Origin of the sequence: Marinobacter sp. DSM 26671, assembly GCF_900112835.1 — a bacterium.
Lineage (GTDB): Bacteria > Pseudomonadota > Gammaproteobacteria > Pseudomonadales > Oleiphilaceae > Marinobacter > Marinobacter flavimaris.
Genome location: NZ_FONF01000020.1, coordinates 1 through 56,913 on the forward strand (window position 1 = coordinate 1; position 56,913 = coordinate 56,913).

Annotated in this window: 52 protein-coding genes, 1 tRNA gene and 3 pseudogenes (1 of these 56 only partly in view); 42 read left to right on the plus strand and 14 right to left on the minus strand. The window is 57.3% G+C overall.

Going from position 1 to position 56,913, the window contains the following annotated elements; all coding sequences use genetic code 11:
• The 4 genes and pseudogenes from BM035_RS23005 to BM035_RS17730 all read left to right on the plus strand — a co-directional run.
• Positions 1-918 (plus strand): annotated as a pseudogene (locus BM035_RS23005) (hypothetical protein); the annotation flags it as partial.
• The gene (locus BM035_RS17720; RefSeq protein ID WP_254775533.1) at positions 911-1,321 is read left to right on the plus strand and encodes a porin; all 411 of its coding nucleotides are present in this window, start codon (positions 911-913) and stop codon (positions 1,319-1,321) included. The pseudogene BM035_RS23005 and the gene BM035_RS17720, both read left to right, overlap by 8 nt.
• A 12-nt stretch (positions 1,322-1,333) precedes the next feature.
• Positions 1,334-1,648 (plus strand): cytochrome c, class I, encoded by a 315-nt coding sequence (locus tag BM035_RS17725; RefSeq protein ID WP_092033450.1) that lies wholly within the window; start codon positions 1,334-1,336, stop codon positions 1,646-1,648.
• Positions 1,645-1,998 (plus strand): c-type cytochrome, encoded by a 354-nt coding sequence (locus tag BM035_RS17730; protein ID WP_092033452.1) that lies wholly within the window; start codon positions 1,645-1,647, stop codon positions 1,996-1,998. Before BM035_RS17725 ends, BM035_RS17730 begins: the two co-directional genes overlap by 4 nt.
• A 43-nt stretch (positions 1,999-2,041) precedes the next feature.
• On the opposite strand, the gene BM035_RS17735 is transcribed toward BM035_RS17730, so the two are convergent.
• Positions 2,042-2,347: an ArsR/SmtB family transcription factor gene (locus BM035_RS17735; RefSeq protein ID WP_008170014.1), complete on the minus strand. Its 306-nt coding sequence runs from the start codon at positions 2,345-2,347 to the stop codon at positions 2,042-2,044.
• Between the two features lie 224 nt (positions 2,348-2,571).
• Between BM035_RS17735 and BM035_RS17740 the strand changes: the two genes are divergently transcribed.
• From BM035_RS17740 to BM035_RS17760, 5 genes are all read left to right on the plus strand, one after another.
• Positions 2,572-2,775, plus strand: a complete 204-nt coding sequence (locus BM035_RS17740) for a YgaP family membrane protein (protein ID WP_008170013.1) — start codon at positions 2,572-2,574, stop codon at positions 2,773-2,775.
• 18 nt (positions 2,776-2,793) lie between these two features.
• The gene (locus BM035_RS17745) at positions 2,794-5,256 is read left to right on the plus strand and encodes an efflux RND transporter permease subunit (protein ID WP_092033455.1); all 2,463 of its coding nucleotides are present in this window, start codon (positions 2,794-2,796) and stop codon (positions 5,254-5,256) included.
• On the plus strand, positions 5,253-6,101 hold the full coding sequence (locus BM035_RS17750) for an outer membrane lipoprotein-sorting protein (protein WP_092033458.1): 849 nt from the start codon (positions 5,253-5,255) through the stop codon (positions 6,099-6,101). The genes BM035_RS17745 and BM035_RS17750 overlap by 4 nt, the downstream gene beginning before the upstream one ends.
• A gap of 31 nt (positions 6,102-6,132) precedes the next feature.
• Positions 6,133-7,542, plus strand: a complete 1,410-nt coding sequence (locus tag BM035_RS17755; RefSeq protein WP_092033460.1) for a hypothetical protein — start codon at positions 6,133-6,135, stop codon at positions 7,540-7,542.
• Positions 7,543-7,617: 75 nt separating this feature from the next.
• Positions 7,618-8,004 (plus strand): DUF302 domain-containing protein, encoded by a 387-nt coding sequence (locus BM035_RS17760; protein WP_092033463.1) that lies wholly within the window; start codon positions 7,618-7,620, stop codon positions 8,002-8,004.
• 111 nt (positions 8,005-8,115) lie between these two features.
• Here BM035_RS17760 and BM035_RS17765 read toward each other — a convergent pair whose 3' ends face one another.
• A complete protein-coding gene (locus BM035_RS17765) occupies positions 8,116-9,231 on the minus strand; it encodes a phospholipase D-like domain-containing protein (protein ID WP_092033466.1) in 1,116 nt (371 codons plus the stop codon).
• Positions 9,232-9,233: 2 nt separating this feature from the next.
• Positions 9,234-10,274, minus strand: a complete 1,041-nt coding sequence (locus BM035_RS17770) for a type II glyceraldehyde-3-phosphate dehydrogenase (protein ID WP_092033469.1) — start codon at positions 10,272-10,274, stop codon at positions 9,234-9,236.
• 374 nt (positions 10,275-10,648) lie between these two features.
• On the opposite strand from BM035_RS17770, the gene BM035_RS17775 reads away from it, so the two are divergent.
• The 4 genes and pseudogenes from BM035_RS17775 to dmeF form a co-directional block, all read left to right on the plus strand.
• Positions 10,649-12,949: a copper-transporting P-type ATPase gene (locus BM035_RS17775; RefSeq protein WP_302848266.1), complete on the plus strand. Its 2,301-nt coding sequence runs from the start codon at positions 10,649-10,651 to the stop codon at positions 12,947-12,949.
• Between the two features lie 99 nt (positions 12,950-13,048).
• Entirely contained in the window at positions 13,049-14,056 is a 1,008-nt protein-coding gene (locus BM035_RS17780; RefSeq protein ID WP_091854530.1) for a hydroxyacid dehydrogenase, read from the plus strand.
• 229 nt (positions 14,057-14,285) lie between these two features.
• The gene (locus tag BM035_RS17785; protein WP_008169995.1) at positions 14,286-15,869 is read left to right on the plus strand and encodes a BCCT family transporter; all 1,584 of its coding nucleotides are present in this window, start codon (positions 14,286-14,288) and stop codon (positions 15,867-15,869) included.
• A 215-nt stretch (positions 15,870-16,084) separates the two neighbouring features.
• Positions 16,085-16,873 (plus strand): annotated as a pseudogene (gene dmeF, locus BM035_RS17790) (CDF family Co(II)/Ni(II) efflux transporter DmeF); the annotation flags it as partial.
• Between the two features lie 18 nt (positions 16,874-16,891).
• Here the strand turns inward: dmeF and BM035_RS22440 are convergent.
• Positions 16,892-16,993 (minus strand): annotated as a pseudogene (locus tag BM035_RS22440) (metal-sensing transcriptional repressor); the annotation flags it as partial.
• An 80-nt stretch (positions 16,994-17,073) separates the two neighbouring features.
• Between BM035_RS22440 and BM035_RS17795 the strand changes: the two are divergent.
• The 3 genes from BM035_RS17795 to BM035_RS17805 are packed head-to-tail and all read left to right on the plus strand — an operon-like array spanning position 17,074 to position 18,951.
• Positions 17,074-17,457: a hypothetical protein gene (locus tag BM035_RS17795; protein ID WP_092033474.1), complete on the plus strand. Its 384-nt coding sequence runs from the start codon at positions 17,074-17,076 to the stop codon at positions 17,455-17,457.
• 48 nt (positions 17,458-17,505) lie between these two features.
• Complete coding sequence (locus tag BM035_RS17800) at positions 17,506-18,240, plus strand: HupE/UreJ family protein (RefSeq protein ID WP_175497415.1); 735 nt, start codon at positions 17,506-17,508, stop codon at positions 18,238-18,240.
• Between the two features lie 15 nt (positions 18,241-18,255).
• A complete protein-coding gene (locus BM035_RS17805; RefSeq protein ID WP_092033476.1) occupies positions 18,256-18,951 on the plus strand; it encodes a hypothetical protein in 696 nt (231 codons plus the stop codon).
• 156 nt (positions 18,952-19,107) lie between these two features.
• On the opposite strand, the gene BM035_RS17810 is transcribed toward BM035_RS17805, so the two are convergent.
• Entirely contained in the window at positions 19,108-20,400 is a 1,293-nt protein-coding gene (locus BM035_RS17810; protein ID WP_092033479.1) for a hypothetical protein, read from the minus strand.
• A 393-nt stretch (positions 20,401-20,793) separates the two neighbouring features.
• Between BM035_RS17810 and BM035_RS17820 the strand changes: the two genes are divergently transcribed.
• The 10 genes from BM035_RS17820 to BM035_RS17865 all read left to right on the plus strand — a co-directional run bounded on the left by BM035_RS17820 (position 20,794) and on the right by BM035_RS17865 (position 33,939).
• Positions 20,794-21,015 (plus strand): DUF2933 domain-containing protein, encoded by a 222-nt coding sequence (locus tag BM035_RS17820; protein ID WP_081467492.1) that lies wholly within the window; start codon positions 20,794-20,796, stop codon positions 21,013-21,015.
• Positions 21,008-21,658 (plus strand): isoprenylcysteine carboxylmethyltransferase family protein, encoded by a 651-nt coding sequence (locus tag BM035_RS17825; RefSeq protein WP_092033548.1) that lies wholly within the window; start codon positions 21,008-21,010, stop codon positions 21,656-21,658. The genes BM035_RS17820 and BM035_RS17825 overlap by 8 nt, the downstream gene beginning before the upstream one ends.
• A gap of 43 nt (positions 21,659-21,701) precedes the next feature.
• Positions 21,702-22,634 (plus strand): DMT family transporter, encoded by a 933-nt coding sequence (locus BM035_RS17830; RefSeq protein ID WP_092033484.1) that lies wholly within the window; start codon positions 21,702-21,704, stop codon positions 22,632-22,634.
• An 18-nt stretch (positions 22,635-22,652) separates the two neighbouring features.
• The gene (locus BM035_RS17835) at positions 22,653-23,399 is read left to right on the plus strand and encodes an outer membrane lipoprotein-sorting protein (protein WP_092033487.1); all 747 of its coding nucleotides are present in this window, start codon (positions 22,653-22,655) and stop codon (positions 23,397-23,399) included.
• 9 nt (positions 23,400-23,408) lie between these two features.
• Complete coding sequence (locus tag BM035_RS17840; RefSeq protein ID WP_092033491.1) at positions 23,409-24,095, plus strand: ABC transporter ATP-binding protein; 687 nt, start codon at positions 23,409-23,411, stop codon at positions 24,093-24,095.
• Positions 24,095-26,605, plus strand: coding sequence for an ABC transporter permease (locus BM035_RS17845; protein ID WP_092033493.1), 2,511 nt, complete (start codon positions 24,095-24,097; stop codon positions 26,603-26,605). The genes BM035_RS17840 and BM035_RS17845 overlap by 1 nt, the downstream gene beginning before the upstream one ends.
• Positions 26,598-27,731 carry a hypothetical protein gene (locus BM035_RS17850; RefSeq protein ID WP_139216064.1) on the plus strand — a complete coding sequence of 378 codons (1,134 nt, stop codon included), beginning with the start codon at positions 26,598-26,600 and terminating at the stop codon, positions 27,729-27,731. Before BM035_RS17845 ends, BM035_RS17850 begins: the two co-directional genes overlap by 8 nt.
• 456 nt (positions 27,732-28,187) lie before the next feature.
• Complete coding sequence (locus BM035_RS17855; protein ID WP_241956278.1) at positions 28,188-29,465, plus strand: TolC family protein; 1,278 nt, start codon at positions 28,188-28,190, stop codon at positions 29,463-29,465.
• 5 nt (positions 29,466-29,470) lie between these two features.
• Positions 29,471-30,817 carry an efflux RND transporter periplasmic adaptor subunit gene (locus tag BM035_RS17860; protein WP_092033502.1) on the plus strand — a complete coding sequence of 449 codons (1,347 nt, stop codon included), beginning with the start codon at positions 29,471-29,473 and terminating at the stop codon, positions 30,815-30,817.
• The gene (locus BM035_RS17865; protein WP_092033505.1) at positions 30,814-33,939 is read left to right on the plus strand and encodes an efflux RND transporter permease subunit; all 3,126 of its coding nucleotides are present in this window, start codon (positions 30,814-30,816) and stop codon (positions 33,937-33,939) included. Before BM035_RS17860 ends, BM035_RS17865 begins: the two co-directional genes overlap by 4 nt.
• A 429-nt stretch (positions 33,940-34,368) precedes the next feature.
• Here BM035_RS17865 and BM035_RS23010 read toward each other — a convergent pair whose 3' ends face one another.
• The 4 genes from BM035_RS23010 to BM035_RS17880 form a co-directional block, all read right to left on the minus strand.
• A complete protein-coding gene (locus BM035_RS23010; RefSeq protein ID WP_241956279.1) occupies positions 34,369-34,620 on the minus strand; it encodes a hypothetical protein in 252 nt (83 codons plus the stop codon).
• A 293-nt stretch (positions 34,621-34,913) separates the two neighbouring features.
• On the minus strand, positions 34,914-34,973 hold the full coding sequence (locus BM035_RS23015) for a hypothetical protein (protein ID WP_248185651.1): 60 nt from the start codon (positions 34,971-34,973) through the stop codon (positions 34,914-34,916).
• 443 nt (positions 34,974-35,416) lie between these two features.
• Positions 35,417-35,493: transfer RNA gene (locus tag BM035_RS17875), tRNA-Arg, on the minus strand.
• 90 nt (positions 35,494-35,583) lie between these two features.
• Positions 35,584-36,129 carry a YaeQ family protein gene (locus BM035_RS17880; protein WP_008169944.1) on the minus strand — a complete coding sequence of 182 codons (546 nt, stop codon included), beginning with the start codon at positions 36,127-36,129 and terminating at the stop codon, positions 35,584-35,586.
• Positions 36,130-36,204: 75 nt separating this feature from the next.
• Here BM035_RS17880 and BM035_RS17885 point away from each other — a divergent pair, with 75 nt between their 5' ends.
• The 13 genes from BM035_RS17885 to BM035_RS17940 all read left to right on the plus strand — a co-directional run bounded on the left by BM035_RS17885 (position 36,205) and on the right by BM035_RS17940 (position 47,578).
• Entirely contained in the window at positions 36,205-36,564 is a 360-nt protein-coding gene (locus BM035_RS17885) for a CidA/LrgA family protein (protein WP_008169943.1), read from the plus strand.
• Positions 36,554-37,276: an LrgB family protein gene (locus tag BM035_RS17890; RefSeq protein ID WP_092033508.1), complete on the plus strand. Its 723-nt coding sequence runs from the start codon at positions 36,554-36,556 to the stop codon at positions 37,274-37,276. The genes BM035_RS17885 and BM035_RS17890 overlap by 11 nt, the downstream gene beginning before the upstream one ends.
• 156 nt (positions 37,277-37,432) lie before the next feature.
• On the plus strand, positions 37,433-37,708 hold the full coding sequence (locus BM035_RS23220) for a hypothetical protein (RefSeq protein WP_227507707.1): 276 nt from the start codon (positions 37,433-37,435) through the stop codon (positions 37,706-37,708).
• Between the two features lie 3 nt (positions 37,709-37,711).
• Positions 37,712-38,995 (plus strand): ABC transporter substrate-binding protein, encoded by a 1,284-nt coding sequence (locus BM035_RS17895; RefSeq protein WP_368073282.1) that lies wholly within the window; start codon positions 37,712-37,714, stop codon positions 38,993-38,995.
• 77 nt (positions 38,996-39,072) lie between these two features.
• Positions 39,073-40,122, plus strand: a complete 1,050-nt coding sequence (locus BM035_RS17900; protein WP_053114107.1) for an ABC transporter permease — start codon at positions 39,073-39,075, stop codon at positions 40,120-40,122.
• Positions 40,119-41,051 carry an ABC transporter permease gene (locus BM035_RS17905; RefSeq protein WP_053114109.1) on the plus strand — a complete coding sequence of 311 codons (933 nt, stop codon included), beginning with the start codon at positions 40,119-40,121 and terminating at the stop codon, positions 41,049-41,051. Before BM035_RS17900 ends, BM035_RS17905 begins: the two co-directional genes overlap by 4 nt.
• A gap of 4 nt (positions 41,052-41,055) precedes the next feature.
• A complete protein-coding gene (locus BM035_RS17910) occupies positions 41,056-42,054 on the plus strand; it encodes an ABC transporter ATP-binding protein (protein ID WP_092033510.1) in 999 nt (332 codons plus the stop codon).
• A complete protein-coding gene (locus BM035_RS17915; protein ID WP_092033513.1) occupies positions 42,051-43,061 on the plus strand; it encodes an ABC transporter ATP-binding protein in 1,011 nt (336 codons plus the stop codon). The genes BM035_RS17910 and BM035_RS17915 overlap by 4 nt, the downstream gene beginning before the upstream one ends.
• A gap of 75 nt (positions 43,062-43,136) precedes the next feature.
• Complete coding sequence (locus tag BM035_RS17920; protein ID WP_092033515.1) at positions 43,137-44,051, plus strand: LysR family transcriptional regulator; 915 nt, start codon at positions 43,137-43,139, stop codon at positions 44,049-44,051.
• Positions 44,044-45,330, plus strand: a complete 1,287-nt coding sequence (pepQ, locus tag BM035_RS17925; RefSeq protein WP_092033550.1) for a Xaa-Pro dipeptidase — start codon at positions 44,044-44,046, stop codon at positions 45,328-45,330. Before BM035_RS17920 ends, pepQ begins: the two co-directional genes overlap by 8 nt.
• 107 nt (positions 45,331-45,437) lie before the next feature.
• Complete coding sequence (locus tag BM035_RS17930; RefSeq protein ID WP_012139146.1) at positions 45,438-45,644, plus strand: bacterioferritin-associated ferredoxin; 207 nt, start codon at positions 45,438-45,440, stop codon at positions 45,642-45,644.
• 89 nt (positions 45,645-45,733) lie between these two features.
• Positions 45,734-46,210 carry a bacterioferritin gene (bfr, locus tag BM035_RS17935; RefSeq protein ID WP_014575823.1) on the plus strand — a complete coding sequence of 159 codons (477 nt, stop codon included), beginning with the start codon at positions 45,734-45,736 and terminating at the stop codon, positions 46,208-46,210.
• Between the two features lie 9 nt (positions 46,211-46,219).
• Entirely contained in the window at positions 46,220-47,578 is a 1,359-nt protein-coding gene (locus BM035_RS17940; protein ID WP_092033518.1) for a phosphomannomutase, read from the plus strand.
• Positions 47,579-47,721: 143 nt separating this feature from the next.
• Here BM035_RS17940 and BM035_RS17945 read toward each other — a convergent pair whose 3' ends face one another.
• Positions 47,722-48,849 carry a phospholipase A gene (locus BM035_RS17945; protein WP_062782915.1) on the minus strand — a complete coding sequence of 376 codons (1,128 nt, stop codon included), beginning with the start codon at positions 48,847-48,849 and terminating at the stop codon, positions 47,722-47,724.
• A gap of 11 nt (positions 48,850-48,860) precedes the next feature.
• Positions 48,861-49,199: a hypothetical protein gene (locus tag BM035_RS17950; RefSeq protein WP_014575826.1), complete on the minus strand. Its 339-nt coding sequence runs from the start codon at positions 49,197-49,199 to the stop codon at positions 48,861-48,863.
• A gap of 202 nt (positions 49,200-49,401) precedes the next feature.
• On the opposite strand from BM035_RS17950, the gene BM035_RS17955 reads away from it, so the two are divergent.
• Positions 49,402-49,815 (plus strand): c-type cytochrome, encoded by a 414-nt coding sequence (locus BM035_RS17955; protein WP_092033520.1) that lies wholly within the window; start codon positions 49,402-49,404, stop codon positions 49,813-49,815.
• A gap of 78 nt (positions 49,816-49,893) precedes the next feature.
• On the opposite strand, the gene BM035_RS17960 is transcribed toward BM035_RS17955, so the two are convergent.
• The 3 genes from BM035_RS17960 to rep all read right to left on the minus strand — a co-directional run bounded on the left by BM035_RS17960 (position 49,894) and on the right by rep (position 54,835).
• Entirely contained in the window at positions 49,894-50,439 is a 546-nt protein-coding gene (locus BM035_RS17960) for a hypothetical protein (RefSeq protein ID WP_092033523.1), read from the minus strand.
• Positions 50,440-50,459: 20 nt separating this feature from the next.
• Positions 50,460-52,712: a galactose oxidase-like domain-containing protein gene (locus tag BM035_RS17965; RefSeq protein WP_092033525.1), complete on the minus strand. Its 2,253-nt coding sequence runs from the start codon at positions 52,710-52,712 to the stop codon at positions 50,460-50,462.
• Between the two features lie 104 nt (positions 52,713-52,816).
• Positions 52,817-54,835, minus strand: a complete 2,019-nt coding sequence (rep, locus tag BM035_RS17970) for a DNA helicase Rep (protein WP_014575829.1) — start codon at positions 54,833-54,835, stop codon at positions 52,817-52,819.
• Between the two features lie 143 nt (positions 54,836-54,978).
• Between rep and BM035_RS17975 the strand changes: the two genes are divergently transcribed.
• Positions 54,979-56,715: a putative bifunctional diguanylate cyclase/phosphodiesterase gene (locus BM035_RS17975; protein WP_092033526.1), complete on the plus strand. Its 1,737-nt coding sequence runs from the start codon at positions 54,979-54,981 to the stop codon at positions 56,713-56,715.
• 49 nt (positions 56,716-56,764) lie between these two features.
• A protein-coding gene (locus BM035_RS17980; protein ID WP_053114130.1) for a Tex family protein crosses the window boundary here: on the plus strand, positions 56,765-56,913 show its start. 2,191 nt of this gene lie beyond the right edge of the window; the window shows 149 of its 2,340 coding nt (coding positions 1-149); the start codon lies at positions 56,765-56,767; its stop codon lies beyond the right edge, outside the window.

Sequence of the window (56,913 nt, forward strand, 5' to 3'; positions counted from 1 at the left end):
ATGCCGCTGCCGGGGGAGCGTCTGGTCGCGTTTCTCAGTGATGGGGCATTTGAGGAGCAGCGGGGCAGCGACTGGGCAAGCCGCTGGTGGCGAGCCGAGGACTGTGGCCTGGTGACCCCGGTGATGATTGCTAACGGGCGCCGCATTGATCAACGGTCAACCATCTTTCTGCAAGGAGGCACGGACTGGTTCCGGCAGCACCTGGAGCTCAATGGTTTTTACCCCATACTCATTGATGGCCGCGATCCTGCGGCCTTTATCTGGGGCATCTTCGAGGCCGAATCGAGGCTTCAGGCGTGCAGCGAACAGGTCAGCGCCGGCCACATGAGGTACCCTGTAAAGCTCCCCTATCTGATTGCCGAGACGGTCAAAGGCTATGGTTTCTATGGTGCTGGCTCAAACGCGGCGCATGGTACCCCGCTTCCGGCAATACCGAGATTTGATGAGGTCTCGCGCAGGCACTTTAACGAATCCATTGCCCGTTTGTTTGTGCCCGAGATCGAGATTCACGGCGCCCGCGACGTGCTGGCAACTCACCGGGCAGACGATCGGCCTGCGGAAAAGGATCATCCGCTGAGCTGTCGTGACGTCAAGCTGCAAACTGTGCCCGAACCGGTCTGGTTGCAAACGGCGGTATCAGAGTCGCCCATGGTTGCGATTGATCGGCAGTTTGTTGCCCTTGTAAAGGCCAACCCGGCGCTTCGTATTCGCCTGGGGAACCCGGATGAATTGCGTAGTAATCAGATGAACCAGTCGCTTGACCTTCTGAAGCATCGCACCCTGACGCCCGAGCTCGAATGCCGATGGCAATTTTGTCTACGGTGGCCGCATAGGCTTCCTGCCAGTGCCCGCCCTGGAGCTGGGCCTGTCCGGCGCCCTGGGCAAGGTCGGCGTGGCCGAGGGGCACGCAGTGTCTGAGCTGGCGGCGGGAGAGCCGGACCGTGACTACACCGTTCTGGGTGCGGACGCCGTTTACAACCTTGACACCCTGCAGCTGCGCGGTGAATTCATCCAGCAGACCGTGGGAAGCGAAGCCGGCAGCACAATTGCTGATGGTGAGGTGACCGGGGAACTTGACTTTACAGCCTGGTATGCGCAGGCGGCCTACCGGCTGCCGGATACCAAGTGGGAAGGTGTTGCCCGCATAGGTGACCTGGACACCCCGAATGCCGATGGAAACCGCTCCCAGTGGTCCGTTGGGGTGAATTACCTGTTCGCAAACAACGTTATCATCAAGGCGGCCTACACCGTGGACGATTACGACGACAACGCTATCGACGATGACGAGCGCTTCAACATTCAGTTGGCTTACGGCTTTTAAGAGGGTATTAACATGAAACTAATGAACCGCAACCTCATCAGTAACGCTGCACTAATGGCCGCGCTTTTCATCGGTGGCGCAGGTTCAGCCGCTGCCCAGGACGCCGACGACCCCATGGCGTTCGTCCGGGGCGCCCAGTCATGGGCTGACAACTGCGCACGGTGCCATAACATGCGCGACCCGGCCGAGTTCCGTGACGACGTCTGGGAGCCAACCGTGCTTCACATGCGAATCCGAGCGGGCTTAACCGGGCAGGAAACAAGGGATATCCTGACCTTCCTCCAGAAAGCCAATGATCCGGCAGATAATAAGGGGGAGAATAAATGAAACGATCATCTTTTCTGATCGCCAGCCTGGTCGCCGGGAGCTTTGCCTACTCAGGCGGAGCCGCGGCTCAGGCGGACAGCGTGGAAGCCGGCGAAAAGCTCTATAACTCCACCTGCGTTGCCTGCCATGGCGCAGACGGAAAGGGCAAGCTGCCCGGCGTTCCTGACTTCACAAAGAGCGATGGCCGGCTGACCAAGAGTGACGATGTATTGGTTACCAATATCATGGAGGGCTTCAAGAGCCCCGGCTCATCCATGGCGATGCCCGCCAAGGGTGGCATCAGCTCATTGACCAAGGAGCAGGCGGGAGCCATCGTTCAATACATGCGCCAGGCCTTTGCCAGCAATTAGTAGTTGAAGTAGGGCAACTCGAAACTCCTTGTTGCCCTACTTCTTAGCATGCGTCGTTATCGCAGAACAGCTCATACAGAACTTCTATGATCCGGCGCGCCTCCTCTCCCGCCAGGGAGTAGTGTATGGTCCGCGCTTCGCGGCGCGCAGATACCAGGCCGTCCTTGCGCAGCAGGGCGAGTTGCTGGGAGACGGCCGCCTGGCGCATCTCCAGTGCATCCGCAAGTTCGCTCACCGCCTGCTCGCCGTCGACCAGTTGGCAGAGGATCATCAGCCGGCTCCGCCCGGAGAGGGCCTTTAGCAGATTGGTGGCCTGATCCGCCGCTTCCGACATCTGATTTTTATTCATACATTCATAGCTCTGCAATCGTGAACATGTTAGGCTTGGTTCAGATGATCGGCTGCTCTTGGCCAGGTAGTCAAGTGTTGCCCGTCGTCGTCTGGCAGGCCCCGGCTCTCCATGGTCCGGCACGTGGCCATGCCAGGTATTGTGTACGGGTGCTTTCAGTGCAGCCAGCGCAGTGCGCAATCTGCTGAAAGTGCCGGAACGCGCTACTATAACAGGAGGGGCATATGTCTATCGACCGCCTTGTACTCGCCTTCGCAGGATCTTTCATTCTTGTAAGTCTGGCTCTCTCCCAGCTCCACTCGCCTCACTGGCTGTGGTTCACCGCGTTTGTGGGCGCCAACATGCTGCAGGCTGCCTTCAGCGGATTCTGCCCTCTGGCGAAGATCCTCAAGGCCCTGGGCAAGAAGCCCGGCGCCGCCTTCGATTGACGCACGGAGGCACTGTAAATGTCTGAAAACACCGAGAGTTCGTGGCTACAGTTCGCCACTGACCGTCCTCGACTGACCGTTTGGGCCATGGTGGTTGCCACGCTGGCGCTGGTGGCGCTGGCGGCGCTGCCAAGCGTCTGGCCCGAGCGGTTCGGTCTGCTTAATCCGCTGACCATCGATACCGACCCCGAGAACATGCTCTCTTCCGACGAACCCGTGCGCGTTTTCCACGACGACATGAAGGAGCAATTCTCGCTTTATGACATGGTCGTGGTGGGTGTGGTCAACGAAAGCAACCCTGACGGGGTATTCAATGTCGGTTCGCTGCGGCGCATCTATGAGCTGACGGAGTATGCCAGTACGCTCAGGTGGCCCGATCCGGACAACCCGGGCCGGCAGGAGGGCGTGGTCGAGGAGGATATGCTCGCGCTCTCGCGGGTCGACAACATTGAGCAAGAGGGGGTCGGCTCGGTTCGTTTCAGCTGGCTCATGCCAGAGCCGCCGGATACCCGCAACCAGGCGCTCGCTATTCTTGAGCGGGCGCAACGCATTCCGCTGTTCGACAATACCCTGGTCAGCGCCGATGGTAAGGCAGTCGCCCTTTACCTGCCGCTGACCAGCAAGGACATGAGTTACCGGGTCCGCGAAGCCCTGCTTGACAAAGTCGCTGGCTGGAAGGATACCGGCGATCAGGTCTACATCACCGGGCTGCCCGTGGCGGAGGACACGTTCGGTGTGCAGATGTTCTATCAGATGGCGATCTCGGCGCCACTGGCAATGCTGGTCATCTTCCTGGTGATGTGGTGGTTCTTCCGCCACGTCCGGCTCATTACCTCGGCGATGATCGTGGCCATGGTGGCGGCCGCGAGCACCATGGCGCTGCTGGTGATCAGCGGCAGCACCGTCCACATCATGAGCTCGATGATCCCCGTATTCATCATGCCCATTGCGGTGCTGGACGCGGTGCATATCCTCTCGGAATTCTTCGACCGCTATCCCCTGCATCGTGACCGCCACCGGGCCATCCGGGAGGTTATGGGGATACTGTTCAAACCGATGCTGTTCACCACCCTGACGACGATGGCCGGGTTTGCGTCACTGGCACTCACCCCGATCCCGCCCGTTCAGGTGTTCGGCATCTTTATCGCGATTGGTGTGTTCCTGGCCTGGTTGTGCACGGTGACCTTCATTCCTGCTTACATCATGCTGATGCCGGAGCGGCGGCTCACCGGCTTCGGGCACGCCGCCGGGGACCCGGACCAGGATACGGTCATGGGGCGCTGGCTGCGTCGCCTCGGCGAGGGCGTGGTCAGCCACGCCAGGGCGGTGCTGGTGGTTACCATGGTCGTGGTGGTGGCCGCCGGTTATGGCATCAGCCTGATCCGCATCAACGATAACCCGGTCAAGTGGTTCGAGCCCGAGCACCCCATCCGGGTGGCAGACCGGGTGCTCAACGAACATTTCGGCGGCACCTACATGGCCTATCTGGCGCTGGTTCCGGAGGGGGATAACGCGGCCCAGGACAACCAGATCTTCAAACGCCCCGAAGTCCTGCGCTACATCGCCAGGTTGCAGCAGCGGCTGGGCGAGACCGGCGTGGTCGGCAAGTCCAACTCCGTCGCCGATCTGGTCAAAACCGTCCACCGCGAACTGCTGGGCGGCGATGACGGAGCCTTTCGCATTCCGGACAGTCCGGCGGCGGTTGCACAGACCCTGCTCACCTACCAGAGTGGCCACCGCCCCCAGGATCTCTGGCATTTCGTCACACCCGACTACCGCCGTGCCAGCATCTGGGTTCAGCTTACCAGTGGCGACAACCGGGATATGAGCCGGGTGGTTCAGGCGCTCGACGACTTCATCGCGGCCAACCCTCCGCCTGCGTCGATCCAGGCACGCTGGTTTGGTCTTAACTACATCAATGTGGTCTGGCAGGAAAAAATGGTCAGCGGCATGGCCATGGCCCTGTTCGGCAGTTTCGTGGTCGTGCTCCTGCTGATGGCCTTATTGTTCCGCTCGCTGCTCTGGGGACTGCTGTGCATGATTCCCCTGACCGTGACCATCGGGGCCATCTATGGTCTGATCGGTATCATCGGCAAGAACTACGATATGCCGGTCGCCGTGCTGAGCGCCCTGAGTCTGGGACTCGCCGTGGACTACGCCATCCACTTCCTGGCCCGCGCCCGCGCCACCCAGGCTGAGACAGGCTCCTGGCGTCGCTCGGTGGCGCCGATGTTCGGCGAGCCGGCACGGGCGATAACCCGCAACGCCATCGTGCTTGGCGTTGGTTTCCTGCCGCTGCTGGCCGCACCGCTCGTGCCCTACCAGACGGTGGGGGTATTTATCGCGGCCATTCTGTTGACCGCCGGCCTGAGCACACTGCTGATCCTGCCGGCACTGGTAACCCTGCTGCAACGATGGCTGTTTCCCGGTGCCCGCAGGGCCGTCCCGAATCCGCAAAATCAAGAGGAAGGCGTGCAATGAGTAGATACTGGCCTGTTACCCTGTTCCAAAAGCTGACCCTGGTGGTGATCGCGCTGGGCATCACGCCCATTGCCCTGGCCCAGGATGCCGGCGCTGCGCCCTCGGTGGAGCGTATTGTCAACCGTGCCAATATGGTCTCCTACTTTCAGGGGCGTGATGGCCGCGCCAGGGTCGCTATGACCATCACGGATAGCCAGGGGCGTACCCGCAGTCGCGAACTTACCATTTTGCGGAGAGACGGTCCGGAGACAGATGCCGTTGAGGGGGGCGCCTACCTCGGCGAGCAGAAGTACTATGTCTATTTCCGACGACCGGCGGATGTGAGCCAGATGACGCTGCTGGTGTGGAAACACCAGGACCGGGACGACGACCGTTGGCTGTACCTGCCGGCGCTGGATTTGGTTAAGCGAATTGCCGCTTCCGACAAACGCACCAGCTTCGTCGGCTCGGATTTCTTTTACGAGGATATCTCCGGGCGCAGTATTGATGCCGACAGCCATGAGCTGATTGAAACCACGGATAACTACTACGTAGTGCGCAACAAACCCAAGAGGCCCGGGGAGGTTGAGTTCGCCTACTACGATATCTATATCCACAAGCAGTCGTTCCTACCGGTTCGCACCGAGTATGTCGACGACAGTGGCAACCTCTACCGGCGTTACACCGCGCTGGCGGTGGAGAAGGTGCAGGGTTACCCCACGGTCGTCAAGGCGAGGATGGAGAACCTGCGCAGCGGCGGCACCACGGAGCTGACCTACACTGGCATTGACTATGACCTGGGCCTGCCGGAAGACGTCTTCTCGGAGCGCTACCTGCGCCGGGCGCCAAAGGAGTACTTGCAGTGACCACCGGTGCACTGAGGGCAGGAGGGCGTGGATGAACACCAGAAGCCTGCTCTGGGGCATGTTGCTGGCGGGTATCGGTCTCGGTGTGGCGCCCGGGGCGCTATGGGCGGCCGCGCCCGAGCTGCCGGAGGGGCTGGGCGCGCCAGCCAGTGATACCGCAGAACCGGCCCTGCCGGCAGGCCTCGGGGGTGAGGCCGGGGCAGAACAGACCACCGACCGACCGGCTGCGGCGGCGCTGCCATTTCGTCTGCGCGGCTTCTGGGAGGCCCGCGGCGGAACCCGGCTGGGCGATGATCCCCGCCAGCGCGATCTCTCCATCGCCGAAACCCGGTTGCAGCTCGAGGCGGAGAAGTATTTCCGGGGAGCAACGTTGCGCCTTACCGGCGATTTTCTCTATGACGACCTGGACGATGATCGGTCGGTGGACCTGGAATCGGGTGAGGGCGCGTTCGACCTGCGCGAGGCCAGCCTGGTGTTTTCGCCGAGCGCGGACACCGATGTCAAGCTGGGGCGCCAGATACTAACCTGGGGAACCGGCGACCTGGTGTTCATCAACGATCTGTTTCCCAAGGACTGGGTCTCGTTTTTTATCGGCCGCGATGTGGAGTACCTCAAGGCGCCCTCGGACGCGCTGAAGGTCTCGGCTTTTTCCAGCTGGGCCAATCTTGACCTTGTCTACACCCCCCGGTTTGACGCTGATCGCTTCATCGACGGCCGCCGTCTCTCTTTCTTCAACACAGGGCAAGGGCGGCTGACCGGGCGCAATGCGGTTGTACTGGCGGACCGCCCGGCGGACGCGTTCGAAGACGACGAGTGGGCCGCCCGGCTGTACCGTAACCTTGGCGCCTACGAGGTCGCGCTCTACGGCTACGACGGCTTCTGGAAGAGCCCGGCCGGGGCTGATCCGGCCAGCGGTCGGGCCAGGTTTCCTCCGCTGTCGGTGCTCGGCGCCAGCCTGCGCGGGCCGTTGGGGGCCGGCATCGGCAACGTCGAGCTGGGCTATTACGATTCCCGCGCCGACCGCGATGGCGACGATCCCACGGTGCGCAACAGCGAGCTGCGCCTGCTGCTCGGCTATGAGCAGGAAATTGCCCGTAACCTGACCCTGGGCCTGCAATACTACCTTGAGCGCATGGGCGAGTTTGAGGCCTACCGGCGGGCCTTGCCCCCTGGTGCCCCGGTGCGGGACGAGAATCGCCACGTCCTCACCCAGCGGCTGACATGGCTGACACACAGCCAGAATCTGGAGTGGTCGTTGTTCCTGTTCTACTCGCCCTCGGACCGGGACGCGTACCTGCGCCCCCGGGTGGGCTATCAGGTTGATGATCATCTCTCTGTTGAAGCCGGCGGGAACCTGTTTTTCGGCGCCCGGGAGGAAACCTTCTTCGGTCAGTTTCAGGACAACAATAACCTGTATCTGGGGGTGCGCTATGGGTTCTGAAAAGGTTAGGTGTTGATATTGAAGGGCTGGCTACTGTAGGCCTTACTCGGTTTACCCAAAGAAAAGGAGATGTATATGTCTTACACAATGAATCGCGTAATTCAGAATGTGGATTTCGAGACCGTGGATGAGCGAACCCGTAAGGCCCTGGCCGATCAGGGATTCGGGGTTTTGACGGAGATAGACGTCAAGGCCACCATGAAAAAGAAACTGGACAAGGACATGCCCGCCTACCGAATTCTCGGTGCCTGCAATCCGGCCATGGCCTGGGAAGCGATTGGCGTGGAACCCCGGGTAGGCGCTATGTTGCCGTGCAATGTCATCCTGCGCGAGACCCCGGAGGGCGTTGAAGTCAGTGCGGTTGATCCCGTGTTATCCATGACAGCGATCGATAATGAGCAACTCAAGCATATTGCGGGTGAGGTGAGAGATAGGCTGTCGGAGATTATCAAGGCGGTATGACTCGACTCGCACCAAAGCACTCGCTGCGTCCTTAATCATTGCCGCACCGGGTGGCTGGGCCCCTGGTTCGGCATACCAGGCAAGTTGAGCCCCGATCTAAGTCGGCCCACGTCAAAGCCACTTGCGTAGCAACAGGCCAAGCGTGTCATACACGGCTTTTATGAAGCCGCGGTGTTTCCAGGCGATGCCAGTGATTTCACTGGCATCCTGCAAGTCAGTTACGAACTCGTTTCTTAACTGGCCATTCAAGGCTTCGTTTGTGGAAATCAGCGTCAGTTCATAATTAATAAACAAACTTCTGTAGTCGAAGTTCGCGGTCCCTATGCTGCCCCAGGCATCGTCAACGAGCAGTACTTTGGAATGCAATAGCCGGGGTGTGTACTCGAATATGCGAACGCCGTGTTCCAGCAGTTCCCCGTAAATGGCGCGGGCAGCCCATTGTGCGGGGGTCGAGTCGGTCTTTTCGGTGGTCAGGATCCGCACATCGACTCCCCGGCGGGCCGCGAGAGCAAGTTGTTTGCGTAATCCCCGGTCCGGTACGAAATAGGGCGTCGCCAGCCAGATTTTGTCGGATGCTCCGGCCAGTTGGTCTTTGATGGAGCACCGCAGCTGGATGCGGCAGGCGCGTGTGGTATTGGGAGTGACCCGGCTGTCACCGATGGCATGACTCTGTGGGCTCCAGTCAGGGTGACCGCACCAGAAGGCGTCAAACAGAGCGTCAGCCTCCGCCGCCAGAGGCCCCTCGAAGCACACATGCACGTCGCGCCAACGCTTTGGGCCGTAATAGCGCCTCGAGCCTTCGCGATGAATGTTGAAGCCGCCGAGATACGCTGTTTTGCCGTCAATGACCAGCAGCTTGCGATGGTCGCGACGGTTGTAACGCATCGGTTGCCGCCAGCTCCAGCGGTGAAAGCGCTGTAGACGGACGCCGGCGGCCCTGAGCTGGCGCCGGTGCAGCCGCGTAAGGACGCCACTTGAGCCCAGCGCATCAACGTGAATTCGCACGTCGAGGCCGTGGCGGGACTGCTTCATCAGTTCATCGAGCAGCTCAGCCCCCACCTCGTCCGCCGCCAGGATATACGAAGCAAGAAAGATACGCTGGCTGGCGGTACGGACCGAGCGAATCATCTCCGCATAGAGTTCGTCTCCCTCACCGAACAGCCTGAACACACCCTTCACGGCCCCGCCCTCGGGTTCACAGGCGGCGTCGCCGGGGTTGCCGTCCATATCTATAACCCCAAAGAGCCGATACCCAGGCTGTCGTTGGTGTCTCTGATCGACGTTTCCGCATCGGGTTCGGCCCCGGTCAGTGCGCGTATGGCATCGATGGTTTCCGGAACAACAATCGCCTGGTTGTCGACCATATAGGCATAAAACAGCTCATTGCCCTGCACTTTGAGCATGTCTTCCCAAAGCGCGACTTCATACAGGCTGTCGTGAGGCCGGCCAAGGTCGGCCATCAACTCCTTGACGCTGTTGATCGCGCTGAGCCCGTCACTGATCCGGATAAGGGCGATGCGGGAGGAAGTGCGAAACGCGTCGAGCACTTCGTCCTTGCTCGCCTCACGTGTCAGTTGAACGGACCAGTAGTGCAGGTGGGCCAGTGTCTCCGGAACCTTGACCGCCATGGTTACCACATCCAGGTCCGGGTCGACACTTTGGGCATCCGGGCCCTGGTGACTGGGAATCTCCGGCTCTGGCACGAGGGTGTTCATGATCCCGCCCTGATGGCTCTCCCAGGGATCGGTGGCCCGGCGCAGAAGGGTTCCCCGTGCCCGGTCCAGCAAGCCGTGGCGTTTGAGCGCTGACAAGGTACGAATGATCGACGTTGTGTTGCACGATACAACGCGCGTGCCGTCACGGCCGACAGCACTCGCGTAATTGGCCTCGGCAACGAATGAATGGCCCGTGCTTTCATGTGTCTCGCCGCCATGAACGATGTACTTGATGCCAAGCCGCCGGTAGATTTCGATATTCTTGCTGGCCAGACGTTTCGGTGTGCAGTCCACGACGATATCCGCAGCTTCAAGTAAGTCATCCAGTGTGCCGGAAACATCAAGCCCGGCTGCGCCCATGGCAACGGCGTGCTCTTCAGTCGCGCCGTACAGGGCATACCCTCTACTCAGCGCTGCTCTCACTCGCCAGTCCTGCGCGACATCAGCTACGCCAGCCACAGCCATGTCTTTTTGTACCGCAACGGCTTGCGCTACCCGTTTGCCGATAACGCCATAACCGTTGACCGCGACGCGAATAATTCTCTGACCGACCATCTTTTGTATCTCCAGCTTCTGAAAAGGGGCGAGCGAACTGTTATGTTGCTTAAGTGACCAGATTATAGACAAAGACTGAATTTCAGCTGAAAGTCCGGTTTGACGTGTACCTCAGGGCAATGGCTTTACCGAAAAGTTGATGGTGATCAAAAAAATGCAAAGCGCAGAAGTGCTTTTCAGGTTCAGTTCAGCCGGGTGTAGTGGAATGGGGTGCAGTAGAGGGCAACTACATTGCTTATGACCAGGTCGAACCTTGAGAGGCTCGAATGGTATGAAACCATCGAAAGGATGATCGGAAGATGTCTGCCAAAGAAAATAGTTCTGCTATCAAAGATAGTGCTGGGAAGGAGTCGGAGGGCCAGTATACCTGCCCGATGCATCCGGAGGTCATATCTGATGAGCCTGGGAATTGCCCGAAATGCGGGATGCACCTTGTGCCTCTGGAAAACAATAAAGTGAGTTCTCATTCAGATCACTCTCACCATTGTTCTGGAGATCATGAAAAACCGTCAGGCGACGATCGAACATATGACCGTGTACCACCCGGGTATTCGGGGGTGGTTTACACTTGTCCCATGCACCCTCAAGTCCGACAGACAAAGCCCGGGGCATGTCCTCTGTGCGGTATGGGACTGGAGCAGGAATCGGCCACCGCGGAAGATGAGGGGCCCAACCCGGAGTTGGTGGACTTTTCTCATCGGCTCTGGGTTGCCCTGGCATTTTCAGTGCCCTTGCTGATTTTGACCATGACTCCCTATATCGGTGTCATGGCGGTTCGCGACTTCTTCGGTGAGCGTTTGTCACTCTGGATTGAACTGGTGCTTGCTACTCCTGTAATCCTATGGTCCGGCTGGCCCTTCTTTGCTCGCGGTTACATCTCGTTTCGGACAATGAACCTGAATATGTTCAGCCTGATCGGCATGGGAGTTGGGGCAGCCTATATCTTCAGCATCGTAGCGGTCCTTGTGCCAGGGATCTTCCCGGAAGGCTTCCGGGATTCTGAAGGAAACGTCGGCGTTTATTTTGAGGCGGCAGCCGTTATCGTCACGCTGGTTCTGCTGGGCCAGGTGATGGAGCTGAGGGCCCGTGAGGGCACAGGTAAAGCCATACGTGCGTTGCTGGACATGGCCGCGAAATCGGCGCGCCTGATCCGGCCCGATGGAACCGAGGAAGAAGTCGCTCTGGAGGATGTGAAGGTCGGTGATCACCTGCGTGTTCGGCCCGGTGATAAGGTGCCCGTTGACGGCGTGGTTGTTGAAGGTCGCTCTTCCATTGATGAGTCGATGATTTCCGGGGAGCCAGTTCCGGTAGAGAAGGTGGAAGGAGACAAGGTCACCGGGGCCACCATCAACGGTACCGGAAGCCTGGTTATGGAGGCGACCCGGGTTGGTGCGGATACTACGCTCAGTCAGATTGTCGAAATGGTTGCCAACGCCCAGCGTAGCCGCGCGCCTATCCAGAAGTTTGCCGATATGGTGGCCGGCAAGTTCGTACCGGCGGTTATTGCCATAGCCGCCCTGTCCTTTGTGGCGTGGGCCATCTGGGGACCGGCGCCAGCTTTGTCGTATGCGCTCGTGTCTGCGGTAGCGGTTCTTATCATTGCCTGCCCTTGCGCATTGGGGTTGGCTACGCCCATGTCAATCATGACGGCGACAGGGCGAGGCGCCCAGTTGGGTGTGCTGATCAAGAACGCCGAAGCCCTGGAGCGTTTCGCCAAGGTGGACACCTTGATTGTGGATAAAACTGGTACCTTGACCGAAGGTAAGCCCAGACTAGTGGCGGTGCTGCCGGAATCGGATCATGACGAGACCGAGGTCCTCAGGCTTGCGGCCACACTGGAGAAAGGGTCAGAACATCCGCTAGCTGAAGCGATCGTTTCCGGCGCCGAGGCACGTAACGTAATGCTTGGAAAGGCCGATGACTTTGAAGCCGTTACTGGCAAGGGTGTTAAGGGCGTTGTGGATGGCAAACCAGTGGCTTTGGGCAATGCCAAACTACTGGAAGAGCTGGGCTTGGACGGTGGCCATCTGATGGAGGTTGCCAATAGCAGACGCGATGAAGGCGAAACGGTCATGTTTGTGGTGCTTGAGGGCGCCGTTGCAGGCCTTGTCAGCGTAGCCGACCCGGTCAAGGAAACGACACCCGCTGCGCTCAAGGCCCTCCACGCCGCTGGCTTCCGCATAATTATGGCAACTGGCGACAATGAGCGCACGGCAAAGGCGGTGGCGGGTAAACTCGGTATCGATGAGATTCGTGCCGATGTGCTGCCAGAGGACAAGGCCAGCATCATTCGCGAACTTCAGAGCCAGGGGCGCAAGGTAGCGATGGCGGGGGACGGCGTGAATGACGCACCCGCCCTGGCCCAGGCCGATGTTGGTATTGCAATGGGAACCGGCGCGGATGTCGCCATTGAGAGCGCGGGCTTTACCTTGGTTAAGGGTAACCTCGATGGCATTGTCCGCGCCAGACGGTTGTCCCAGGCGACGATGCGAAATATCAAGCAGAACCTGTTTTTTGCCTTGGTCTACAACGGTGCGGGTGTGCCGGTGGCTGCTGGTGTGCTCTACCCATTCTTTGGCATCCTGATAGGACCTATCTTTGCCGCTTTTGCAATGAGCGCGTCCTCATTGTCGGTGGTAATGAACTCCCTGCGTTTGCGTCGAGAGAAAGTCTAGGCGCGAAACGACCATATCGATGACCTCTCACTGGTAGCCCTATCCTGTGGCTCTCAGTGCTGAGGTCGGAGTAAAAATGAGTTTGGCCAGGGAAAGCTAATGAAAATTGTGTTCTTTGAGGCAGAGAAGTGGGAGTGCGATATTTTGCAGCATGCCTGCTGCAATCATGAGGTTGTCTTCACGGACGAGGAACTCGGAATAGACAACGTTGGGTTATACAGGGACGCCGATATCATCTCACCCTTCGTTCATTCAGCCCTGGATCGTTCGGTACTTGAGTGCTTTGAGCATCTGAAATTTGTCGCTACCCGGTCGACGGGATACGACCATATCGATTTGGAGTATTGCACCAGAAATGCGATTCCAGTCAGCAATGTGCCCGTCTACGGTGACCAGACTGTTGCGGAGCATGTTTTTGCGCTGCTCCTTGCCATTAGCCACAAGATTCCAGAGGCGATCAATCGCACTCGCAAGGGGGATTTTTCGCAGAAAGGCCTGCAGGGATTCGATCTGCAAGGCAAAACCCTTGGAGTGATCGGTACCGGTGCTATCGGTAAGCGTGTTGTGGAAATCGCGCAAGGGTTTCGTCTGAACGTTCTTGCCTGCGATCCCAAGCCGGATTACGTATTCGCGGACCGATATAACGTGTCTTACGTCGATTTGGATGGTCTTCTTGAGCAGTCCGATGTTGTGACGCTGCACGTTCCTGGCAGCAAATCGGCCAAGCATCTTCTGTCGGACAGGGAGTTCGCCCGGATGAAGCGCGGGGTTGTCCTGATTAATACCGCTCGCGGCTCCATTGTTGATACCCAGGCTTTGCTGCACGCGCTGGCGGATGGGAAGGTGTCGGCTGCCGGTCTTGATGTACTGCCGGATGAGCCCTCCATCAGGGAAGAGGTGGAATTGATCCGCTCTTTTTTTGACAAGGAACATGATCTGGAAACGCTGTTTGCCAACCATGTTCTTCAGCACATGAGAAACGTCATCGTCACCCCCCACAGTGCGTTCAATACGAAAGAGGCTGTCGAAAGAATCCTCAAGACCACTGGCGAAAACATTGTTGGCTTCATCGAGGGTGCCCCCCGCAATCTTGTGAATAAACACTGAGCCAGGATGGTTTTTTATGCCGATGCTCTATACCTATTTGATCTGGGGTGTGTTGTTGGTGCTGCTGTCGGGATTGGTTCTCGTTGTTACCTGCAATAAGGAGATGCTGAGGATGAGACTTGGTACCGCTCTCCTGGGGTCGTGAATTCAGATAATAACTGCAGCATTTTTCGTAATTTATACGAGCATCGCTATTGGCAGACCAGGGCATAATAAAAGGCTAATCATCATGTGGAACGAAAAAGGCAATAGCCATCTCCAACAACCCATCTTGCCGTCACTATTCAGCATTGGCGCCATTGGTTTGACCCTTGCTGGCGCGCTGATCTGGCAGTCTGAGTTTGCGTATGCGCTTGATTATGTTTCCTCGTACGTGGATGGTCTGCTGCGCTGGTGGTATGTGGCACTGGTTGCGTTTCTGACGGCATTTGTTATTTGGCTAGGGCTGGGGCGTTACAAGAACGTGCGCCTTGGTAAAGACTACGAACAACCGGAATACCGGCTTTTTCCCTGGTTGGCGATGCTGTTTGCGGCCGGCACGGGTGTGGGGCTGCTGTTCTGGAGCATCGCCGAGCCAATCATGCACTTTCAGGGTAACCCTTTTACTTCGGAGGGCTTTACTCCCTCCGCTGCGTCTACTGCAATTCAATTGTCGTTTTTCCACTGGGGGCTGAACGGATGGGCTATTTTTGCGTTGGTCGCGATTGCATTCGGATACTTCAGCTATCGCCATGATCTCCCGCTCGCGCCTCGATCAGCGCTGTACCCGTTTATTGGTGAAAGAATCTTTGGCTTTTGGGGGCACGTCGTTGACGCGCTCGCTGTTTTTGCGACTGTATTTGGTCTGGCGACGACGCTGGGGCTGGGAGCCCGTCAGACTGGCACGGGGCTCAAGTGGCTTTTCTCCGTGGAGGCGTCTCTTTGGGTGGAGCTGTCGGTGGTCGCCGTGGTTACTGTAATCGCGACGATTTCGGTGGTTTCTGGGGTCAGGCGGGGCGTGAAAATATTGAGTGAGGTAAATCTTTGGCTAACGCTGATTTTACTCGCCGCCTTTATGATTATTGGCCCCTTTGATTACATGGCAGGGTTGTTGGTGCAGGAAATTGGCGGTTACCTGGATAGTCTATTGATCATGACATTCTATGTTGGCGCCAATGAACCGGGAAATTGGCAATCGACCTGGACGGTGTTTTTCTGGGGCTGGTGGCTGGCCTGGTCACCTTTTGTCGGGTTGTTTATCGCCCGGATATCCCGCGGCCGCACCCTGAGAGAGTTTGTTTTCGGGGTTCTTCTCTTACCAACGCTGGTGACTTTTGTATGGATCTCGGTGATGGGGGGCGCTGCACTCCACAGCGAGCTATTCGGGGGTGGCGGAATTGTTGAGGCGGTCAATAAAGACATCGCCTATGCACTTTTCGCGACCATTGAGCACCTGCAGACGACTGACTCAATTAAATTTTTGATGGGTCTGGTGGCAACGCTCCTTATCAGCATCTACTTTATAACGTCTGCTGACTCCGGCGCATTGGTGGTCAATATCATTTTATCAGGAGGGCAGCTTGAGCCTCCCAAGGCGTCGAGAGCAGGCTGGGCCATTGGCAACGGAGTATTGACCGCGGTATTGCTAGTGGCGGGAGGTATTGCCGTCCTCCAGGATGCGGTCATCCTCGCGGCCCTGCCATTCTCGCTGGTTATCGTTGCTATGACAGCTGGCCTGTTGAAGGCGCTGCATCATGAGCCGCTGACGGCACCCCGGGAGGGTTGTAAGCAACACCGGGCCGCTGAGCCATGGACCGGATCGGATAAGGCATGACTGCACCCCTGCAAAGCTCACAACCAGGTTCAGCGACATGACCCCTGGCCCCGTGAGCGCAGGGCTGATGAGGTCTTCCAGATCGTAAGCCATGTTGGAAAGCGATAGCACCTTGGTTTACTCGTCTTCATCGGGGGGAGGGTGAGAGTATGCCGAATCGGACACTGCCCCCTCTGTCAAGGTTGTTGAAGCCATCTGGCTACAGTAGCATTCTCATGCCATCCCCCCAGGGGGGGATAGGTCAAAAGCTGGTTTTGACCCTGGACGGGATCGTTTATGGCTCAATGGCTTTGCTGGCTGATGGCCTGCACATGGGTTCGCACGCGGTGGCTCTGGGTATTGCCGCCTTCGCCTATGCGTATGCCAGGAAAAACGCGGGCAGCGCCAGGTTCTCTTTCGGGACGGGGAAGGTCAATGCGCTGGGCGGCTTTACCGGCGCGATTCTGCTGGCTGTCTTTGCGCTCTACATGGTCATCGAGAGCGTCGGGCGTTTTATTCAGCCCGTCCCCATTTCTTTCGATGGGGCTATTTTTGTGGCCATCATTGGCCTGGTGGTCAACGGGGTGTCAGCCTGGATACTGGGGGATGCAGGCCATGATCATGGTCACAGTCACGGCCATGATCACGGTCACCACCATCATCACCATGACCACAACCGCCGTGCGGCCTACCTTCATGTACTTGCGGATGCGCTGACGTCAGTCCTTGCTATTGTTGCCCTTCTGGCGGGTAAATATGCCGGGTGGAACTGGATGGACCCGATGATGGGGATTATCGGTGCGATTCTGGTAACCCGTTGGTCCTGGCAACTTTTAAGAGACACCTCAAAAATCCTTCTCGACGAGCAACATCAGGACATGGAGGACGCTGTTAAAGAGGCCGTCGAAGACGACGATGCCAAAGTCAGTGATCTGCATGTGTGGGCAATAGGCCCAAACATTCATGCGGCTATTGTCTCAGTCGTCTCGCATCAGCCCGAGTCGCCTACAGTCTATAAAAAGCGCATTCAGGCACACTGCCAGTCCCTGGTCAATCATGCCAATCACGCTTTCAAGATGGCCGTTTGCCCGCTTCAGACGTTTGATAATGTTCGGGTGAGATTGATGCGTGTGATCATTTACCATGTTTAATTCCTATCCCCCACGGGGGGATGGTATCCTCCGTTCTCGTTGAAATCCAACCACAGACTCGACGCAGTAGATTGATGATTTCGGCCATTCACCCGAGAAAACTGCTTACAACGCTCGTCATACTCCTTGCATTGGCGGGCCTGTCACTGTCGGTGATTGGCGAGTCATTCTCTCACGGTGTGGCCAACTTGGCAGGCGACTGGGAATCGCAGTTTGACGGCCAAGCGAGCAGTCATGGTGCGCATGGACACACCCATGATTTTGACGAAGAGCCAGAGACATCATCAGTGCATCATGATGCTGGCAATCATACCCACGAGACAGTGGACCAGCTAAGGGTTCCCCTTATTTCCCAAAGCCTGACCGTTCTCCGGCAGCCCGTGCCCTTTGCCGGAGGTTCTCCCCGCAGTTTGCGCTATCGGCTTGAACGCCCTCCAAAAGCCTCTATTCCCGCTTGATTCTTGCCGCTTACGTGGCCCGAGAAAACAAATTCAATTGGAGTCTTTATGTTGTCAAACTTGACAGGCCGATGCCGTGGTGTGTCCTCAACGGGCACAGGCAATCGCCTACTCTGGATATTTCTGACTTTGGGCTTGCTGGGGCTGAGTACCGACGTACTCGCCCATGCCGTGGCTCAGGGCGACAAGGGGTACATCCAGGAAATTACCGGGATAAACCTTATTTCGTTCATCTACCTGGGGGCCAAACACATGGTCACCGGCTATGACCACCTGCTGTTCCTGCTGGGTGTCATTTTCTTCCTTTACCAAATGAAGCACATCGCGATCTACGTGAGCCTGTTTGCCCTCGGGCATTCCACCACCATGTTGTTGGGCGTCTATTTCAACGTGGGCATCAACAGCTACCTCATTGATGCGATTATCGGTCTGTCCATCGTCTACAAGGCACTGGACAACATCGGTGCCTATCAGCGTTGGTTTGGCTTTCAGCCCAACACCAAGGCCGCCACGCTGATTTTCGGGTTCTTCCATGGTTTCGGCCTGTCCACCAAGATCATCGAATACGACATCTCGCCGGACGGCCTGATTCCGAACCTCCTCGCCTTCAACGTGGGCGTGGAAATCGGACAGTTGATCGCCCTGGCCATGATCCTCATTGCTATCAGCTTCTGGCGTAAAACCGACGGCTTTTTCCGCCATGCCTACACCGCCAACGTGGCCATGATGAGTGCAGGTTTTCTGCTCTTTGGCTATCAGCTCACCGGTTACTTTGTCGCCTGATTCTGGAGATTTTTTATGTACAACACCGATATACCCAACCGTGAAGAACTGCCCAGCACTGCCAAACTTATTCGATCAACCATCATCGCAGCTATTGTGGCGCTGATTCTGCTGGTGACCGTGGTCATGCCCGCCGAGTACGCCCTGGACCCAACCGGCGCAGGTCGCCTTTTAGGCCTGACTGAAATGGGTGAGATCAAGGAGCAGCTCGCCGAAGAGGCTGCTGCTGACGAGGCTGTTCAGATGGTTGCTGTTCAATCCTCAACTGAGCGACAGGCGCCGGAAGTCAATGCACCTGTCGTGGATGAAGCCGTTGAGAAGCCAGCCCCCTCACCGGAAGCAGAGGTTGCGCCTTCTGAGCCAGAATCTGCGCCTGCACCAGAAATTGCGGAACCGCAGTGGCAGGATGAAGTGCGCGTGATTCTCACACCGGGAGAAGGCACCGAATTCAAACTTACTATGGAGGAAGGTGCTACAGCCCGGTTCTCCTGGGTGTCAGAAGGTGGCCCGATCAACTTCGATACCCATGGTGATGGAGGTGGTCAGTCAATTTCCTACGAAAAAGGCCGGGGCGTGCCTGAAGACGAAGGCGAGCTGGAGGCAGCCTTTACCGGCAATCATGGCTGGTTTTTCAGAAATCGGAACGACAACGACATCACTCTGGTACTGCGTACCGGAGGAGACTACGGGCAGTTTAAAAAGATGTTGTGACGTTCACCAACGAATAAGCGCCGAGGGGTCTCCGGGCCTATGCTTTCATAGGTCCGGACCGTGCTTAAGTAACTTAATGTTCTACAGTTCGCTAAACCAAAAATCTGGAATTCTTCATTAATGCGATCAAATATTGGCTCATTGAAAAGGTAATAATCACACCTGAAAAACCGGAGCGAATCCACCTCCGGGGGTACGAAAATTGGTTGTCTGGCCTTGGTATATCCTCGCCGCAACCAGCATACTTTTGCCGGCGTAGGTATACAGCCGAATGTCGACTTTTCGGGTGACCACTGCATCGTCAATTCTCAGGGTTCGTTCTCCAGCGGGGACAAGGTCCTGGGCGATGTAGCCACCATTCAGGATGTTCTCGAAAACGCGCCGGGTTAGTTTGTCGCCCCGGTAGACGCCTTTGCTGCCATGGCCGGCAACCGGCTTGAAGAACAGATGACGTCGCGCACTCCACAACTCAGCCGCGTCGTTCCTCGAAACCTGCCTGGTTTTCGGCACGGCTCTCTCCAGGTAGCCTGCATCGGCCTCATTGAGCCCCCAGTCTCGAAGGGAGTGGGGTGCGGATAGCAGGGCCAGGTTTCGCTTGTCAGCCAGCACAGCGTGCACATGGGGATTAGGCGTTACCACCACGGCGCCATCCAGATAGGCATGCCTTAATGCCGCATGGGGCGCGGCGTCCAATGCGAAGTCCACCAGACGGTTGTAGACCATATCAATGGGCTTGCCGCGGGCTGTCAGCGTACCGCCGGCATACTCAAGCTCCTGTGGATCGAGTATCAATGTATCAATTCCTTTGGCTCGGAGAATCTGTTGGGCCAACTGGAATTCGGGGAACATAAATTGTGTCTTTGGGGCATCGTCTACTATGGCCAGGCAACTGGGCCCGAAATTGTCGTGCTGGCTTTGCCACTCCTGTTTGAACATTGAGAACACCGCGTCCTCGAATCCGTCGAGCGGCTGCTGGGGTGTTGTGGGTTGTTGAGATGGGTCGCAGCAATTGCGCTGGGCTCTCGACAAGACAAGGTTCAGGAAGGCGCCACCGGCGTTGGTGTTGATTTCGATCAGCCGGGGGCCGTCGGGACCCATGTGAAAATCATAGCCCATGAACGCCCCGATGGGCCCTGGATTGAACTGTGCGATTTCCGGTGCCCAGGAAAGTACTCGTTCTCGGTACGAGGGAAGCTCTGAGGCCGCTTCAATCGACTGAACGATCCTCTCCATCTCCGCTATGTCGGCTCGGGGTACGAAAACCGGTGTGTTTGAAAAAAGGTGATCGAACTCCGGGAGCGTTGACAGTTCGCTTCCAGCATCTGAAAGCTGGTTGTGGAGGCTCTTGTTGAGGGCTATTCGGTCAAGAGTGATGCAGTAGCATTGGCGGTTGAGTTCGTTGGCCCGGCTGTTTGCTATTCGTCTGTTCTCATAAATAGGTTCCGGCATCTGGAGTCCGTCATTCGAGGTTTGCAATGGTTGAAACGGCTTACTTAATGCTCGAAGAATCTATCTTGCATTTGTGATTTGCGTCAAATAGATCCACATCTTGTGTCTGTTTTCAGGTCTGTTTTCAGGTCTGTTTCAGTTCCGCGTGTTGAACTACTGCTAGGTAAATTGGTGCTTGCCATCTATCTTCGACTCTCACAATGGGCGGCGATCTCTCCCGTCGATGGCAGCCTTTTGATCACCAGTCGGGCCGAAGCCAAGCTCTGGGTGCTTGATCCGGGCTCTCTGGAGATTATCGATGACGTTTCTTTGGACGGGATAGGTCACCAAATATCGCTAGAGGCATACTAGCCAGTAAGCCCCACTGACAAGCTTTTCCCAAAGGGAATCTATATGGATAAGCGTTTCAAGATTACGTTGGCAATTTTTGCGGTCATCGCTTTGGTTTTGCTCTGGGGCGAACATAAGGTTCACCTTCTGGGTGCTTTGCCGTGGTTAATCCTTCTGGCATGCCCGTTTATTCATATGTTTATGCATGGAGGGCATGGGAATCACGGTGGCCATAATCACCACGATCAACCGGAAGGCAAGAGTGGAGGCCAACGCGATGACTGATGCTTCGTCCGATTACGGTCTTTGGGGACTGGTGGTTCTAAACTCGGTGATCTTTATTTTCTTCGCTTTCAGTTTTTTTAAGCCACAGACCCAACGAGACTGGCGATCCTTCGGTGCGTTCAGCGCGTTTCTCGTGGCATTATTCACAGAGATGTATGGGTTCCCGCTGACACTCTATTTCCTGTCCGGTTGGCTTCAGACCCAATACCCGGATGTGAATTGGCTTGCCCACGATAGCGGGCACTTGCTTGAAATGCTCTTTGGTTGGCAGGGTTCTCCCCATTTCGGCCCCTTCCACTTGTTGAGTACGGTGTTTATAGGTGGAGGTTTTTACTTGATTGCCGCCGGATGGCGAACCCTGTACACGGCGCAAAAAGAGCGAAAGCTGGCTACGACGGGGCTCTATTCGTATGTTCGGCATCCTCAGTATGTCGGCTTTGTCTTGATTATGTTTGGCTTCCTTCTGCAGTGGCCAACACTTATAACTCTGGCGATGTTTCCGGTTTTGCTCTGGATGTATGCCCGCTTATCGATCAATGAGGAGCGGGAGGCAGAGAAAACGTTCGGGGAAGCCTGGCGGCACTATGCCAACAAAACTCCCAGGTTTTTGCCGCGGTTGCGCGGATTGGGGCGGCAAGCTTGAACAAAAGCTCTACTCATCTGCCGGGTAGACAAAGGAGCTGTTGGTGAGCCTGTCACTTTCGATACGTTCAGTCGCCGGAATGGTTCTTGTTGCCTTTCTTTGGGCGATCTGCTTTCCTTTTATTGTGGTGGGATTGCCAGATGCGCCACCCTTGCTTTTTGCCGCTTTACGCGCATTGTTGGCAGGGTTGTGTCTGATTCTGATCGCTTTTACAAAAGATGGTCGGCCCAGTTATTCGCTTCGCCAGCTTCTAATGCTGGCCGTAATTGGCCTCAGTTACACGGGTATGGGGCTTGGAGGGATGTTTCTCGGTGCTGGCAAGCTGGGACCGGGGCTTGCAACGGTTCTGGCCAATGCGCAACCACTGTTTGCGGCGGTTCTTTCGTTTTTTATCGTTCGAGAGGTGGTGACCGGGCGTGTGTTTGTGGGCCTTTTGATTGGTTTTATTGGTGTTGTGGTGCTAGCGATGCCAGAGATGGAGTTTGGTAACGCCAGATTTTCAGGGGCCGTCTATGTTCTTGGTGGAGCCATCGGAACCGCCATTGGAAATGTGCTGCTTAAATACCAGGCCGGCAGCGATGATATCTATTGGTCAATGGGCATCCAGCTTGTCATAGGCTCAGTGTTTCTGGGAATAGCATCCGTGAGCCTGGGCGAGGGCTTCGAGATTGATTGGACCTGGTCATTTACGACGGCCATGTTCGTTCTGGCCATTCCGGCAACGGCAATGATGGTTGTGCTCTGGTATGCCTTGCTCGCCAGCGCGCCCTTGAACAGCCTCAATTCGTTTACCTTTTTAACGCCTGTTTTCGGTCTCGCTATCGGAATGCTTTTGTTCGGCGAAACTTTCACATCACTGGAGATGACCGGGATAGGAATCACAATTGTTGGCTTGGTGATCGTTGTTAAAGCGCCTGGGAAAACAGATGGCGGTTCCGCTGTCGGGGAAGAGGCAAAGGTGATCCGTAGCTCATAGTAGAAAAGGGAGTAGTCAATGAGAGTCTGGATCAGCGTTATCCTTTTGTTTGCCGCATCAGGCCGTCTTGTCGCGGGCCCTCCCTCGGCAGTTTCCTTGATTGAAGGCATGGAACAGACTCTGTGGTCCGACAGCAATCACGGGCGTTTCACTATGCGGATCGAGTCTGAGTACTGGACTCGCACACTGGAACTGGAAGCCTGGATGAATCGTCCGGAGCATACGTTGATTCGCATTCACGCGCCCAAAAAAGAGGCCGGCATCGGCTCGCTGCGCATCGGCGATGCCATGTGGAATTACTTGCCCAAAGTTGATCGCACCATCAAGATCCCACCGTCGATGATGCTCCAGCCATGGATGGGCTCCAACTTCAGCAACGACGACCTGGTCAGGGAAAGCTCGTTCGTCGAGGACTACACCCACGAATTGGTCGAAACCGACGATTCCGGTGAGGTGCCTGTGTATCGTGTTGTCTCGACGCCCCGACCTGATGCCCCGGTAGTGTGGAGCCGTCTTGAATTCAATGTTCGGGAGGACTCGATCCCGGTTTCGCTTGCCTACTACGACGAGCGCGATCAGATCGTCAAACGCATGACCTATGAGCAGATCGAAACCATGGATGGGCGGCGGATACCCACCCGCTGGACGATGGTGGACGCCGATAACCCCGAGTCCCGCACGGTGATCACGATTGACTCTATTGAATTCGACCTGCCGATCGATGAAGAGGTGTTTTCATTGCGCCGGCTGCGCAACCCACAGTGAGGGCCCGGCATGAGCATCGTCAATGTGGAGAAAGTCTCGCGAATTTACCGTCAGGATTCCATCGCCGTCAAGGCCCTGGATGAGGTGTCGGTCGCGATCGAGGCCGGGGAGTTCACAACCTTGGTGGGCCCGTCTGGATCGGGTAAAACCACGCTATTGAATCAGATTGGAGCCCTGGACGAGCCGGATAGCGGGCGTATTCAGGTGGCGGGTGAAGAAATCACCGGGCTTAGCCGAAAGAAGCGGACCCTTCTGCGGCTGTGGAAGGTTGGCTTTGTATTTCAGGAATACAACCTGATTGGCGTGCTGTCGGCTCAGGAGAACGTCGAGTATGTGCTGATGCTGCGCGGAGTGCCGTTTCGGGAGCGCCGTGCCGAGGCCCGGCGTATTCTGGTGGAGGTCGGCCTGCAAGGGCTGGAGCGGCGCCTGCCCCATGAACTGTCTGGCGGCCAGCAACAGCGTGTTGCGGTGGCCCGGGCGATTGTCAGCAAGCCCGCGATTGTCCTGGCCGACGAGCCCACGGCCAATCTCGATTCCACGACCGGCGCGGCGCTACTGGACTTGATGCGTAAGCTCAATGCCGAGCATGGCATTACCTTTGTCTTCTCCACCCATGACCCGATGGTGATGGAACGCGCGCGGCGGGTAATCCATCTCCGCGATGGCCGCGTCGAGCGTGAGGAAATACGGTCGTGATGGCGTGGCTACGTCTGGCTTTTGGCAACCTTCGGGTCAATCGTCGGCGTACGGCCATCACACTGTTGTCGGTGGCCGTCGGTGTCGGTGGGCTAGTGTTTCTCTGGGCATTCATTGATGGCATCAACGCCCAGATGATCAACAACATGACGGGCTATGTGACCGGCGACCTGAAGGTACATCAGCGGGGCTTTCACGATGACAGGGAGATGAACATTGCCCTGGCCGAGCGCTGGAATCTCACAGAGGAGGTATCGGCCGTAGCCGGTGTGGCGGCAACCACCCCCCGGGTGACGGGCCATGCCCTGGCCAGCCGTGAAGACCAGTCACGGGCATTACAGGTGATGGGCGTCGACAGCGCGACGGAATCACGGGTCACCCGGCTTGACCGGTCGATTGTCCGTGGTCGCTACCTGGAACGCGGCAATGAAATTCTTGTTGGCGTCGATGCCGCCGGTGCCCTGGATGTCTCCCCGGGCGACGAGCTGGTACTGGTGGTGCAGGCGTCGGACGGCTCTATTGGCGCCGACCGGTTCGAAGTGGTGGGCGTATTCGAGACCGGTATCAAGCGTATTGATGGCTTCGTGGCCCAGATGCCCCTGGCGGCCGCTCAGTCGCTGTATGCCTTTCAGGGGCGGTTTACCGAGATCGCGGCCCGCGTGCAGGATGCTGACCGGCTCGACGAGGTGGTCGGTACTGTCGGGAATCAGTTGCGCGATCGAAACGTGGAAGTGCTGGGCTGGCCGGCGCTGATGCCATCGCTGGTGCAGATGGTTGCCTTTCACGACGCCGTCGCCTACATCGTGATCTTCGTGGTGTTTGTGGTGGTGGCGGCCGGTATCGTTAACACCATTCTGATGTCGGTACTGGAGCGTGGCCGCGAATTCGGTGTAATGATGGCGTTGGGCACACCCAGCAGTCGCATCGTCTGGCTGGTGCTTCTCGAAACAACGGTTCTGGCCGGTCTCGGCTACCTGTTGGGGTTGGTACTTGGGTTGTCGGTGACCGGCTATTTCAGTAGCAATGGGCTGGATTTCAGCGCCTACATCAAGGCCATGGATACCATGCCGGGGCTCAGTGGCATCGTTTATCCCACCATCGAAGCTCAGCGCCTGGTTGTGATTGGCATTGTGGTGGTGTCGGTAGCCCTGCTGGCGGCCGCCCTCCCGGCCTGGAACGCGGGTCGCAACAGCCCGCTGGAGGCGATGGGCGCACGGCGAACTATGATCAACCGTATCCGCCGGATCCACTGGCAGGTGACGTCTGATCATCGGCTGCTGATTTTTGCACAAATGGCACTCCGTTCGGTATTCCGAAACCCGCGACGGTCGATGATTACCGCCTCGGCCACTGCATTCGGGCTGGCGGCCTATCTATTCCTGTACGCCTTCGCCGATGGTTTCTTCGAGCAGATGATCCAGAACTCGACCCAGCAGCTCAGCGGGCATGTGCAGGTGATGGCAAAGGGTCACGACGTGGATCTGTCGCCAGATTTACGTATTGCCGACAATCGAACCTTGCAACAGCGATTGCAGGAGCATCCTGAGGTTGAGGCGGCCGCGCCCAGGGTATTGCTGCGTGCCATGGTGGCCAACCCCGGGGAGAGCCTGCCGGTGGAGCTGGTGGGTATTGCACCGGAGCAGGAAAGGGCGGTTACCGAGCTTTCCGGGTACATGGAGCAGGGCACTTACGTTCAATCCGGGGAGACGGGCATTGTCATTGGCCAGAAGCTGGCTGAGGAGCTGGGCGCCCGGCTGGGGGACAAGCTGGTCATTACGGTCCAGCAGGCTGGCGGAGATCTTGCCTCCAGTGCCCAGGCCATCCGCGGTATCTATCGCACTGGCAGTGACCTGTTCGACACCGAGTATGTCTTCACCGATATCAACGCCGCCCGCCGCCTGGGTGGCCTGCTGGAAGATGAAGTTTCACGGATCGTATTGAGGCTTTCAGATCGGGCGAAGAGTGCCGGCCTGGCGCGAATCCTGAATCAGTCGCCGCTTCTGACCAACGACGGACTGGTGGCCCAGGGCTGGGAAAGCCTGCTTCCGGTGGTGGTGCAGATGGTGGAAATGAGCCAGGTGGATTTCTATCTCATATTGTCGGTGGTTTTTGTGGTGGTCGCCATCGGTGTCATGAACACCATGGTTATGTCAGTGATGGAGCGTACCCCGGAACTGGGCGTAATGCTGGCACTGGGCACCAGAGGGTTGCAGCTGCAACTGACTATTCTGTTTGAGGCGTTCTTCCTGGCAATACTGGGAATGCTGGTAGGAACCGTGGTTGGCGGACTGCTTGTTGTCTGGCTTGGCACTACCGGCATTGATCTGTCCTCGATCAGCGGCGCTCTGGAAGCCATCCCCGGTATCACTGACCGTATCTATCCGGTGCTGATTTTCGATCATGTCTGGCTTCCCAGCGTGCTGTTGTTCTTGTGTTCGGTGCTGGTGGCTCTGTACCCGGCCTGGCGGGCCTCGCGACTGGATCCGGTGGAGGCGATCCGGCATGGTTAGGCGATCTCCACTGATGCTGGTCGCGATGGCCTGGCTGGTGCTGTCTTCAAATGCTGAGGCGGAGTTCAGCCACTCGGGGTCGCTCAAGAATCTGAGCGTTGGCTCGCGCTCATTGATTGACGACAATCGCTACTTATCGAACCTTACCCGCCTGCGTATTGAGCCCCGTTACCGCTATCGGGATTGGGTTGTGGATGCGGCCTACGACCTGGAACTGGTGACAGGCAGTTTTCTGGACAGCCCGGAGTTTGCCCTGCTCAGGGATGCTCCCGATCCACGCTACTGGGATCTTCAGGGCAATGTGCATGAATCAGGGGATTTGTTGGCGCGCCATCAACTGTACCGTGGCACGATCCAGTGGCGCTCGCCGGCCGGTGATTTCCGGTTCGGCCGCCAACAGGTGAATTGGTCCACGGCGCTCATCTGGAACCCCATGGACATTCTCAATCCTGTCAGCCCACTGCAACTGGAGCCGGATGAACGCATTGGCGTGGACGCGCTGTTATGGGACAGAGCCTGGGGTGCAACGGGCCGGATCAGCGCCGTGCATGCGCCGCAACACGGGGACCAGAATGCCAGCACGGCGGCACGGGCCAAGCGCTTCGTTGCCGGGGTCGATGCCGGCGTGATGATGGGCGAGTTCGCCGACGTCACCAAAGCGGGTGTCAGCGGCGGTGGCTCCGTGGCTGGCACCGGTTGGCGCACAGAACTCGTCTGGAGCAAGCCAGACGCGGGAGACAGTTACTGGCAGGGAGTCGCGGATCTGAACTGGGCGTTTCGCAACGGGCTCAATCTGGCCGTTGAATATTTTTATAACGGTAAGCCGGTATCGCCGGGAACGACAGGCCTGGCCAATCTTGTGTCCGCACGGCCCCTGTATGCCGGTCGTCATTATGCCGGACTACTGGTATGGCAGGATATCAACCCGTTCTGGCAGTACCGGGTGGTGACCATCCGTAATGCCGATGATGCAAGTTGGGTATTTTACCCGAGATCCACATGGATGCTGCCACTGAGCCAGGAGATGTACTTCACAGCCGGAGCCCAATGGTTCGGGGGTGACGAGGATAGCGAGTATGGGAGACTGAAATCGCTCGGGCTAATGGAGATTGAATGGTTTTTCTAAAGGATTTGTTGAAAGTGTCATGGGTCTACGAATAACTGAGTTGGGGTCCATTCATCTGAAAGGCGCAACTCCTTCGATGGACGAACTTTTGTTTAATTAAGTGTCGTTTCTGAGTGGAAGTTTAGTCTTTCATATATGCTGTGAGAGAAATTCTGAAAATTCAGGTTCAGTTCAGGTACTATTAATGATTTCATGATTACACCTCCTGTTGGTTGATGGTTTCATTAAATCATCAGTTCCTGAAATCTGACTGAAAAAAGCAAAAAAAGTTTATTAACGATGCGATAAGTTCTATTGGTGATAAAAATAATTGAGTCAGGTCAAAATAATATCCATGCGCCCTTAATTTCAGCTTCGTTTCAGTTTTTAAATCTAATATAGGCGCTCTTACATGCCTTCTACGGAGATCCTACGTTGTTCATCCGCCCCCTTTTCACTAAGCAAGCCATTTTGGGTGTGTTGCTGTTTAGCAGCATTTCCGGGTGGGCTCAGCCAAGGCTGGAGCTCCAGAGTGTCATCGAAACAGCAACTGAAAACGATCCCTGGCTGGGCCAGAGCTCTTACAAACAAGATGCGCTGATGGAAGAGTCTGTTGCTGAGGGCGCGCTTCCCGATCCCCGGGTAATGATCGGCGCGGCAAATCTGCCTCTGGATACTTTTGATACCGGGCAAGAGCCCATGACCCAGGGCACGATTGGCATTACACAGCGAATTCCTCGTGGAGACAGCCGCCGCTTGGCTAGCGCAAAGAAAGAAGAACTGGCCGGTGTACAGCCTTACCTCCGACAGAATCGTCGTGCGCAGGTCACCGAAACGGCGACCCACCTATGGCTCGATCTTTGGAAAGCCCAGGAAAGCATCCGCCTCATTGAACAGAACCGGGGGCTGTTCGAGCAATTGGCGGATGTTGCGGAAGCTGGATATACCTCCGCGACAATGGGCTCCAGACAACAAGATGTTATTCGTGCTTCGCTGGAATTGACTCGGCTTGAAGATCGGCTGACCGCTTTGCATACTCAGTTGGCTTCCAGCAGAGAAGCTCTAGGGGAATGGATCGGTTCCAGGCGGGCCCAGCTCTCGGTCGCCGAAAACATTCCTCCTCTGTTATTGGCAGATGTTTCCAGCAGCTGGCCGGAGACCAGTGTGGAGTCTGTCATCCGTCACCCGTCGGTTCGCGCCACAGATCAACTGATTGATGTACAGGACATTGACGTAGACCTTGCCAGGGAAGCCTACAAACCAGAGTGGTCGGTCTTCGCACAATATGGTTACCGTGACCGAGCTCCGAACGGCCAGGACAGGGCAGACCTGTTTTCTATTGGTATCGGTTTTGACCTGCCCATATTCACAGGAAACCGGCAAGACCGACGGCTCAACGCGTCTGCAGCCAGACTGGAAGCCGAAAAAACGGATCGGGTTCTGAGAATCCGATCGCTCCAGGCGAAGGCGCGCTCGGCGTTGGCCCGCATTGAGCGATTGGATGATCGGATTGACTTGTATCAGCAAACTCTTCTTCCGCAGATGGAAGAGCAGGCCGATGCCTCGCTGACCGCCTATAACAATGACGACGGTGATTTTGCTGAGGCGGTACGCGCAAGGATCTCCGAACTCAATGCCGAGGTCGAATTGATCCAGATGATGGCCGAGCGGGCCAAAACTCTGGCAAGTTTCCGTTATTTGACCACGGAAGCCTCAAACATTCCCTCCTTTTCAATGACCGATTTGCAGGATTGATCATCATGGCTAATTTCATTCGTCCATTGGGCTTTATAGTGCTCGGCGGGATCGCTGGCGTCGGTGCCGCCTATTGGCTGGCACCGGGAATGGTTTCAGATCCAACCGTAGATGGGGTCGGTAACGAGGAAAAGGAGCCGCTCTACTGGGTGGCGCCCATGGACCCTAATTTTAAAAGCGACAAACCCGGGAAATCACCTATGGGGATGGACCTGATTCCAGTGTTTGAGGATGCCGGGTCAGCTGACGACCCGGCCGGTACCGTTCGTATTTCGCCTGCCGTGGTCAACAACCTGGGAGTTCGCACCGAGCCCGTCATCCAGGGACGCTTGCCGAACACCATCACTACTGTGGGCTACGTCCAATATAACGAAGATGAGATGGCCCACGTGCATCCCAGAGTAGAGGGCTGGATCGAAGCGCTCTACGTGAAAGCTGAGGGGGAACCAGTCGAAAAAGGCAAGCCTCTGTATACCCTCTATTCACCCACATTGGTCAATGCTCAGGAGGAGTTGCTCCTGGCACTGAACCGGGGGAATCAGCGACTGATCAATGCCGCTGAGGAACGGTTGGCTGCTCTGAATGTGCCGGCTAGCCTGATACGGCAGCTGCGCCAGACAAGAAACATACAGAGAACGATGACCGTATACGCCCCAAGCTCGGGCGTTATCGACAATCTGAACGTTCGCGAGGGCATGTTCATAAAGCCCGGAGACCGGGTTTTGTCGATTGCTGCACTGGATGAAGTCTGGGTGATTGGCGAGGTATTTGAAAGCCAGCTCTCGGCCGTGGAGGGCGATAGCCGGGTGATGATGACCCTGGATTACATGCCCGGGCGCCAGTGGCGCGGAAAAGTGGACTATGTGTATCCCGAGGTTAATCCGGAAACCCGGACGGCCCGGGTCCGGATGCGGTTTGACAATTCCGACGGAGCTTTGCTGCCCGGCATGTTTGCTCGCCTGGAGGTCCAGGGGGATCGTGGGCAAAGACGCCTGTTGGTGCCGCGTGAATCGATCATCCGCACTGGACAAAGCGACCGTCTGGTGGTGGCGCTGGAACAGGGTGCCTTCAAGTCCGTTAACGTCACTGTGGGGCGGATTGGCGATAAGTACGCGGAAATACTGGGGGGGATTGAGCCTGGGGAAACTGTGGTGACGTCTGCGCAGTTCCTGATCGACTCCGAGTCCAGCAAGACTTCGGATTTCCAGCGAATGTCGGCATCAGGCAGCAACGCCATGGATTCACAGATGGATCATTCGGGGCACGTCATGGATCCGGAGAAAGCGGAGCCCAAAAGCGAACCTGAGGCGATGGACCATAGTTCCATGAATCATGGCGGAGGCGAATCATGATCGCTGCCATCATTCACTGGTCTGTTCGTAATCGATTTCTGGTATTGCTGGCCACCTTGCTTATTACAGGGCTTGGCCTCTACTCGCTGAGCAAGACGCCGGTAGATGCGCTGCCGGATCTTTCGGATGTGCAGGTCATTATCAAAACCAGCTTTCCGGGCCAGGCACCACAAGTGGTGGAAGACCAGGTGACCTATCCACTGACCACCGCCATGCTGTCGGTGCCGGGTGCCAAGACGGTCCGGGGTTACTCCTTCTTTGGGGACTCCTACGTTTATGTGATCTTCGATGAAGACACCGACATGTACTGGGCTCGCTCCCGGGTGCTGGAGTACCTGTCCCAGGTGGCCCCGAGCCTTCCAGACTCGGCCCGCCCGCAACTGGGGCCGGACGCAACCGGGGTTGGCTGGGTTTACCTCTACGCTCTGGTGGATCGCACCGGGAACAACGATCTGAGCCAGCTGCGCAGCCTGCAGGACTGGTTTCTGAAATACGAACTCCAAACAGTGCCAGGCGTGTCCGAAGTGGCCGCGCTTGGTGGCATGGTGAAGCAGTATCAGGTCAAGGTCAGCCCGGAAAAGCTCAGGGCGTTGGGAATTCCCCTGGCTCATGTCCAGAACGCCATCAAGAGGGGCAATCAGGAAGTGGGCGCCTCGGTCATCGAGATGGCCGAGGCGGAATACATGGTGCGCACGTCCGGCTACATCCAGTCCCGTGAGGACCTGCTGTCGATTCCGTTGGGGCTCGATGACAACGGCACCCCCGTGCTCCTGAAAGACGTGGCCACTGTTGAGATTGGGCCGCAGATGCGGCGCGGGGTGGCTGAGCTGAATGGCGAAGGCGAGACCGTCGGTGGCATAGTAGTGATGCGCTTCGGTGAAAACGCCCAGGCAACCATCAATGGCGTGAAGGCGAAACTGGAGGAACTGAAATCCAGTTTGCCGGAAGGTGTCGAGGTGGTAACGGTTTATGATCGCTCCGGTCTGATTGAGCGGGCGGTGAATAATCTCGGGTTCAAGCTGCTTGAAGAGTTTCTGGTGGTGGGCCTGGTGTGCATCATCTTTTTGTTCCACGTTCGCTCGTCGTTGGTGGCGATTCTCAGCCTGCCGGTTGGCATTCTGGCGGCCTTTATTGTCATGTACTGGCAGGGAATCAACGCCAATATTATGTCCCTCGGGGGGATTGCGATTGCGATCGGGGCGATGATCGATGGCGCCATCGTCATGATCGAGAACATGCACAAACATATGGAGCGGACCCCGTTAACCCCTGAGAACCGATGGGAGGTCGTGGCCAGATCGGCCTCCGAGGTCGGGCCAGCCCTGTTTTTTTCGCTCCTGATCATCACCGTCAGTTTTGTGCCGGTATTTGCGCTGGAAGCGCAGGAAGGCCGGATGTTTGCACCGCTGGCTTTCACGAAGACCTACGCCATGGCAGCCAGTGCGGCCCTGGCGGTGACGCTGGTTCCCGTGCTCATGGGCTATTTCATTCGCGGCAAAGTGCTGCCGGAACACAAGAATCCCGTGAATCGTCTGCTGGTCGGTGCCTATCTGCCGGCGCTGAAGCTCGTCCTTCGATTCCCGAAAAGTACGGTTATGGCCGCACTGCTTGCACTGGCTGTGGGCCTGTGGCCGGCCACCAAAATCGGGAGTGAATTCATTCCTCCGCTGGATGAGGGCGACCTGATGTACATGCCAACCACCTACCCGGGTATTTCAATTGGCAAGGCCCGGCAGCTGCTGCAGCAAACCGACAAACTGATTGCCACGGTACCGGAAGTAAAAACGGTATTCGGCAAAGTCGGGCGGGCGGATACCGCGACCGATCCAGCACCGTTGACGATGATCGAGACATTTATCCAGTTAAAGCCCAGGGATGAATGGCGGGAAGGGATGACGACGGAAAAGCTCAAGCAGGAGCTCAATACCCTGATCCGTTTCCCGGGGGTAACTAACGCCTGGGTCATGCCCATCATAACCCGCATCGATATGCTGGCGACGGGTATTAAAACGCCAGTCGGTATCAAAGTGGCAGGTCCGGATCTTGCCATTATCCAGGACATTGGCAAACGGCTTGAGGAAATCATCGTTGATATTCCCGGCACCGCCTCTGTTTATTCAGAGCGGGTTGCCGGTGGTCGATACATCAAGGCGGATATCGATCGCGAGCGAGCAGCCCGCTACGGACTGAACATAGCGGATGTTCAGCAGATTGTTGCTTCGGCGATCGGCGGTATTAATGTATCACGGACGATCGAAGGGCTTGAGCGCTACCCGGTCAATCTGCGCTATCCCCAGGACTACCGGGATTCCCCAGAGAAGCTCGAGCAGTTGCCAATCGTTACGTCAACGGGGCAACGGATTGCGCTGGCCGACGTCGCCGATATTCGGGTTGAAGACGGTCCTCCCGCCATCAAAAGTGAAAACGCCCGCCTCAATGGCTGGACCTTCGTGGATATTGAAGGGGTCGATGTCGGCACTTATGTGGAGCAGGCCATGGCCACCGTGAACAAGGAACTTGACCTGCCTGCGGGCTATTCGGTTACCTGGTCTGGCCAGTATGAGTACATGCTGCGTGCCAAGGAAAAGCTCACCTACGTGGTGCCGCTGACGCTGGCGATTATCGTCATTCTGCTGTTCCTGAACTTCCGCCGTTTTGCGGAAGTGGGCATCATCATGGGTACGCTGCCGTTTGCCATGATTGGCGCAATCTGGCTGATGTATCTGCTGGGCTATAACTTTTCGGTTGCGGTCGGTGTAGGCTTCATTGCGCTGGCCGGCGTTGCCGTGGAGATTGGTGTGATCATGCTGGTGTATCTGAACCAGTCTTACGAGGAAATGTTGCAAACCTGTAAGGAGAAGGGGGCGACTCCAAGACGCGAGACGTTGCGCCATGCCGTGCTTCATGGTGCCGGATTGCGCGTGCGGCCTATAATGATGACTGCTGCTGCTATTATCGGAGGTTTGGTGCCTATCATGGTTGGCACTGGTACCGGCTCCGAAGTCATGGGGCGCATAGCTGCACCAATGGTCGGTGGGATGATATCTGCTGTGATTTTGGCGCTGTTGGTGATACCGGTAGGTTACTATCTCTGGAAATGCAGGAGTTTTTCCGAAGCGTAAAGAAAGTTAGACCTCGCCATATTGCTTTCGAGATTCTGGCGAGGTCTGATGATGCATTGGTGTCTGGGTAATGTTGTTATAAAGCAAGAGCCTGGGTATTGTCCCAGGCAGATATTCTGGCATCATATTGCTTGGGGAGGTTTCCGGCCCTCTAAAAGGCCGAGAACAACAGCGATGAGGTAGGCAAACTTGATGGCGCTCAATCATGTCTTGCATGAAGTCCTCGTGCCTTTGTGATTCGCCATTCGTTTGGATTCTGCATGATAAGGTATGTTACGTAGCGCGTCTGTTAACCATGCCCATAGGTATGAGCTCCCTCGTGCTTGTAGTCAGGGTGTTCAAATTCCAGTGTTGAATGAGTTATGTTGAATTCTTTCACCAGAGCCTGTTTTATCCTGTCCTTGATTTTCTCAAGTTCATTCCATGTACTTATTTCGACAACCACACGGGCGTCGAGCGAGGCATCATGCTCACCCACCTGCCAAAAATGTACGGGGTGAAGTCGATAACTCCTTCTAAGTCTGATACTGCCCCAATGACGGAATCTGTGCCGATATCCTCGGGACTCCCCAGCATGAGTGTTCTGATGGTCCCGCCAATTTCTGTCAGGTCCAGGTAGAGAATATAGCTGGCCATGCCAATGGTGATTGCGGAATCAACCCAGCGCATGTCGTAGAGCAAGATAAGAGCTCCGCCTATAACACTGCTATTGACGCAAACGCATCAGACAAGTTGTGTAAAACAACGCATGAATATTAACGCTGCCCTTCTGCATTGAGTAGGTCAGCAGCGCGCTCAACGCGTCCATTATCAGTGCAACAATGTAAGTCAGACTACCCAACACCCCTTGAGTTCCAGCGGATCTGGGAACCGCATGACACCCTCGTATATCAGGTAGGGCCCTATCATGATCAAGGTGGTGTATTTAACAGCGCAACACCTACCTTTATTCGCCCGTAGCCGAAGGTCAGCTTTTATTCAGCCGGGCGACGCGCAATCTTACGGGCCGCGAACGCGATAATCAGCGATGCCATGTCCCAGAAGTTATGTATAGCATCGGCAATCAGCGCCAAGCTGCCGGCAAAGTCCTTTCCGCGATCTGGACGAGAGTCAGGATGCCGTTTGCCCAGATGACTACTGCAACCCGTTTATGCTTGGTTTCAGGGGGAATGTGAAATAGCTGTATACTGAAAAAGTGTGCTTTCCCTCATATAGGTTTCGAAGTAATGCGGGAAGAAGCGTTAATTGGTTGCTTCCAATGTTCGCATTGCGACCAAAGGTTTCGACAACAAGGCGTTTTGGATTCATAGATAACGCGGAGTGGCTGTGCCTTGGAGATGGTGAGGTGGAAACCGTGCAATGGTCTTTTTACTGAGTGATATAGCAGCGGCCTAAAGTGACTGGGCTCCAGCAAGGCACAATTTGGGCACAGGCAAATAAAAAAGGCCTGCGTTTTCACGCAAGCCTTTGAAAATAATGGCGCGCCCGATAGGATTCGAACCTATGACCTTTGCCTCCGGAGGGCAACGCTCTATCCAGCTGAGCTACGGGCGCTTCGAGCTCGACGATGACTCGCCGATTTCGAGTGCGCAATCTTACGTGCGTAGCGGGTGTCTGTCCAGCCCCCGGCGGCAAGTCCTGACCTCAGTTCTGGGGTAGTCGCTGCTCGGGGGTAATCGATACCAGATTGTTGTCATTGCTGAAGGTGACCTCGCCATCCTGGATGGTCACCTGGAAGCTCATGGACCGGTCCGCGAGCGCTGCCAGGGCCTCAGTGCTGTCGCCGGGTAGGTGAACAATGGTGAGGTTGTCGAAACGTTCCAGCTTGCCGTGATGTTTGTCCCACCAGACTGGGAATGCGCGATCGCCATAGGTGTAGAGGATCACTTTCCCGGCGCGGTTGCAGGCCTTCCTTATTCGGTCTTCTTCTGGCAGGCCAAGCTCGATCCATAATTCAATTTCGCCGGTCAGGTCTTTCTGCCACAGCTCTGGCTCATCATCGGTGCTCAGGCCTTTGGTAAATTCGAGGGTGTCGCCGGCGTTCAGGGCAAAGGCAAGCAGCCGGATCATCACGCGCAGGTCCGTTTCCGACGGATGCTGGGCGATGGTCAATTGATGATCCGCGTAGTAGTGACGGTCCATGTCGGCGATGTTGAGCGTCGCCTTGAGGATGGTTGCTTTGAGCGCCATGGGCTTCCTGCATTGGTATCGGGATAGGGGTTTGGGCTAGTGTAATGCAATTCTTTCCCGGGTGAGTGTAAGCGCATGCCGATGTTGCGTGGTTTTCTGGTTCTGGTGCTGTTTTTTATTCTTGGCGAGTCTGTGCGCCTGCTTCTGGCGTTGCCGGTGAGTGGCGGCGTGCTGGGGATGGTGGTCATTACCTTCACGCTGATGCTTAAAGGCAACGTGAGTGATGATCTTGCTCGGGCCAGCCAGGGGCTGATATCGGTGCTGGTGCTCTTGATCATGCCGGGGGTGGTGGGTGTGTTTTTCACGGCGAACCAGTTCTCCGGGCAGTGGCTGGCGGTTGCGGCGGCATTGCTGGTGGGCACCTTTCTCAGTGTGCTGACGACGTTGTTGTTGATGAAAGCGGTGACGAAAAGAGGCGTTAGCGATGGTGAGTGAGCTACTCGCGCGCTTCCAGGCCCTGCCGGAGTCGCTTGCCGCCACCCCGATTCTTGCGATCGGTTTGACCCTCGGTGCCTTCTTTGCCGGCAACTGGCTGTTCTCCCGCATTGGCCGGCCTATCTGGCTGCCGCCGGTTGTTTTGTCTGCGTGTCTTTTATCTGGCTTCATCGCGTTGGCGGTGGATTACCAGGATTACCAACAGGGCGCGCGGTGGCTGACGGTGTTGCTGGGGCCTGCCACCGTCGCACTCGGGATTCCCTTGTACCAGCAGATGCACCATATCCGTGCCATGTGGCGCCCGATTGTGGTCACGCTGCCGATTGCCGCCACCATGGCGGCGGTTTACGCCGTGGTGATTGGCTGGGCTCTGGGGGCCACACCGGAGGTCCTGGCATCGCTGGCGCCCAAGTCGGTTACTGCGCCTATCGCCATCGGTATTACCGAGCAGTTGGGCGGTTCGGTGCCCCTGATGATGGGCGGGCTCCTGATCACGGGCGTGGTGGCAACCCTCTTCGTAGACCTGCTCGCGCGGCTTTTGCCTGTTGACGACGAACGGATTCTGGGCTTTGCCCTGGGGCTGAATGGCCATGCCATCGGAACCGCCAGGGCGTTTGAAATCAGCCATAGCGCCGGCGCGTTTGCGTCTCTGGGAATGGGACTTACCGGTGTGTTTACTGCCCTGATCCTGCCTCTGGTTTTCCGGCTGTAAGTCTGCGCCAAATCAGGTCATTCACCTGGCGTATAGCCCCATGTCGCAATTTCGATTGCCCTAAGTGTTTTCCGAGACTAGCTTGTTGGCCAGGCATTCGGCGCCGTTCTGCGCCGATGTTCCGTGAAAATTCCTAAAACAGCGACGGAAAACGCGATGAAAAAACTGATTGCAGCATTTGTCGGTTCCATGGCCCTGGCGGCGGCGCCGGTAGCCCTGTCTGCCGAGGCGACCAAGGAACTGAAGATGGCGTACGACGCCGACCCCGTGACCCTCGACATTCATGAGCAGCTGTCTGGTGGCATTCTCCAGCTGTCTCATATGACCTTTGATCCGCTGTTGCGCTGGACCAAGGATCTTGGTTTCGAGCCGCGCCTGGCAGAGAGCTGGACCCGGGTTGATGAAAACACCATGCGCTTCAAACTCCGTTAGGGCGTGAAGTTCCATTCCGGCAACGAGCTGACGACCGCGGATGTGAAGTTCACTTTCGACCGCCTGAAGCAGAGCCAGGATTTCAAGGCCATCTTCAAGCCCTTCAGCGGCATCAACATCATCGATGATTACACCTTCGAGCTGGTCACCAGTGAGCCCTATCCGCTGCTGCTGAACACCGCCACCTATATCTTCCCGTTCGACAGCGAGTTCTACAGCGGCCAGACCGAAGACGGCAAAGACAAGAGCGCCATCCTCAAACATGGCAACTCGTTCGCATCCGAGAATCTGTCGGGCACCGGCCCTTACACCGTGACCGAACGCAAGCAGGGTGTCCGCGTCGAGTTCGAGCGCTTCGACGACTACTGGGATACCGAGTCCCCGGGTAACGTCGGCAAGATCGTGCTGACTCCGATCAAAGAGAACAACACCCGGGTTTCTGCGCTGCTGTCCGGTGGTGTCGACTTTATCGCCCCGGTTCCGCCCAATGATCTGGAGCGGATCCGCAACGACAAGAACGCCAACCTGGTCACCATGAGTGGCACCCGCATCATCCTGTTCCACATGAACCAGGAGCGAGTGGAAGCCTTCAAGAACCCGAAGGTTCGCCAGGCGATTGCCTATGCCATCAACCAGGAAGGCATTGCCGCCAAGATCATGAAAGGCTTCGCCACCCCTGCTGCCCAGATGTCGCCTGAAGGCTACCAGGGCTATAACGAGTCCCTGACACCGCGCTTCGATGTGGCCAAGGCCCAGGAGCTGATGAAGGAAGCCGGTTACGAGGACGGTTTCACAATCACCATGATGGCGCCGAACAACCGCTACGTGAACGACGACAAGATCGCTCAGGCAGTGGCTGCCATGCTGGCGCGCATCAACATCAAGGTGGATCTGAAAACCCTGCCAAAGGCCCAGTACTGGCCGGAGTATGACAACCGCGCCGCTGACATGATGATGATCGGCTGGCACGCGGATACCGAGGACTCCGCCAACTTCTACGAGTTCCTGACCTTCTGCCCGGATGCCGACACTGGCGCTGGCCAGTACAACGCCGGTAACTACTGCAACCGGGAAATCGACGCCCTGGTACAGAAGGCCAACGTCGAGACCGACCTGGACAAGCGTGCCGCCATGCTGCAGGAAGTGGAACAGCGTCTGTACGATGATGCCGCCTTTGTTCCGCTGCACTGGCAGGACCTGGCCTGGGCCTCCAAGAAGAACGTGAATATTGAGCCGGTGCTCAATGTCATGAACTTCCCGTACCTGGGTGATCTGGTTGTTGAGTAACTGCCTTTGATGGCCGGCCGGCGCTGGAGTGATCCGGCGCCGGCCTTTTGTTTGCAAGCCTTATCCGGAAGCTTTCCATGTTAGCGTTTTTGGTTCAGCGGATTTCCCAGGCGTTTCTGGTCATGTTTGTGATCAGCGTGATTGCCTTTGCCATTCAGGATGGCCTCGGGGACCCGCTTCAGGAAATGGTGGGGATGTCCGTCTCCGAAGAGGAGAGGGAAGCCATTCGAGAGGAGCTTGGCCTGAACGACCCGATGGTGGTGCAGTACCTGCGGTTTGCAGGCAATGCGCTCCAGGGCGACCTGGGCAACTCCTATTTCTACAGCAAGCCGACCCTGGAAGTGATCGCCGAGCACCTGCCGGCGACGCTGGAGCTGGTCATCGGTGCCAGTCTGATTATTGTGTTTCTTTCCGTGCCGATTGGTGTCTATGCCGCTATCCGGCCCCAGGCATGGTTATCCAAATTCTTTATGGGCGTCAGTACCGTGGGTATTTCCATCCCGGTGTTCCTGACGGCCATTGTGCTGATTCAGCTGTTCTCCATTGGTGTGACGGTGAACTGGTTTCCGTCCGATACCGGGTGGGGGCAGTGGCTGAACGACTTCTTTTCCACTGAGGGCGGCCTGCCCTCTTACGGGCGTGGTGATGAGCTGACTCACCTGTTCGGCACCTGGGAATCGGGCTTCTTCACCGGTACCGGTCTGATGCACCTGATCCTACCGTCGGTGTCGCTGGCCTCGATCATGCTGCCGCTGTTTATCCGGCTGATCCGGGCCGAGATGATGGAAGTGCTGCAGAGCGACTATGTGCGTTACGCCCGGGCCAAGGGCCTGAGCGCCGGCCGCATCAACTTCCTGCACGCACTCAAGAACACCATGCTTCCGGTGATCACCGTGGGTGGCGTGCAGATCGGCATTATGGTGGCGTACACCATCCTTACGGAAACCGTGTTCCAGTGGCCGGGCGTGGGCCTGATGTTCCTGGAGGCCATTACCCGCAGTGACATTCCGCTGATCGTGGCTTACCTGATGGTGGTGGGCCTGATTTTCGTGGTTACCAATACCCTGGTGGATCTGATCTACGGTCTGGTGAATCCCACCGTCAAACTGACAGGAAAGAAAGCATGACAACGGCAACGGTTTCCCGCTGGTACCGCTTCCGCGAGTCCTTCTTCTGGTACAGCTTCAAGCGCGACAAGGTGGCGATTGTCAGCTTTGCCGTGCTGCTGCTGATGGTGCTGGCGGCGGTGTTCGCGCCCCTGCTGGCGCCCGCCGATCCCTACGATCTGGCGCAGATCAACATTATGAATTCTGAGCTGCCCCCGGTGGGCATGAGCGGAGCCGATCCGGCATTTCCTCTGGGCACCGACGCCCAGGGCCGGGATCTGCTGTCCACGATTCTTTACGGTACCCGGGTGTCCCTGATGATCGGTTTCGGGGCGGTGGTCCTGCAGGCGTTTCTGGGCATTCTGTTCGGTCTCCTCGCCGGCTACCTGGGTGGCAAGGTCGATGCGGTGCTGATGCGCATTGCCGATGTGCAGCTGTCCTTCTCCACTCTGATGGTTGCCATCATCGTGGGCGCAGTGTTCAAGGCCAGCTTCGGTAACCTGATGTTCGGTGAGATCGCCATTTACATGCTGATCTTCATCATCGGTGTTGCCGAGTGGCCCCAGATTGCCCGGACCGTTCGTGCTTCGGTGCTGGCGGAAAAGAAGAAGGAGTACGTGGATGCGGCCAAGGTGATGGGTTTCGGGACCCGTCGGATCATGTTCCGGCACATCCTGCCCAATACGCTGTCGCCCATCTTCGTTATCGCCACGGTCCAGATCGCCAACGCCATTATCTCCGAGGCGGCGCTGTCGTTCCTGGGGCTTGGCATGCCGGAGACCCAGCCGTCGCTGGGCTCGCTGATCAAATCCGGCTTTGACTACATCCAGAGCGGTTCCTGGTGGATCACCCTGATCCCGGGCCTGGTGCTGGTGGTGCTCGTGCTGGTCATCAACCTGTTGGGTGACTGGTTGCGGGATGTGATGAACCCACGGCTGTACAAGGGGTAACACCATGGCACTGTTGGAAGTAAAAGATCTTGATGTACGTTTTGCCGTGCGTGGTGGCGACCTGACAGCGCTGCGCGGCATCAGCTTCAGCCTGGACAAGGGCGAGCGCCTGGGCCTGGTGGGGGAGTCCGGTGCCGGCAAGTCGGTGGCTGCCTTTTCCATCCTGAACCTGATTGCCAAGCCGGGCTACATCGCCGGCGGACAGATCCTGTTCGAGGGCAGGGACCTCGCCGCCATGAGCGAGCGGGAGCTGCGCCGAATCCGTGGTAACCGTATCGCCATGATCTTCCAGGATCCGATGATGACCCTGAACCCGGTCCTCACCATCGGAACCCAGATGGTGGAGGCTCTCCTTGCCCATCGGAAAATCAGTAAAAAAGAAGCCCGTGCCATTGCTCTGGACCGGCTGCAGAAGGTGCAGATTCCTTCTCCGGAGAAGCGTCTCGATCAATACCCCCATGAGCTGTCCGGGGGCATGCGCCAGCGGGTGATCATTGCCATCGCCCTGCTGCTGGATCCGGAAATCATCATCGCGGATGAGCCCACGACGGCTCTGGATGTCACCATTCAGGCGGAAATCATGGATCTGCTACTGAACCTGTGCGAACAGGAGAACGTGGCGTTGATGCTGATTACCCACGATCTGGGCGTGGTTTCCCAGGTGACCCAGCGAATGCTGGTCATGTACTCCGGCCGGATTATCGAGCAGGGGCCGACCCGGGAAATTATCAACGATGCCCAGCACCCCTACACCCAGGGGCTGATCAACGCGCTGCCCCAGATGGGCGAGCCCGGCGAGCGGCTGTTCCAGATTCCCGGCTCCATGCCATCGTTGAAGAACGTGCCCTCCGGCTGTCCGTTCCATCCCCGCTGCAACTTCGCCACCGAGCAGTGCAAGCAGGCCATGCCGGAGTATGTGTGCTCGGGCAATGTGAATGTGGCCTGTTACGAAGTTGCCAACCTGATTGAACAGGAGAAACGCATGCAGGAGGCCGAATCATGACCTCCCCTCTGGTAAGTATCAGCGGTCTCGAGAAACGCTTTGACCTGTCCGGCAGCCTGCTGGAGCAGATCACCTTTGAGGGTGGACGCTTCCGCCGCAAACAGGAGGCTGTCCACGCCATCAACGGCGTGGACCTGGAAGTGCAGAAGGGCGAGGCCCTGTGCGTGGTGGGCGAATCCGGCTGTGGCAAGTCGACCGTGGCCCGAACCGTGATGGGGTTGCTCTCGCCCAGCGCCGGCGAGATTCACTACGACGGCCAGCGCATCGACAATTTGGAGCGCAAGGATTCACTGCCGTACCGGCGCAAGATGCAGATGATCTTCCAGAATCCCTATGCGTCCCTGAACCCGCGCATGACCATCCAGCAGACCCTGGAGGAGCCGATCCGGTTCCATCATCCGGACTGGTCCCCGGTGCAGGTGCGGGACAAGATCCATGAGGTGATGCATTCGGTGGGCATTGATCAGGACTGGGGCAACCGCTTCGGCCACGAATTCTCCGGTGGCCAGCGCCAGCGGATCGCCATTGCCCGGGCCCTGGCAGTTGATCCGGAGTTCATCGTGGCCGACGAGCCGATCTCGGCCCTGGACGTCTCGATCCAGGCCCAGGTGCTGAACCTTCTGATGGACGCCCAGGAAAGCAGGGGCTTGACCTACCTGTTTATTACCCACGATCTGGCGGTGGTGGAGCATTTCGGCACCCGGGTTGCCGTCATGTACCTTGGGCGGGTTTGTGAGCTGGCGGATACAAAAACGCTGTTTTCCGCGCCCCGACATCCCTACACCCAGGCGCTGTTGTCGGCTATTCCGAAACTGGAGGACGATCGCCCCAACCACATCCGCCTGAAAGGAGAGGTGCCCACGCCGGTGAACCTGCCGTCGGGCTGCGTGTTTCATGGGCGGTGCCCTTATGCCAACGAGCGATGCCGGCAGGAAGTGCCCCAGCTGATCACCACGGATGGCGGAACCCAGGTTGCGTGCCACGCGGTGGAAGAGGGCCGGTTGTAACGGCGCCGCTGCGATAGGCTATGATGCCAGCAGCAGAACTCGCATCGATACAACGACATACCCTCAGGGGACTCCATGGAAGTACGCTGGTTGGAAGATTTTCTGGCGCTGGCCCGAACGCGCCATTTCTCACGTGCTGCCGAGTTGCAGCACGTGAGCCAGCCTACGTTCAGCCGCCGGATCAAATTATTGGAAGAAGCCATGGGCAGCACGCTGGTCAACCGCCAGACGCTGCCGCTCTCGCTGACGCCCGCTGGCGAGATATTCCGGGAGCTGTGCGAGCGGATCACACGGGATGTCCGGGATACCCGCGATCGAATCAGCGCCCTTGAAGCCGAGGTGTCTGCCAGGATCAGTGTGGGTTCCACGCAGGGTCTGTTTTCGCACTTTTACCAGGGCTGGGCGAAAGACGCGGGCATTGCCGAGCGTTTGCAGCTGAACCTGAATGCCACCAGTTGGGTGGGGGAGCAGTTTCTGGAGGCGCTCGACAGTGACGAGTGTGATCTGGTGCTGTGCTATTGGCATCCCGATCTGCCCTGGGGCGGGAGGCTGACTGCCGATAGTTACGACTGGCTGGTGCTGGCTCGCGAATCCCTCGTTCCGGTCAGTGTTGCTGACGATCAGGGGCATCCGCGGTTTGCCTTGCCGGGCAGCCCGGAACAGCCGGTACCGCTGATCGCTTATCACAGTCGTGGTTTCCTGCAATCGGCGATTGAGGGCCATCTTGCCCGCAACAGGTTGACGGCCAATCTGTTACCCCTGAACGAGAACACCCAGTCCGCCAGCATCAAGGCGCTGGTGAAGCAGGGTTTCGGCATGGGCTGGTTGCCCCGGCGCATGATGGAAAAAAGCGAACAGTTCGGCAGTCTGGTGCGAGCCGGTGACGAAGGCTGGGATGTCCCCCTGGAAATTCGCCTGATCCGTCTCCGTGACACCCGGTCGGACGATCTTTTAACGCTCTGGAAAACACTGGAAGATGGCCATGCCTGATAATGCGCTGTTGTCGCTGCAGACCGATCACCTGAAAGAACTGCAGGCCCGATACGAATCGGCCCTGGCAGAGCATGGCTACGACAGCCTGCTGATTGCTTCCGGCGCCGCGCCTTACCGTTATGGAGATGACCAGGCCTGGCATTTCCAGGGTTATGGTCCGTTTCTGCACTGGACCGGGCTGGCCGGTCGCGAACACTGCTGGCTCTGGATCCGGGCCGGGCACAAGCCCGTGCTCTGGCTGTTCGAACCGGTCGACTTCTGGCACGCCAATTCGCCACTGGCGGAAGAGCCCTGGCAGCAATTCATCGAGGTTCGCAGCAGTGCCTCACCCGAGGCCCCGTTGCTGGATGATCCGGAAAGCCTTGCGGTGATCGGGGATCCTGCCCTGATATGGAATATTCCGGGTGAGAAAAACCCGGAGGCTCTGTTGAGGGATCTGGACGAGACCCGCGTGTGCAAAACGCCCTACGAAATCGAGTGTCTCGCGCAGGCGAACAGACTGGCTCTGGCAGGCCACGCGGCGGCCCGGGAGGCGTTCCTGGTCGGTGAGAGCGAGTTTGGCATCAATCTGGCCTACCAGCAGGCAACCGGTCAGCGGGAAGCCGAAGCGCCTTATCACAGCATTATCGGGCTGAACGAGCACGCCGGGACGTTGCACTACCAGTATTACGATACGCAGCCGCCAGGGCAGACCCGCAGCCTGCTGATCGATGCCGGGGTCCGTTTTCGGAGCTACTGCTCCGATATAACCCGCACCACGGCAGGCCCGGGAGAGTCCCACTTCGCGGCGCTGATCCACGGTCTCGACCGGCTTCAGGTCAGGCTCTGCGACATGGTCGCGCCCGGGGTGGACTACATCGACATTCATCGCAAGGCGCATCAGGGGCTTGCCGCCCTGCTGTCGGCGACTGGTCTGGTTATCGGCCTGGATGACGAGGACATCGTCGAAAAGGGCATCACCCGTGTGTTCTTCCCCCATGGCATCGGTCACTTCCTGGGCGTCCAGGTTCACGACGTAGCTGGAAAGCCCACGCCGCCTCCGGAAGATGCGCCATTTCTCCGTCTCACCCGCCGGCTTGAACCCGGTATGGTGGTAACCATCGAGCCGGGTCTCTATTTCATTCCGTCGCTGCTGGATCCACTGCTGGAAGGCGAGCTGGGGCGATATTTAAACCGGGAGCTGATTGGGCGGCTGAGAGGCTGCGGCGGAATCCGTATCGAGGACAACGTGGTGGTTACCGACGCAGGTTCGCGGAATCTGACCCGGGGGTTGTGAGTCTCGCAACACAAAAGTTGCACAAATTTAAGCCAGAAGGCTTGCATTTCGAGATGCCAATGACAATAATTATCACTAACTTTTATTGTCATTGGTGAGTCACTGCTATGTACGTATGTCTTTGCCACGGCGTAACCGACCGGGAAATTCGCGAAGCTGCCGATAACGGCGTGTCATCCATGCGCCAGCTTGGCAAAGAGCTGGGTGTCGGCACCCAGTGTGGACGCTGCGCCTGCACCGCCCGCGAAATCCTGCGCGAGAGCCGCACGCCCGACTACCTGGCCATGGCCAATATGCTCGCCCAGCCTGCCTGACCGGCACGATTGTCCGGTTCTATTTTTCTCCTGCGTCATAAGGGGCTATCCTAAGACACTGATCCATTCGGCCATCAGGGAGCCCGAGTATGAAAGGCGATAAAAAGGTCATCCAGCACTTGAACAAGGTCCTCGGCAACGAGCTGACCGCTATTAACCAGTACTTTCTCCATTCCCGCATGTACAAGGATTGGGGTATTACCAAGCTGGCCGCCAAGGAATACGAAGAATCCATCGACGAGATGAAGCATGCAGACCAGCTTATCGAGCGGATCCTGTTCCTCGAAGGCCTGCCCAATCTCCAGGATCTGAACAAATTGCTGATCGGCGAGAACGTCGAGGAAATGATCTCCTGCGATCTCAAACTGGAAGAAATTGCCCACACCGACCTGAAAGAAGCGATCCTCTACTGTGAGGAAGTGCAGGATTTCACCAGTCGTGAACTGTTCCGTAGCATTCTTGATAGTGAAGAAGAGCACATCGACTGGCTGGAAACCCAGCTGGAAATGATTTCCCAGATGGGCATTCAGAATTACATCCAGCTTCAGTCATCCGCCGCGGAGTAAATCGAGACAATGGACTTGTCCTGTTTTAAAGCCTACGACCTGCGAGGCCGGGTTCCCGATCAACTGAATCCGGTCCTGGCCGAAAAAATCGGACGCGCTTACGTGGAAATCACTGGCGCGAAAAAAGTCATCGTGGGCTACGACATCCGGCTGTCCAGTCCCGACATTGCCGAGGCACTCAGCTCCGGCCTCATGGCCGCCGGCGCGGATGTGTTTGATATCGGCCTGTGCGGCACCGAGCAGGTGTATTTTGCCACCAGCCATTACAAGATGGACGGCGGCATTATGGTGACTGCCAGCCACAATCCCAAAGATCACAACGGCATGAAAATGGTCGGCCCTGAATCCCGGCCTATCAGCTCCGATAACGGTCTGAACGAGATTCGCGACCGGGTGCTGGAGCCATTCGGTGATGCACCTCAGCAGGGTCGCTACGAACCACTTGAGGTGATGAGCGCCTACGTGGACCATCTCCTGGGGTATATCGATGCCGGTTCGCTCAGCCCGCTGACCATTGTCTGCAACGCCGGTAACGGCGGCGCCGGCCTGGTGATCGATGAACTCGAACAGCACCTGCCCTTTGAATTCGTGAAAGTGCACCACCAGCCAGACGGCCATTTTCCCAACGGCGTACCGAACCCGATCCTCCCGGAAAACCGGGCGGCGACGGCCGACGCCGTCATTGCAGAAGGCGCTGCCATGGGCATCGCCTGGGATGGCGACTACGACCGCTGCTTCTTCTTCGACGAAAACGGCCGTTTCATAGAGGGGTACTACATTGTTGGTTTGCTCGCCGACCAGTTCCTGCGCAAAACCGGCGGCGGCAAGGTCATCCATGACCCCCGTCTGACCTGGAACACCCTTGATCTGGTGAAAGCCGCCGGTGGCGAAGCCATCGAGAGCAAGACCGGCCACGCCTTCATCAAACAGAGAATGCGTGACGAAGATGCCGTGTATGGTGGCGAAATGAGCGCCCACCACTACTTCCGCGACTTCGCCTATTGCGACAGCGGCATGATCCCCTGGCTGCTGGTTGCCGAACGCCTCTGCCAGTCCGGCCAGACCCTGTCGTCGCTCATCGATGCCCGAATCGAAGCCTACCCCGCCAGCGGCGAAATCAACCGCACCATCGATGATCCCCCCAAGGTCATCGCTGCGATTGAAGCCAAATACAGCGTTGGCGCCAAAAGCGTCAGCCACGTGGACGGCGTAAGCATCGAATTCGACGACTGGCGCTTCAACCTACGAATGTCCAACACCGAGCCGGTTGTACGGTTGAACGTAGAATCGCGGGCGGATATTCCGTTGATGGAAGAGAAGACGGAAGAATTGCTGGCAGAAATGCAGAGATTGAACGAGGAGAGGTAACTCCTTTTTTTGGGGCCGAGTGGGACGCTTGTCCTCATGAAACTGTGCGGAGCCAGGGATGGCGGAGCCCAAGCGTCACAGGGATGTGCCGTTAGGAGCGTGTTTCAGGAGGACAAGCGTCCCAGTCGGTCTTGCACCTGAAGTCAGAGCCAGTCGTTCAGCATAATCCCGATACCGAACCGCTGAATCCGGTGGTTATAGTCGATCAGACTCTCCCCATACCCGTTGTAGTACTGGAAGAACCCCTTAACCGTATCCCCCATTGGGAAACTGTACCCGAACTCCACCGACGTCTTGTTATCATCCGACCGCAGGTTATTCATCAGCCGCAACGAAAACGTCCGATCCTCGGTCAGCTTGTATACCGCATGGTAATTGGCATACCCCAGGTAGCGCTGGATGTCCGCATTATCATCGTCATTGTTCTCCGGAATCCGATACCAGGGCTGGACCATAAAGAGCCAGCGATCATAACTGTACGCGGCTGAGCCCATGATGCGATTCCAGCTCCGGGACCTCGGTTCAGACTGCCCGTTGGACTGGTGATTGAATCCGAGGGTCACGCCATTCAGTCGGCCCGGTCCGATATCCCAGTCGGTCTGGTATCGGGCGAATATCTCCGGCTCGTAGTTGGTTTCCCGGAAAGGCGCGGAGTCGTCCTGGTTGTACACCTGCCAGAACGAGGTCTGGGTATAGCCAAACCAGAGTGTTGTGCGGTCGTCCAGAATTCCCGTCAGCAGTGGGACCTTGAAACTGATCTGGTACTTGGCTTCTTCCCGTTCCAGGTCGTAGTCATAACCGATGGACCCTAGCCGGGGACTGGATGGCGATTCGTTCGGGTCTTTCACCCAGCTCACCGGCAGGATGTAGGTGGGCCGGTGCCCCACAAAGCTGCCGGAAAAGGAAAACACGGCTTTCTCGGCGGCCACATAGCGGTCCACCAAGGCAGACATAACGCCTGCGTCGGAATCGCCTTCCAGGGCACTGCCGGCAACGGCATCGAGATCTTTACCATTGGGCGCCAGTTGCTCCGCGCTCTTCTCGGCCTGTTCCTTGGCGCTTTCCGATGCCTGGGCCTGGCTCTCAGTGGGTTTGTAGAGGCTGTCAAAACAGGCCAGTCGCTTGATGCCATCGTCAATCAGGGCGCACTGTTCGGGTGAATCAATGGAGGGCGCTTCCTCAGTCTGTGCCGACACGTTTACAGGCACCGACAGCATCAACGAGAAGGTAATGATGGCCGTGGGCGGCGCCAACAGGTGTGGGGATGTCATCAGGTGCTCTCCTAGCTGGCGGTCAGACTGAACCAGGTGTTGGCAATGCCATAGATCCAGACGCCGATCAGGGTGACGGCCAGAAGTGAGAAAATAACCTTGTGCTTGAACCGGTTGCCACTTTCCGCCGAGGCTACCCAGCGCAGGTACATGAGGCCGATAAAGCTGATGAAGACCCCGAGGCTGGCGAAGGCTGGAATCAGCAGCCAGCCGGCGCTGATGGTCTGACCGTCGCTGGTCTGGCTGGAAAACCACCCCATGGAAGCCAGCAAAACGGCAAGCGCCGTAAATTCGGCAATCAGCAGCGGTTTGCGCAACGGGTGGGGTGAAGTCGGTTCCGAATTGGTCATGGAAACAGGTCCTGAATGATGAAACGTCGGCGAACACCATGGTAACCGGATTGTTCGCGAAACACCCTCTGACTTACGAAATCGCAATTAAAATGGTTGAAATCAATTTATGATTTTGCTGTTTGGTTTTTTTGCCGGGTTTCAGTCGCTATAATGCGGCGACCGAAGATTATAACGCTCAAATGCGAGGTGCATTGTGAAGATGAAGAGAGTCCTGGCTGCTGTATTGGTCGTTGCAGGCCTGACAGCGGGCGCCGTAATGGCAAGTGTCGAAGATGAAATCCGTGCACGCATCCAGCCAATAGGGGAAGTTTGCCTGCAGGGTGAAGAGTGTGGTGAAGCTGCGGCGGCCACTGAAACTGCCAGCTCTGGACCTCGCTCCGGCAGTGAAGTTTACGATGCTGTCTGCATGGCTTGTCATACCACGGGTGCTGCAGGTGCGCCGGTGATTGGCGATGCGGATGCCTGGGCACCGCGCATCGATAAAGGGCTGGACACTCTGGTCAGTCACGCGATCAATGGCTTCAATGCCATGCCTGCAAAGGGCGGTTGTGCAAGCTGTCCGGATGAAGAAATTCAGGCGGCTGTCGAGCACCTGGTGGCAGAAAGTCAGTAAGGCTATTTTGAGTAAAAGAAAAGCCCCCGATATTCGGGGGCTTTTTCTTATGGCCTTTCGGCCTTCCGGTTTAGGCGGTCAGGGGAGCGGTTTACGCCTCAGCTCGCCGACTATAATCGCTGTTTCGCCGGAGGCGGTTTGCAGGCTGATCGACCAGCTCTGATGTTCTGGTTCCTGGTGATGCATGCTCTCCATCGCTGCCAGGCGTGGGTCTAGCCAGCCAAAACTGGCACTTTGCGACAGCACTGCCCATCTGTCACTCTCCTCAACGGGCGTTCCCGAGAGAGTGGGGGCGTTTGGCAGAGACCGCCAGCTCGGGCTATCCCGATTCACCATAACGGCCTTGCCCGTAAACCTGAGGAAAGCCTCGTTTTCGGTGCCGAGCACGGTCAAAGGCGTTTCTCCCTGATAGCTCAAGAGGATCCCGGGCCGGGGAGCGTTGAGAATCATGGCGTTTAATCCCTGAAGGTCCGGTTGTTCGGTAATGCGGGCCTGCAGGATTTCGGCGGGGGCGCCTTCGGTGTCTGGCGCTCCATGCGCCCCCGCTGGCGAGGAAGCCAGCAGGGGCATCAGGCCGAACAAAACCAGTGGCAAGCCGCCAGTACTGATCCGTCCGTTTTTCATAATGTACTCCCGTTGCCTGGTTACAGAATCTCAAGTGTTGATTCGATAATTCCGTCGGCGGTCGTGGTGTCGCCCGCCACCTGGGTTGGCGCCATGCATTCGAGATTCTCGTTGACCACGGTGATGGGAGCCGATATTGATGGCACCCTTCCTTCAGTCGTCTCTTTGCTCACGAACAGCATGTATTCGCCGGCCGGGACCACGTTGTGGTTGTCTGGCATTTTCAGGGTCAGCTTGTTGCCGTTGCCTCTTTCCATGACCAGTTCAATGGCGCGCTGGTCGCCATCAATCACATGGGTCATGACCGTCCGGCGAATCAGCAGCGCCTTGTCGATCTGGTCGGCCTGGTCAACCTTTATATTGAAGCGATCCCCAATGGTCAGGTTGCGCGGCGCGCTCTGGATTTCCGGGCGGTCGTCACGCATGGCATAGGGTGGTGTGTAGATTTCAAAGCTGGGATCCCGTCCGTCATACGGCGCCAAACCGAAGTCCTGAAGATCGACGAAGGTCAGGTAGGCGGTATTGATCGGCGAATGCCCGGCAATCATCACACGACCGTCTTCCATAAGTACCGCTGTATTGTGGTAAGTCCGTGCCCTGTGGCCCGTTGCCATTTCAGTCCAGGTGCCCGTTTCCGGATCAAAGCGCTCGGCCGTGCGAATTGGGCCCTCAAGGCCGGGTGCTACGACACCATCGCGGTTGCCGCCACTGAATACCATGACGCTGCCGTCTGGCATGAGAACATTGGTGCCATACCAGCGTGGCTGGTTGAGCGAGCCAGTGAGTCTTGATTCGTAGCCGATGTCATCGCCATTCGTGGTTATGCGGTCGATCCGGCTCTGGTCCGTGGGCAGGTAGCCGCCGGGATTGGTCAGTAGAGCGTAACTGGGAACACCACCGGCAGTCAGAAGCTCGACGTCCGTGTACTCACCGTTGGCGTTTGGCTTGAGAGGTAACATGGTTGAGGACGTGGAGCCGCGCATGCCACCGGCAATGGCCATTCGAAGGTCGTCCTCTGAAACGCCCAGCTCTGCGCCGCTCTCCAGCAGATCAGACGGAGCTTCCAGCACATCGCCCAGCAATGAGCCGATCTGGTCCAGGGAAAGATTGGTGATATTCAGTGTGCTGCTGAGCTGGCCCAGCCCGGCTTCATCCAGTCTCAGGGGCAGTCCGGCATAGCCGATGTCGTTCCAGCGCTGGGTTGCGGGATTGTAGCTGGCGACAATGTTCCACAAGGCCTGGTCATACCCCTGGCCAAATGGATTGAACGCCTGGCCGCCCGCGTTATAGAGCACGTGACCGTTGGGCAGGAGATGCATTCGCGGGTACAGCGGCAGTGACCTGTCTGCGGTCGAAGGATTCTCCGTCCACACCCCTGCGCAAGGGTTGTAGGTTTCCGTTTGGACGACGTTGCGTCCGCTATTCAGAGGCTCGTCCGGATAGACGGGCTTCAAAAGCTTGGTGACGCCGCTCGCCACAAAGACGTCGCCATTGCCCAGAGTGACCAGCGACGGGTACCAGCGGCCGTAGGTCATATCACCGCTCTGGCGCCAGGTGTTGGTCGCCTCATCGAATATCCGCGAATTCTTGATGCCTTCCAGCTCTGCAACGCCGAGTGGCAGGCCGTCTATGCCGGGCTCCGAGTAGTAGTCGGTGCCACCGACAGCCATCACATCGCCGTTTGCGAGGCCAATAACATCCGAGCAGAACAGCGCACCGTCGTTTTTACTGGTGTTATCTGCAGTATCAATCAAGCCGTCGAGTTCGGTGCCGTTGAGGAGGGTCTCGCTGTCATTGCCGTCCGGATTGGCACCGGCATCCAATGGGGACGGTTTGAGCCAGGACGGGTTATCGCTTTCATCAAGCGACAATACACGGGTCTGATCGTTGACCGAGACTTCGCCGAATTCGGCGACGATTGACAGCTCAACGTTTTCGGTACCCTCGAGCGCATTCAGGTAGAGTAGGCGACCGTCCTTCAGTAGGGCCATGGTACCTGCGGCCGGTTTGCACTCATCCATGCCATCGGCCCGGGTGATGCATTTCTCATCGGTTTCAACAGCTTCGCCGTCGACGATGATGGTTGGTTCCGCAAAAGGTTCGCTGAAGTAGCCTTTTGCCGGGTCTCTGTCCTGGTTCGTCTGCACTATTGAATCATCGGTAGATGATCCGAGTAGCCCGCCAAGGAGCCCCGCGCTGGCTGGGGTGGCTCCTGCCGTGATGAGAAAGAGCGAACCGGTAAGCTGACACAAGCGATTGGAATTTCTGGACATGAAGTCCTCCTGATCTTGTTGTTGTCGGAGCGGGATGAGGTATCCCACTTGCAGAAACGGATCAGGTCTTCAAAAGTTGCAGTGATTGTAAAAAAATTTGAAATTTACAGGCCGAGATCGCCCAAAAGGGCACTGAGAGTCGCTTTTCCCTTTTTCTGATTGGCTTCCACATCCAGGTCGCCAGTCCCCTCCCATTTCAGGTCTTCCTCGGGCAGCTCATCAAGGAAGCGGCTCGGGATGGTTTCGAGTTTCTCGCCGTATTGTTTCCGGGTCGCCGCATAGGTCAGGGTCAGCGTTTCCCGGGCGCGGGTAATGCCCACGTACATCAGCCGTCGTTCTTCCTCGATATTACCTTCTTCAATACTGCTTCGGTGGGGCAGGATTTCTTCCTCAAGCCCCATGATGAACACGTGGGGAAACTCCAGGCCCTTCGACGCGTGCAGGGTGAGTAGCTGAACCTTGTCGCTGTCATCGTCCTCCTCCCGCTGTTCCATCATGTCCCGAAGGATCAGTTTGGTGATGGCATCCTCGATGCCGAGCTCATCGGCCGTGCCCTTGCCATCGTCGAGCATGCGCTGGATGGACTCCACCAGGTACCAGATGTTCTCCATCCGCCGCTCGGCCTGTTTGGGGGTGCCGGAGTGCTGGTGCAGCCACTCCTCGTACTCGATGTCCGTGAACAGCTGTTTGATCACGGGTATCGGGTTTTCGCTGTGTAGCCGCTCGCAGGTGGCGTCCACCCAGTGGGCAAAACGCCGCAGGCGATCCAGCCCCTTCTCGGTCACGTGGGTCTCTGCGCCCATGTCACCCAGGGCCTTGAACAGGCTGACGTTGCGGGACCGGGCGTAGTGACTGAGCTGCTCCAGCGTGCGCGGACCGATCTCCCGGCGTGGCACATTGACCACCCGAAGAAACGCGGCATCGTCGTCCGGATTGATCAACAGCCGCAGGTAGGACATGGCGTCCTTGATCTCGTTCTTTGAGAAAAACGACTGGCCGCCGGAGATGCGGTAGGGGATCTGGTAGGCCTGCAGCTTCATTTCCAGCAGTCGTGCCTGGTGGTTACCCCGATACAGCACGGCAAAGTCCCGGAAATCGAGCCCTTTTTTTAGTTTCTGGTCGAGGATCTCGGTGGCAACGCGGTCGGTTTCCGCGTCTTCGTTGCGGCATCGGACAATCCGGATTTCCTCGCCGATGGTGTGATCACTCCACAACGCCTTCTCGAACACGTGGGGATTATTGGCAATTACTGTGTTGGCACTGCGCAGGATCCGGGCAGTGGACCGGTAATTCTGCTCAAGCTTGACGATTTTCAGGCTAGGGAAGTCTTCCTTGAGCTGGGCCAGGTTTTCGGGCCGGGCACCGCGCCAGGCATAGATGGACTGGTCGTCGTCTCCAACCACGGTAAACGCGGCCCGCTCGGCCACCAGCTGCTTGACTAGTTCATACTGGCACACGTTGGTGTCCTGGTATTCATCCACCAGCATGTAGCGAATCTTCCGCCGCCATTTCGCGAGCACGTCCGGATTCGAGCGGAACAGCATCACGGGCAGCAGGATCAGATCATCAAAATCGACCGCGTTGTAGGCTTTCAGGTACTCGTTGTATTTCTTGTAGATAATGGCAATACGCTGTTCACGCTCATCGGCAGCCTTGCTCAGGGCCTCGGCGGGCCCCCGCATGGCGTTTTTCCAGGAGGAGATGGTCATCTGGATGTCGTTGAGTTCGTCCCCGGCCTCGGCGCTGGCTTCCCGGAGCATCAGATCCTGTAACAGGGCCTTGGCATCCTCGGCATCAAAGATCGAGAAGCCGGGGTGGTAGCCAAGATGCGTGTGCTCCTCACGGATCATGTTGAGGCCAAGATTGTGAAAAGTAGATACAATCAGGCCCCGGGTCAGCTTCCGGTCAACGATCCTGCCAACCCGCTCTTTCATTTCACGGGCAGCCTTGTTGGTGAAGGTGACTGCGGCAATATGACGCCCCGGTATTCCAAGTTGCTCGATCAGGTAGGCAATCTTGCGGGTAATCACGCTGGTCTTGCCACTGCCTGCCCCGGCAAGCACCAGCATCGGGCCATCGGCATAGCGGACTGCTTCGCTTTGTCTCGGGTTGAGCTTGTTCACAAATAAATGGCCAGAATGGAACGAAATGGGGATAACGGACGTGGGCTTATTCTACACCAGACAGAGTTACTGTACCTTGGGGATCTATAGACTATGATTAACAGAACGGACTCGGTTGTTCACGCATAAATGGATCCTGCTTGATGACACTGCCACTGGAAACCATGAGGCCCGGACAGTTGCGCCTTTTGGTTCTGACACCAGATTACGCTGATTTTCTCTGGCTGAATGCTCTCCTGGCGGGTGACGTCGAAATCAGTGCGGACGCAACCTGGTGCCCGGATCTGGTGGATTGCGATGATCTGATCCGGAACGCCAGTTTTGATCTTATCGTATGGGATTGCGTGTTCCACGGTGGGTCTGAAGCCTCCTTCCTGCAGTACCTGGCCGTCGCCAGCAATGAAAAGCCGGTACTGGCCCTGAGTGCCGAGCTTCCCGGGGAACGGGCGCCCGAATTACTTGCTTCGGGCGCCGCTGATTATCTCAGTCGCCAGAACCTGGACCACTGGAACTTCCGTCGTGCGGTAAAGTGCCTCTGGTACCGGGGTCAGTTGTCGGAATCGGCTCATGGTCAGTTGGGCCGCGAGGTCGCCACCGGTTTTATCAACCGGGACCTTTTCTTCGATCGTCTTCAGCAAGCGCTTCTGCGTGCCGAGCGGGCGGGCCACCGTCTGGCTTTATTGCACCTCAATATTGATGATTTCCGCAGCATCAACGAGTCGTTTGGCTATCAGAAAAGTGACCAGTTGATGATGAAACTGGCAGAGCGGCTCCGACATTCGCTTCGACGCGTGGATTCGCTGATGCGCATTGGCGGTGACGAGCTGGCTATTATTGTTGAAAAGGTCGAAGACTCCCTGGATATCACCCAGATTATCCGCAAGGTGGTCAGCGCCCTTGATGAGCCCGTTACCATTGATGGCCAGACCGTCGTGGTGAGTGTCAGCCTTGGTGTTGCTACCTACCCGGAAGCCGGCGATAGCGCCGAAAATCTGTTGCGTCGGGCCAATCGTGCCATGTTTGAAGCCAAGCGAGACCCGGGCACCAGCTACCGCTTCTACGACCGCCAGTTGCACATTTCCGCCGGTTACCAGCTTCGCCTGGAGGCGGATTTGCGCAATGCCCTTCGGGGCAAGGAGCTCGAACTTTACTACCAGCCCCGGATTGATCTGGCCACCGAGGAGGTTCGGGGCGTGGAATGCCTGCTGCGTTGGAATCATCCGGAGCGGGGTTTGGTGGGGCCGGACGAATTCATTCCGGTTGCCGAGCGCAGCGGGTTGATCGTGCCCATTGGTTACTGGGTCATCGAGCAGGCCTGCAAACGCCTGCAGGAGTCCGCCGAGCTCGGTTTCCCCGGGCTGGTGTTCGCGGTCAACCTGTCGTTCAGGCAGTTTCACGATCGCAAGATGACCGAAACCATTTTCCGCATCATCTTTAACGCCAACGTGGATACCAGTCTGCTGGAGCTGGAGCTGACCGAGAGTGCCATGATGCACGACCCGGAGTACGCCCAGCGCTGCCTGCGGGAATTGAACCAGCTGGGTATCAGTTTTGCCCTGGACGATTTCGGCACCGGCTTTTCATCGTTGAGCAATCTCCAGCATCTGCCCATCTCGCTGGTGAAGATCGACAAGTCGTTTGTGCAGGAGTTGGGTAATTCCGCAGACGCCGAACACATTATCCGGGCCATTATCAGTCTGGCCCACAGCCTGCAGATCAGCGTCGTCGCCGAAGGCGTGGAAACCGAAGGGCAACTGGAGTTTCTGCGCCAGCAGCATTGCGATGAAATCCAGGGCTATTACTACGCCCGGCCCATGCCCTGGGCGGATCTTGTGCAATTCCTGAACAAGCGGGGACAGGCCGCTTGCCTGCAGCAGTAAGCCGCTGTACCTTTGCTGGTTTATTGGCAAAGCATCAGACAGAGGTTGCATGAACAGTATCTCCAGGCGTATCGCCGAGGAACTCGGTGTCCGCGAGCAACAGGTTAATGCCACCGTCGAACTGCTCGACGAAGGCGCGACCGTTCCGTTTATCGCCCGCTACCGGAAAGAGATCACAGGCTCACTGGATGACAGCCA

What these genes read in the sequence shown, in the direction of transcription:
- BM035_RS17785 (WP_008169995.1), top strand. Translation starts at nt 14,286, where the DNA reads ATGTGGAACGAAAAAGGCAATAGCCATCTCCAACAACCCATCTTGCCG.
- BM035_RS17890 (WP_092033508.1), top strand. Translation starts at nt 36,554, where the DNA reads ATGGTGAGTGAGCTACTCGCGCGCTTCCAGGCCCTGCCGGAGTCGCTT.
- BM035_RS17795 (WP_092033474.1), top strand. Translation starts at nt 17,074, where the DNA reads ATGATTTCGGCCATTCACCCGAGAAAACTGCTTACAACGCTCGTCATA.
- BM035_RS17835 (WP_092033487.1), top strand. Translation starts at nt 22,653, where the DNA reads ATGAGAGTCTGGATCAGCGTTATCCTTTTGTTTGCCGCATCAGGCCGT.
- BM035_RS17950 (WP_014575826.1), bottom strand. Translation starts at nt 49,199, where the DNA reads ATGACCAATTCGGAACCGACTTCACCCCACCCGTTGCGCAAACCGCTG.
- pepQ (WP_092033550.1), top strand. Translation starts at nt 44,044, where the DNA reads ATGCCTGATAATGCGCTGTTGTCGCTGCAGACCGATCACCTGAAAGAA.
- BM035_RS17850 (WP_139216064.1), top strand. Translation starts at nt 26,598, where the DNA reads ATGGTTAGGCGATCTCCACTGATGCTGGTCGCGATGGCCTGGCTGGTG.
- BM035_RS17750 (WP_092033458.1), top strand. Translation starts at nt 5,253, where the DNA reads ATGAGTAGATACTGGCCTGTTACCCTGTTCCAAAAGCTGACCCTGGTG.
- BM035_RS17910 (WP_092033510.1), top strand. Translation starts at nt 41,056, where the DNA reads ATGGCACTGTTGGAAGTAAAAGATCTTGATGTACGTTTTGCCGTGCGT.
- BM035_RS17920 (WP_092033515.1), top strand. Translation starts at nt 43,137, where the DNA reads ATGGAAGTACGCTGGTTGGAAGATTTTCTGGCGCTGGCCCGAACGCGC.
- BM035_RS17860 (WP_092033502.1), top strand. Translation starts at nt 29,471, where the DNA reads ATGGCTAATTTCATTCGTCCATTGGGCTTTATAGTGCTCGGCGGGATC.
- BM035_RS17775 (WP_302848266.1), top strand. Translation starts at nt 10,649, where the DNA reads ATGCATCCGGAGGTCATATCTGATGAGCCTGGGAATTGCCCGAAATGC.
- BM035_RS17955 (WP_092033520.1), top strand. Translation starts at nt 49,402, where the DNA reads ATGAAGAGAGTCCTGGCTGCTGTATTGGTCGTTGCAGGCCTGACAGCG.
- BM035_RS17865 (WP_092033505.1), top strand. Translation starts at nt 30,814, where the DNA reads ATGATCGCTGCCATCATTCACTGGTCTGTTCGTAATCGATTTCTGGTA.
- BM035_RS17905 (WP_053114109.1), top strand. Translation starts at nt 40,119, where the DNA reads ATGACAACGGCAACGGTTTCCCGCTGGTACCGCTTCCGCGAGTCCTTC.
- BM035_RS17840 (WP_092033491.1), top strand. Translation starts at nt 23,409, where the DNA reads ATGAGCATCGTCAATGTGGAGAAAGTCTCGCGAATTTACCGTCAGGAT.
- BM035_RS17810 (WP_092033479.1), bottom strand. Translation starts at nt 20,400, where the DNA reads ATGCCGGAACCTATTTATGAGAACAGACGAATAGCAAACAGCCGGGCC.
- BM035_RS23220 (WP_227507707.1), top strand. Translation starts at nt 37,433, where the DNA reads ATGAAAAAACTGATTGCAGCATTTGTCGGTTCCATGGCCCTGGCGGCG.
- bfr (WP_014575823.1), top strand. Translation starts at nt 45,734, where the DNA reads ATGAAAGGCGATAAAAAGGTCATCCAGCACTTGAACAAGGTCCTCGGC.
- BM035_RS17725 (WP_092033450.1), top strand. Translation starts at nt 1,334, where the DNA reads ATGAAACTAATGAACCGCAACCTCATCAGTAACGCTGCACTAATGGCC.
- BM035_RS17880 (WP_008169944.1), bottom strand. Translation starts at nt 36,129, where the DNA reads ATGGCGCTCAAAGCAACCATCCTCAAGGCGACGCTCAACATCGCCGAC.
- BM035_RS17805 (WP_092033476.1), top strand. Translation starts at nt 18,256, where the DNA reads ATGTACAACACCGATATACCCAACCGTGAAGAACTGCCCAGCACTGCC.
- BM035_RS17770 (WP_092033469.1), bottom strand. Translation starts at nt 10,274, where the DNA reads ATGGTCGGTCAGAGAATTATTCGCGTCGCGGTCAACGGTTATGGCGTT.
- BM035_RS17945 (WP_062782915.1), bottom strand. Translation starts at nt 48,849, where the DNA reads ATGACATCCCCACACCTGTTGGCGCCGCCCACGGCCATCATTACCTTC.
- BM035_RS17765 (WP_092033466.1), bottom strand. Translation starts at nt 9,231, where the DNA reads ATGGACGGCAACCCCGGCGACGCCGCCTGTGAACCCGAGGGCGGGGCC.
- BM035_RS17730 (WP_092033452.1), top strand. Translation starts at nt 1,645, where the DNA reads ATGAAACGATCATCTTTTCTGATCGCCAGCCTGGTCGCCGGGAGCTTT.
- BM035_RS17845 (WP_092033493.1), top strand. Translation starts at nt 24,095, where the DNA reads ATGGCGTGGCTACGTCTGGCTTTTGGCAACCTTCGGGTCAATCGTCGG.
- BM035_RS17960 (WP_092033523.1), bottom strand. Translation starts at nt 50,439, where the DNA reads ATGAAAAACGGACGGATCAGTACTGGCGGCTTGCCACTGGTTTTGTTC.
- BM035_RS17930 (WP_012139146.1), top strand. Translation starts at nt 45,438, where the DNA reads ATGTACGTATGTCTTTGCCACGGCGTAACCGACCGGGAAATTCGCGAA.
- BM035_RS17965 (WP_092033525.1), bottom strand. Translation starts at nt 52,712, where the DNA reads ATGTCCAGAAATTCCAATCGCTTGTGTCAGCTTACCGGTTCGCTCTTT.
- BM035_RS17820 (WP_081467492.1), top strand. Translation starts at nt 20,794, where the DNA reads ATGGATAAGCGTTTCAAGATTACGTTGGCAATTTTTGCGGTCATCGCT.
- BM035_RS17975 (WP_092033526.1), top strand. Translation starts at nt 54,979, where the DNA reads ATGACACTGCCACTGGAAACCATGAGGCCCGGACAGTTGCGCCTTTTG.
- BM035_RS17885 (WP_008169943.1), top strand. Translation starts at nt 36,205, where the DNA reads ATGCCGATGTTGCGTGGTTTTCTGGTTCTGGTGCTGTTTTTTATTCTT.
- BM035_RS17740 (WP_008170013.1), top strand. Translation starts at nt 2,572, where the DNA reads ATGTCTATCGACCGCCTTGTACTCGCCTTCGCAGGATCTTTCATTCTT.
- BM035_RS17825 (WP_092033548.1), top strand. Translation starts at nt 21,008, where the DNA reads ATGACTGATGCTTCGTCCGATTACGGTCTTTGGGGACTGGTGGTTCTA.
- BM035_RS17735 (WP_008170014.1), bottom strand. Translation starts at nt 2,347, where the DNA reads ATGAATAAAAATCAGATGTCGGAAGCGGCGGATCAGGCCACCAATCTG.
- BM035_RS17755 (WP_092033460.1), top strand. Translation starts at nt 6,133, where the DNA reads ATGAACACCAGAAGCCTGCTCTGGGGCATGTTGCTGGCGGGTATCGGT.
- BM035_RS17780 (WP_091854530.1), top strand. Translation starts at nt 13,049, where the DNA reads ATGAAAATTGTGTTCTTTGAGGCAGAGAAGTGGGAGTGCGATATTTTG.
- BM035_RS17940 (WP_092033518.1), top strand. Translation starts at nt 46,220, where the DNA reads ATGGACTTGTCCTGTTTTAAAGCCTACGACCTGCGAGGCCGGGTTCCC.
- BM035_RS17760 (WP_092033463.1), top strand. Translation starts at nt 7,618, where the DNA reads ATGTCTTACACAATGAATCGCGTAATTCAGAATGTGGATTTCGAGACC.
- BM035_RS17800 (WP_175497415.1), top strand. Translation starts at nt 17,506, where the DNA reads ATGTTGTCAAACTTGACAGGCCGATGCCGTGGTGTGTCCTCAACGGGC.
- BM035_RS17915 (WP_092033513.1), top strand. Translation starts at nt 42,051, where the DNA reads ATGACCTCCCCTCTGGTAAGTATCAGCGGTCTCGAGAAACGCTTTGAC.
- BM035_RS17745 (WP_092033455.1), top strand. Translation starts at nt 2,794, where the DNA reads ATGTCTGAAAACACCGAGAGTTCGTGGCTACAGTTCGCCACTGACCGT.
- BM035_RS17900 (WP_053114107.1), top strand. Translation starts at nt 39,073, where the DNA reads ATGTTAGCGTTTTTGGTTCAGCGGATTTCCCAGGCGTTTCTGGTCATG.